This is a genomic window from Pseudoalteromonas sp. A601, assembly GCF_002165575.1.
GTDB lineage: Bacteria > Pseudomonadota > Gammaproteobacteria > Enterobacterales > Alteromonadaceae > Pseudoalteromonas.
In genome coordinates, this window is record NZ_MXQF01000025.1 from 1 (window position 1) to 57,671 (window position 57,671).

General features: G+C 38.7%; 48 protein-coding genes and 2 pseudogenes (1 of these 50 running past the window's edge). 21 read left to right on the forward strand and 29 right to left on the reverse strand.

The window, feature by feature from the left end:
- Positions 1 to 45 precede the first annotated feature (45 nt).
- A complete protein-coding gene (locus B5G52_RS16805) occupies positions 46 to 618 on the forward strand; it encodes a tRNA-(ms[2]io[6]A)-hydroxylase (RefSeq protein WP_087533808.1) in 573 nt (190 codons plus the stop codon).
- Between the two features lie 120 nt (positions 619 to 738).
- Here B5G52_RS16805 and B5G52_RS16810 read toward each other — a convergent pair whose 3' ends face one another.
- Complete coding sequence (locus B5G52_RS16810) at positions 739 to 1,428, reverse strand: metallophosphoesterase (RefSeq protein ID WP_176372571.1); 690 nt, start codon at positions 1,426 to 1,428, stop codon at positions 739 to 741.
- Between the two features lie 226 nt (positions 1,429 to 1,654).
- Between B5G52_RS16810 and B5G52_RS16815 the strand changes: the two genes are divergently transcribed.
- From B5G52_RS16815 to B5G52_RS16840, 6 genes are all read left to right on the forward strand, one after another.
- The gene (locus B5G52_RS16815) at positions 1,655 to 2,077 is read left to right on the forward strand and encodes a hypothetical protein (RefSeq protein ID WP_254911235.1); all 423 of its coding nucleotides are present in this window, start codon (positions 1,655 to 1,657) and stop codon (positions 2,075 to 2,077) included.
- A 531-nt stretch (positions 2,078 to 2,608) separates the two neighbouring features.
- Positions 2,609 to 2,998, forward strand: coding sequence for a response regulator (locus tag B5G52_RS16820; protein ID WP_087533810.1), 390 nt, complete (start codon positions 2,609 to 2,611; stop codon positions 2,996 to 2,998).
- A 7-nt stretch (positions 2,999 to 3,005) separates the two neighbouring features.
- Positions 3,006 to 3,911 carry a MoxR family ATPase gene (locus tag B5G52_RS16825; protein ID WP_087533811.1) on the forward strand — a complete coding sequence of 302 codons (906 nt, stop codon included), beginning with the start codon at positions 3,006 to 3,008 and terminating at the stop codon, positions 3,909 to 3,911.
- An 18-nt stretch (positions 3,912 to 3,929) separates the two neighbouring features.
- Entirely contained in the window at positions 3,930 to 4,928 is a 999-nt protein-coding gene (locus B5G52_RS16830) for a DUF58 domain-containing protein (protein WP_087533861.1), read from the forward strand.
- Positions 4,912 to 6,903 carry a DUF3488 and transglutaminase-like domain-containing protein gene (locus B5G52_RS16835; RefSeq protein ID WP_087533812.1) on the forward strand — a complete coding sequence of 664 codons (1,992 nt, stop codon included), beginning with the start codon at positions 4,912 to 4,914 and terminating at the stop codon, positions 6,901 to 6,903. Before B5G52_RS16830 ends, B5G52_RS16835 begins: the two co-directional genes overlap by 17 nt.
- Entirely contained in the window at positions 6,900 to 8,219 is a 1,320-nt protein-coding gene (locus B5G52_RS16840; RefSeq protein ID WP_087533813.1) for a Na+/H+ antiporter family protein, read from the forward strand. Before B5G52_RS16835 ends, B5G52_RS16840 begins: the two co-directional genes overlap by 4 nt.
- A gap of 154 nt (positions 8,220 to 8,373) precedes the next feature.
- On the opposite strand, the gene B5G52_RS16845 is transcribed toward B5G52_RS16840, so the two are convergent.
- The 3 genes from B5G52_RS16845 to B5G52_RS16855 are packed head-to-tail and all read right to left on the reverse strand — an operon-like array spanning position 8,374 to position 10,476.
- A complete protein-coding gene (locus B5G52_RS16845) occupies positions 8,374 to 8,805 on the reverse strand; it encodes an acyl-CoA thioesterase (RefSeq protein ID WP_087533814.1) in 432 nt (143 codons plus the stop codon).
- A 5-nt stretch (positions 8,806 to 8,810) separates the two neighbouring features.
- A complete protein-coding gene (locus B5G52_RS16850) occupies positions 8,811 to 9,626 on the reverse strand; it encodes a M23 family metallopeptidase (RefSeq protein ID WP_087533815.1) in 816 nt (271 codons plus the stop codon).
- Complete coding sequence (locus tag B5G52_RS16855; RefSeq protein WP_087533816.1) at positions 9,619 to 10,476, reverse strand: 6-carboxytetrahydropterin synthase; 858 nt, start codon at positions 10,474 to 10,476, stop codon at positions 9,619 to 9,621. The genes B5G52_RS16850 and B5G52_RS16855 overlap by 8 nt, the downstream gene beginning before the upstream one ends.
- Positions 10,477 to 10,681: 205 nt before the next feature.
- Between B5G52_RS16855 and fabA the strand changes: the two genes are divergently transcribed.
- Positions 10,682 to 11,197 (forward strand): bifunctional 3-hydroxydecanoyl-ACP dehydratase/trans-2-decenoyl-ACP isomerase, encoded by a 516-nt coding sequence (gene fabA, locus B5G52_RS16860; RefSeq protein ID WP_087533817.1) that lies wholly within the window; start codon positions 10,682 to 10,684, stop codon positions 11,195 to 11,197.
- Between the two features lie 64 nt (positions 11,198 to 11,261).
- Here the strand turns inward: fabA and rmf are convergent, their stop codons facing one another.
- Positions 11,262 to 11,432 carry a ribosome modulation factor gene (rmf, locus tag B5G52_RS16865; protein ID WP_058558798.1) on the reverse strand — a complete coding sequence of 57 codons (171 nt, stop codon included), beginning with the start codon at positions 11,430 to 11,432 and terminating at the stop codon, positions 11,262 to 11,264.
- Positions 11,433 to 11,851: 419 nt separating this feature from the next.
- Here rmf and B5G52_RS16870 point away from each other — a divergent pair, with 419 nt between their 5' ends.
- The 4 genes from B5G52_RS16870 to B5G52_RS16885 all read left to right on the forward strand — a co-directional run bounded on the left by B5G52_RS16870 (position 11,852) and on the right by B5G52_RS16885 (position 16,490).
- Positions 11,852 to 12,487 (forward strand): TetR/AcrR family transcriptional regulator, encoded by a 636-nt coding sequence (locus tag B5G52_RS16870; RefSeq protein ID WP_087533862.1) that lies wholly within the window; start codon positions 11,852 to 11,854, stop codon positions 12,485 to 12,487.
- Between the two features lie 47 nt (positions 12,488 to 12,534).
- Positions 12,535 to 13,533 (forward strand): MDR family oxidoreductase, encoded by a 999-nt coding sequence (locus B5G52_RS16875; RefSeq protein ID WP_087533818.1) that lies wholly within the window; start codon positions 12,535 to 12,537, stop codon positions 13,531 to 13,533.
- Between the two features lie 119 nt (positions 13,534 to 13,652).
- Positions 13,653 to 14,069 carry a VF530 family DNA-binding protein gene (locus tag B5G52_RS16880; RefSeq protein ID WP_087533863.1) on the forward strand — a complete coding sequence of 139 codons (417 nt, stop codon included), beginning with the start codon at positions 13,653 to 13,655 and terminating at the stop codon, positions 14,067 to 14,069.
- 282 nt (positions 14,070 to 14,351) lie between these two features.
- The gene (locus tag B5G52_RS16885; protein ID WP_140394345.1) at positions 14,352 to 16,490 is read left to right on the forward strand and encodes a methyl-accepting chemotaxis protein; all 2,139 of its coding nucleotides are present in this window, start codon (positions 14,352 to 14,354) and stop codon (positions 16,488 to 16,490) included.
- Between the two features lie 759 nt (positions 16,491 to 17,249).
- Here the strand turns inward: B5G52_RS16885 and B5G52_RS16895 are convergent.
- The 6 genes from B5G52_RS16895 to B5G52_RS16920 form a co-directional block, all read right to left on the reverse strand.
- Positions 17,250 to 18,623: a M28 family peptidase gene (locus B5G52_RS16895; RefSeq protein WP_087533864.1), complete on the reverse strand. Its 1,374-nt coding sequence runs from the start codon at positions 18,621 to 18,623 to the stop codon at positions 17,250 to 17,252.
- A 193-nt stretch (positions 18,624 to 18,816) separates the two neighbouring features.
- Entirely contained in the window at positions 18,817 to 20,169 is a 1,353-nt protein-coding gene (gdhA, locus tag B5G52_RS16900; protein WP_087533821.1) for an NADP-specific glutamate dehydrogenase, read from the reverse strand.
- 326 nt (positions 20,170 to 20,495) lie between these two features.
- On the reverse strand, positions 20,496 to 21,740 hold the full coding sequence (locus B5G52_RS16905) for a lipoprotein-releasing ABC transporter permease subunit (RefSeq protein WP_087533822.1): 1,245 nt from the start codon (positions 21,738 to 21,740) through the stop codon (positions 20,496 to 20,498).
- Entirely contained in the window at positions 21,730 to 22,428 is a 699-nt protein-coding gene (gene lolD / locus B5G52_RS16910; RefSeq protein WP_087533823.1) for a lipoprotein-releasing ABC transporter ATP-binding protein LolD, read from the reverse strand. Before lolD ends, B5G52_RS16905 begins: the two co-directional genes overlap by 11 nt.
- Positions 22,421 to 23,635: a lipoprotein-releasing ABC transporter permease subunit gene (locus tag B5G52_RS16915; RefSeq protein WP_087533824.1), complete on the reverse strand. Its 1,215-nt coding sequence runs from the start codon at positions 23,633 to 23,635 to the stop codon at positions 22,421 to 22,423. The genes lolD and B5G52_RS16915 overlap by 8 nt, the downstream gene beginning before the upstream one ends.
- A gap of 141 nt (positions 23,636 to 23,776) precedes the next feature.
- The gene (locus tag B5G52_RS16920) at positions 23,777 to 24,646 is read right to left on the reverse strand and encodes a LysR family transcriptional regulator (protein ID WP_176372572.1); all 870 of its coding nucleotides are present in this window, start codon (positions 24,644 to 24,646) and stop codon (positions 23,777 to 23,779) included.
- 118 nt (positions 24,647 to 24,764) lie between these two features.
- On the opposite strand from B5G52_RS16920, the gene B5G52_RS16925 reads away from it, so the two are divergent.
- The 3 genes from B5G52_RS16925 (at position 24,765) to B5G52_RS16935 (ending at position 27,583) form a co-directional block, all read left to right on the forward strand.
- On the forward strand, positions 24,765 to 25,886 hold the full coding sequence (locus B5G52_RS16925; protein ID WP_087533826.1) for an S-(hydroxymethyl)glutathione dehydrogenase/class III alcohol dehydrogenase: 1,122 nt from the start codon (positions 24,765 to 24,767) through the stop codon (positions 25,884 to 25,886).
- A gap of 56 nt (positions 25,887 to 25,942) precedes the next feature.
- Positions 25,943 to 26,785 (forward strand): S-formylglutathione hydrolase, encoded by an 843-nt coding sequence (gene fghA / locus B5G52_RS16930; protein ID WP_087533827.1) that lies wholly within the window; start codon positions 25,943 to 25,945, stop codon positions 26,783 to 26,785.
- Positions 26,786 to 27,154: 369 nt separating this feature from the next.
- On the forward strand, positions 27,155 to 27,583 hold the full coding sequence (locus B5G52_RS16935) for an MgtC/SapB family protein (protein WP_087533865.1): 429 nt from the start codon (positions 27,155 to 27,157) through the stop codon (positions 27,581 to 27,583).
- A 40-nt stretch (positions 27,584 to 27,623) separates the two neighbouring features.
- Here the strand turns inward: B5G52_RS16935 and B5G52_RS16940 are convergent, their stop codons facing one another.
- The 7 genes from B5G52_RS16940 to B5G52_RS16970 form a co-directional block, all read right to left on the reverse strand.
- Positions 27,624 to 29,222 (reverse strand): ABC-F family ATPase, encoded by a 1,599-nt coding sequence (locus tag B5G52_RS16940; RefSeq protein ID WP_087533828.1) that lies wholly within the window; start codon positions 29,220 to 29,222, stop codon positions 27,624 to 27,626.
- A 133-nt stretch (positions 29,223 to 29,355) separates the two neighbouring features.
- Positions 29,356 to 29,973: an NUDIX hydrolase gene (locus B5G52_RS16945; protein ID WP_087533829.1), complete on the reverse strand. Its 618-nt coding sequence runs from the start codon at positions 29,971 to 29,973 to the stop codon at positions 29,356 to 29,358.
- Positions 29,974 to 30,058: 85 nt separating this feature from the next.
- Entirely contained in the window at positions 30,059 to 31,615 is a 1,557-nt protein-coding gene (locus B5G52_RS16950) for a SulP family inorganic anion transporter (RefSeq protein ID WP_087533830.1), read from the reverse strand.
- Positions 31,616 to 31,768: 153 nt separating this feature from the next.
- Positions 31,769 to 32,227, reverse strand: coding sequence for an Lrp/AsnC family transcriptional regulator (locus B5G52_RS16955; protein ID WP_058558840.1), 459 nt, complete (start codon positions 32,225 to 32,227; stop codon positions 31,769 to 31,771).
- Positions 32,228 to 32,316: 89 nt separating this feature from the next.
- Complete coding sequence (locus B5G52_RS16960; RefSeq protein WP_087533831.1) at positions 32,317 to 32,958, reverse strand: MBL fold metallo-hydrolase; 642 nt, start codon at positions 32,956 to 32,958, stop codon at positions 32,317 to 32,319.
- 3 nt (positions 32,959 to 32,961) lie between these two features.
- Positions 32,962 to 34,764, reverse strand: a complete 1,803-nt coding sequence (locus tag B5G52_RS16965) for a M14 family metallopeptidase (RefSeq protein WP_087533832.1) — start codon at positions 34,762 to 34,764, stop codon at positions 32,962 to 32,964.
- A gap of 168 nt (positions 34,765 to 34,932) precedes the next feature.
- Complete coding sequence (locus tag B5G52_RS16970; RefSeq protein WP_087533833.1) at positions 34,933 to 36,831, reverse strand: beta-ketoacyl synthase; 1,899 nt, start codon at positions 36,829 to 36,831, stop codon at positions 34,933 to 34,935.
- A 126-nt stretch (positions 36,832 to 36,957) separates the two neighbouring features.
- Here B5G52_RS16970 and B5G52_RS16975 point away from each other — a divergent pair, with 126 nt between their 5' ends.
- Complete coding sequence (locus tag B5G52_RS16975) at positions 36,958 to 37,968, forward strand: GlxA family transcriptional regulator (RefSeq protein ID WP_087533834.1); 1,011 nt, start codon at positions 36,958 to 36,960, stop codon at positions 37,966 to 37,968.
- A gap of 20 nt (positions 37,969 to 37,988) precedes the next feature.
- Here B5G52_RS16975 and B5G52_RS16980 read toward each other — a convergent pair whose 3' ends face one another.
- From B5G52_RS16980 to B5G52_RS17000, 5 genes and pseudogenes are all read right to left on the reverse strand, one after another.
- Positions 37,989 to 38,501: an MgtC/SapB family protein gene (locus B5G52_RS16980; RefSeq protein ID WP_087533835.1), complete on the reverse strand. Its 513-nt coding sequence runs from the start codon at positions 38,499 to 38,501 to the stop codon at positions 37,989 to 37,991.
- Positions 38,502 to 38,505: 4 nt separating this feature from the next.
- Positions 38,506 to 38,952: pseudogene (locus B5G52_RS16985) on the reverse strand (peptidase C39 family protein); the annotation flags it as partial.
- A 159-nt stretch (positions 38,953 to 39,111) separates the two neighbouring features.
- Positions 39,112 to 39,588 carry a GreA/GreB family elongation factor gene (locus tag B5G52_RS16990; RefSeq protein WP_087533837.1) on the reverse strand — a complete coding sequence of 159 codons (477 nt, stop codon included), beginning with the start codon at positions 39,586 to 39,588 and terminating at the stop codon, positions 39,112 to 39,114.
- A 123-nt stretch (positions 39,589 to 39,711) separates the two neighbouring features.
- Positions 39,712 to 40,374, reverse strand: coding sequence for a DUF2987 domain-containing protein (locus tag B5G52_RS16995; RefSeq protein ID WP_087533838.1), 663 nt, complete (start codon positions 40,372 to 40,374; stop codon positions 39,712 to 39,714).
- The gene (locus B5G52_RS17000; RefSeq protein ID WP_087533839.1) at positions 40,367 to 41,170 is read right to left on the reverse strand and encodes a glucosaminidase domain-containing protein; all 804 of its coding nucleotides are present in this window, start codon (positions 41,168 to 41,170) and stop codon (positions 40,367 to 40,369) included. The genes B5G52_RS16995 and B5G52_RS17000 overlap by 8 nt, the downstream gene beginning before the upstream one ends.
- Before the next feature lie 197 nt (positions 41,171 to 41,367).
- Here B5G52_RS17000 and B5G52_RS17005 point away from each other — a divergent pair, with 197 nt between their 5' ends.
- Positions 41,368 to 42,657 (forward strand): anti-phage deoxyguanosine triphosphatase, encoded by a 1,290-nt coding sequence (locus B5G52_RS17005; protein WP_087533840.1) that lies wholly within the window; start codon positions 41,368 to 41,370, stop codon positions 42,655 to 42,657.
- Between the two features lie 83 nt (positions 42,658 to 42,740).
- Here B5G52_RS17005 and B5G52_RS17010 read toward each other — a convergent pair whose 3' ends face one another.
- On the reverse strand, positions 42,741 to 44,897 hold the full coding sequence (locus B5G52_RS17010) for a prolyl oligopeptidase family protein (protein ID WP_087533841.1): 2,157 nt from the start codon (positions 44,895 to 44,897) through the stop codon (positions 42,741 to 42,743).
- A gap of 280 nt (positions 44,898 to 45,177) precedes the next feature.
- Between B5G52_RS17010 and B5G52_RS17015 the strand changes: the two genes are divergently transcribed.
- Together B5G52_RS17015 and B5G52_RS17020 are read left to right on the forward strand one after the other, a co-directional pair.
- Complete coding sequence (locus B5G52_RS17015; protein ID WP_087533842.1) at positions 45,178 to 47,025, forward strand: ABC transporter ATP-binding protein; 1,848 nt, start codon at positions 45,178 to 45,180, stop codon at positions 47,023 to 47,025.
- Positions 47,026 to 47,422: 397 nt separating this feature from the next.
- Positions 47,423 to 48,943 (forward strand): DUF3360 family protein, encoded by a 1,521-nt coding sequence (locus tag B5G52_RS17020; RefSeq protein ID WP_087533843.1) that lies wholly within the window; start codon positions 47,423 to 47,425, stop codon positions 48,941 to 48,943.
- Positions 48,944 to 49,011: 68 nt separating this feature from the next.
- On the opposite strand, the gene B5G52_RS17025 is transcribed toward B5G52_RS17020, so the two are convergent.
- Both B5G52_RS17025 and nhaD read right to left on the reverse strand, forming a co-directional pair.
- The gene (locus B5G52_RS17025) at positions 49,012 to 49,434 is read right to left on the reverse strand and encodes an MAPEG family protein (RefSeq protein ID WP_087533844.1); all 423 of its coding nucleotides are present in this window, start codon (positions 49,432 to 49,434) and stop codon (positions 49,012 to 49,014) included.
- Positions 49,435 to 49,833: 399 nt separating this feature from the next.
- Positions 49,834 to 51,270: a sodium:proton antiporter NhaD gene (nhaD, locus tag B5G52_RS17030; protein WP_087533845.1), complete on the reverse strand. Its 1,437-nt coding sequence runs from the start codon at positions 51,268 to 51,270 to the stop codon at positions 49,834 to 49,836.
- A 307-nt stretch (positions 51,271 to 51,577) separates the two neighbouring features.
- On the opposite strand from nhaD, the gene B5G52_RS17035 reads away from it, so the two are divergent.
- Positions 51,578 to 52,780: an Nramp family divalent metal transporter gene (locus B5G52_RS17035; protein WP_087533846.1), complete on the forward strand. Its 1,203-nt coding sequence runs from the start codon at positions 51,578 to 51,580 to the stop codon at positions 52,778 to 52,780.
- 79 nt (positions 52,781 to 52,859) lie between these two features.
- Here the strand turns inward: B5G52_RS17035 and B5G52_RS17040 are convergent.
- From B5G52_RS17040 to fdxA, 3 genes and pseudogenes are all read right to left on the reverse strand, one after another.
- Positions 52,860 to 53,210, reverse strand: a pseudogene (locus tag B5G52_RS17040) (Sbal_3080 family lipoprotein); the annotation flags it as partial.
- A gap of 133 nt (positions 53,211 to 53,343) precedes the next feature.
- Positions 53,344 to 55,575 carry a carbohydrate binding family 9 domain-containing protein gene (locus B5G52_RS17045; protein WP_087533866.1) on the reverse strand — a complete coding sequence of 744 codons (2,232 nt, stop codon included), beginning with the start codon at positions 55,573 to 55,575 and terminating at the stop codon, positions 53,344 to 53,346.
- A gap of 141 nt (positions 55,576 to 55,716) precedes the next feature.
- The gene (gene fdxA / locus B5G52_RS17050; RefSeq protein ID WP_087533848.1) at positions 55,717 to 56,040 is read right to left on the reverse strand and encodes a ferredoxin FdxA; all 324 of its coding nucleotides are present in this window, start codon (positions 56,038 to 56,040) and stop codon (positions 55,717 to 55,719) included.
- A 167-nt stretch (positions 56,041 to 56,207) separates the two neighbouring features.
- Between fdxA and B5G52_RS17055 the strand changes: the two genes are divergently transcribed.
- Positions 56,208 to 57,671, forward strand: partial view of an NAD(P)/FAD-dependent oxidoreductase gene (locus tag B5G52_RS17055; RefSeq protein WP_087533849.1) — the 5' portion only. It continues 147 nt past the right edge of the window; 1,464 of the gene's 1,611 nt are visible here — the first part of the coding sequence; it begins with the start codon at positions 56,208 to 56,210; its stop codon lies off the right edge, out of view.

Sequence of the window (57,671 nt, forward strand, 5' to 3'; positions counted from 1 at the left end):
AGAAGGGCTTGCCCCGGGGATGTTTATTTAAGAGTAAAATTAACCATGTTTGAATTAAAATACCATACTCCATTTTCGTGGACAGAAGCAGTACTTGATGACTTTGATACATTTTTACAAGATCACGCAGCAGCGGAAAAAAAAGCATCAGGCATGGCTATGTCTATGCTTTCACATTACCCAGATCGCCGAAAACTTGTTAAAGCGATGACTGATTTAGCACTTGAAGAAATGATTCATTTTAAGCAAGTTTTAAAGCTATTAATAGACCGAGACGTAAATTTAGGTAATGATCAAAAAGATCCTTACGTTAAACAAATTCGCGCTGTTTTTCGAAATGGCCGTGACGAATTTTTAATGGACAGACTGCTTGTAGGTGCCGTTATAGAGGCGAGGGGACACGAACGATTCTCTTTAGTCGCACAAGCATTGCCTGAAGGGAAAGAAAAAGATTTTTATGTGGCGATTGCAAAGTCAGAAGAAAAACATAAAAATTTATTTGTAGAACTAGCGTACGAATATTTTGCTAAAAAAGATGTTGATACACGACTAGAGGAAATATTAATAGCAGAAGCAAATATTTGTAAGAGTATCCCTTTTACTGCTGCACTACACTAATAAGGCATTATGTTAATTAGGCTGTTATTTATTTTTAACAGCCTAAATTCCAGTGATTTTTTATTATTATTAATGATAAATTGTTCATTAATCAGTTAATTAGCAATGTATGTTGTAAAATTAATTTTTTAATGTGCGATACTGTGAAATTAAATCAGCTACGTTAATAATCGTTGGTCTACCTGCTAAATAATTGGTATCAATATGGTACGTATTACCAAGCCAATAGGGGGTTTGGGTTGTGTTATGGCCGTGAATTGAAAATAACACGCTGGGGTTTATTACATTACTTTGGGTTTTTACACGAGTTCTATCCCATAAAAACTCTTGCACTATCGTATCTGTTGATAGTGTCTCTTCATTTAATTCTAAGTTGTTCCAATCACATGTAAGTGGTGCAGTGTGAGATAAGGCAATCACTTCATTTTGAAAGTGGAGCTTTAATGTAACCGGACATGTTTTAAGATAATCACATACAAGTGATAAATTTTTTTCACTTTCATTAAAATGCCAAGCGCCACCATTTTGCACCCAAAGCTCAAAAGCATCTGCGTCTTTATCAATAAGAGACGCTAACATCATATGTTCATGGTTACCCAGTAGCATAATTAGATTATGTTCAATTGCGTATTTTATTAGTTTTGTGCTGTCATTGCCGCGGTCAATTACATCTCCGAGCATCACCAAAACATCATTTTTATAATCAAATTTAACCGAGTGCAGGACATCGACAAACTTTTGAAAATCAGCGTCTAAATCGCCAATGACAAAAACACGTTTATCATGCTCAATGTACAGATTTTTATGCATGTGTGATTTTGATAAGCAAGCAGTGGAAAAAGCCATATATTTCTTCATTAAAAAGTTTAAAACTACTATAACAATTTGAAGTAGTAAGTTCCAAGTCAACAATCTTGTAATAAAAGTATCAAAATATAAATGTTACTTTTGACTGAAACCAGGCATTGATCTAGGTTGGGATTATAATCCTGGTAAAGCATGGCTAGGTGCAGACATAGCAGCGGGTAAATCAGTAATGAGTTTATCAACTGACATTCAAAAACTAGCGGTACCACAATTTAACGAATCAGTTTTAAAATCTCAGCAGTACTATATAAAGCAGATAAACTTACAAGCAGCAAAGTTAGCGCTTAAAAAGTCGGTACCAGACAGCCAGCAATTTACGTTAGGGCACTTGCCTGTAAATTTACTAAACGAGTTATCACGTAAAAACGCACCTATATATAGTAGCGCTGTTACAGTCAGCAGCGCTCAAATTGAAAAGTTCTTAACTGGCCAACTAGCAATTAAGCAAATACACGAACTAATGAACGCAGTTCAAAATCCAAATACGTTTGCTTATATAGGCAATCAAGTAAAAATATCGTACCAAGGTTTTATGATCACAGTAGAGCTAGGCCCAACGTTCAATACCATTATAGCTGCCGAAAAAGTTTAAACATCGGCAGCTCAAAATATTTAAACAGTATTTAAAAGGCGTTTAAAGTGTATTTAAAGGAAAGTTAAACGATCAACAATGATCTAATTCTAAACGTATAATGAGCAGGAATGAGGAATGATTGGATAATGAGTCAGTTTGAACAGGTTTCGTCTAAAACCAAGCGTAATCCAGATTTAGCTAATTTTGCGCTCAGGGTTAGCCAAACCCAGTAATAATGGGCTTTTCCAAAAGACGAGGGCGAAAATCCTCATATCATCATTATTCTAGAAATGAACAACCCCTTACAATTAGCGTCAAAATAACGGTATTTAACATAATATAAATTATAGGTTGTATTGGTTATGCATCAAAGAATGTGTTTGTTACGCGCTTACATATCATTGCTATGTCCAATACTAGACGGTATCGGACATTAATGAGATTTATTTCAAATAGTTGGGTTTATTGCGGTATCTTTCTTGAGCTTCATTATCGCTTAGCTTAGTATTGAAGCTACAATTTTAAGCTGTATCACAAGAAGTAAACAATATGGAATTTGTGCGCCCGTTAGAACCTATTTTGATTATTGATGATGTTCAAGATATTCGTGACTACTTAAATCAAATCTTAACTGAGTTAGGCTTTGAAGATATTTTAGAATGCCGTGATTTTGAATCTGCAAAATCATTAATCAAAGAAAAATCTCCTAATGTCATCTTTCTCGATATTGAGTTACCAGATACTGACGGAGCTGAAATCCTCGAGTTTTTAAATGATAATTACCCAAACACCCATGTTGTGATGTGCTCTGGACATAATAGTTTAGAGAATGTGCAAAATACTTGGGAGCTTGGCGCCAAAGGTTTTATTGCCAAACCATTCAACGCGAAAAAAGTTGATACAGTAATGAAGCGATTAGAAATAGTCGAACATTTTTAAGGTTACTATGCACTCTACAGTTACAGCTATTATTGATGATTTATCACAGGTAATTTTTGGTAAAAAAACACAAATTAAACTCGCCTTAACCTGCTTATTTAGTCAAGGCCATTTACTCATTGAAGACTTACCAGGTATGGGTAAAACCACGTTATCACATGCACTTGCTTCTGTTTTAGGCTTGTCATATCAGCGAGTTCAATTTACCAGCGATTTACTGCCATCAGATATTTTAGGTGCGAGTATATTTAATTCAAATGAACACACTTTCACTTTTCATAAAGGGCCTGTTTTTAGTCAAGTAGTTTTAGCCGATGAAATAAACCGTGCTGGACCAAAAACACAAAGTGCATTGTTAGAAGCAATGGAAGAAAAACAAGTGTCGATGGATGGTGATATATACCCCCTACCAACACCATTTTTTGTTATTGCTACACAAAATCCTTTATATCAATCAGGTACTTACCCTTTGCCTGAGTCACAATTAGACCGTTTTATGATGCGGATAAGTTTAGGGTTTCCACCAAAAAAAGCGGAAAGAAAGCTTATTTTAGGTGCTAATAATCGTGATTCTGATGCGCTTCCTAAACGGATCAATTTCTCTCAACTAATTGATATACAGTCTGAAACTAAAAAAGTGACTATTTCAGAACCGATCGTTGATTACATTATTGAGCTTGTATCTTATACCCGAGAAAGCGGTGTTTTTGCTAATCCGCTATCGCCAAGAGCCAGTATAGCGATGGGTAAAGCTGCACAAGCTTGGGCTTATATTGAAGGTAGAGATTTTGTAACTCCCGATGATGTACAAACTGTATTTAAAAGTGTGGCTGCTCACCGATTAGGAATTGATGAACAAACAAGTGAATTACAAATAAAACAGTTATTAAACGCTGTTCCAGTGCCCTTGTAAAATATGCTATTTGCAAAAATGCGAAACAACAAAAAGAATGGTTTTTTATTTGCTGATTTTAAACAAGCACTCTTTACTAAGCTATTAAAAAATAAACATACAGGTAATACACTTACCCTAAAACATAATACGATTTATGTTTTACCTTCAAAAATGGGCTGCGGTTTTTTATTTGTCACAGTTTTGAATTTTATATTAGGAATTAATTATCAGAACAACTTAATTTTGGCTATGGCTTATTTAATGCTGGTTGTTTTGGTATTGGCTATTTTAATTGGTTACTCCAATGTAAAAGGTTTAACTCTACGCTTTAAAGTAAAGAATAATAACTACTCCCCTATTTCACCCCGCTTAGTTTTCGACGTTTCAACCGATAAGTTATGTCAGTCATTACTTATTCTTTATCAAAATAAATTATTGCATCATCTCGATAACATAAAAGGTAAAACAAGCATTACAGTATCCTTACCTTATAAAAACCGAGGTAGCTACCCGTTAAAACGCATAAAATTACTTAGCCAATACCCATTTGGTTTAGTTTCTGTTTGGAGTTATATGCAAATAGAAGAAACTGTTTTTGTGTATCCAGAGCAAGTAAATCCACAGAAAAATAATAACTTAATGGTTGATGAGTATAACGGTGACGGCGATTTAAAACATCCCAATGGAATTGACGAATTTGATACCTTGGTTGATCATCAACATGGTATGGGACTGCAAAGAGTATCGTGGAAACATTATGCAAAGACACAGCAACTGATGGTGAAAGAATTTGTTAACTTTGCCTCCACACCAATGACCTACGACTATTCTCAATTACAAGGTAATGCCGAAACAAGATTAAGCCACTTAAGCTATTTGATCACCCAAGCCCATTTGCATGATCATGCTTTTGCCCTTAAGTTAAATAATCAGCTTTATTCAATGTCTAAAGGCTCAGATCATTTTAATGCATGTTTAATTGCATTGAGTCGTTTTAAGGTAAACTCTAAGAATCAAGATGCCGAACGTTCATAACGAAAAAGCAATAAATCTTACTTTGTCGATAGTTTATGGCTTGGTCGTTTTATTTATTATGTCTGAACTGACTCTTATATTTACTGCGTTATTGGCCTTGTTATGTGCTTGGAATTTTACAATCACTTTAATGAAGAAGCCTAAACCAAGTACATTATATGCTAATATTTTGGCCGCTCTTTCTCTTGTATTACTTCTTCACGATGTTGGATTTGGTGATACGGTAACTTTATTTGTTGCTATGCTTATTTTGTCCAGCTTGTTTAAATTGTTACAAGCCAAAACCAAAAAACATTATCAAACAATTGTATTATTGAGCTTTTTTAGTCTCTCTACCGTTTATCTTTTTTCGCAGTCAATCATTGCAACATTATGCGTAAGTATCTTGTATGTGTTAAATTTTGCAGCGCTTGCACTTATTGAAAATAAACACAGTTTAAAAATTGCTTCTAAACAAAGCGGGAAAATGTTGTTACTCGCTCTACCTATCGCTGTTTTTTTATTGTTATTTTTACCAAAAATGCCTGCCTTTTGGCAATTACCAGGGCCCAAACTTGCTAAAACGGGCTTGTCTGAAAGTGTTAACCCCTTTGATATTGCAAAGCTTTCTCGTTCAGACGAACTTGTTTTTAGAGCGAAATTAAGTATAAATAAGCCCCCTGCACCACCATACTATTGGCGAGCTATAATTCATGATGAATTTGATGGGACTACGTGGTTAGTATCGGACTTATTAAAAAGCCAGCAACGAAATAAAACATCTGTAAAGGATGCACCCCAATTTGAATCGCAGTACAACATTATTGCTGAGCCCTCATCAAAGCCATGGTTATATGGTATAGGCCAAGCTTATTCAACAAACTCTGATGTGAAAAGTACAGAACAAGGTTTGCTTATTCGCAAGCGGTACTTAAGTAATAATATAAATTATGAAGTAAAGACTTCGTCTTTCAATGATTCGCTATTAAATAAAATTAATCGCTATCAAAACTTAACACTTGGAAATTCTGAGCTAAATAATGTGCAATCTCAGCAATTAGCGCTGTCTTTATATAAAAACAGTAACAACGACAGTGAATTTTTAACTGCTTTGACAGAGCATTTCTCAAATCAAGGCTTTGCTTATACTCTTACGCCAGAGCCTATGACGGGTGGTAATACTATTGATGAGTTTATGTTTAATAATAAACGGGGTTTTTGTGGTCATTATGCCAGTGCAGCAGCGTTTATGTTTAGAACGGTAGGTATTCCTGCCAGAGTTGTATCGGGTTATTTAGGTGGAGAGCTAAATGAGCAAGATGAATATCTAAGTGTGTACCAGTATGATGCCCATGCATGGGTTGAGGTATTTATAAAAGGTAAAGGTTGGCAAATTTTTGATGCAACCGCCGTTGTTTCGCCTGAGCGTTTAACTGGCTCACTTTCACAAATGCAATCCCTTAATAATGAGTTTACTAACAATTTAGAGTTTAGTTTACTGAGGTTCAATCAAATACCTGGGTTTAATTGGTTGCGTTTAAATTTAGAAAACTTAGATTACAAATGGACAAATTGGGTGCTTGGCTTTGATCAACAAAAGCAAAGTTCATTTTTGAAACGCTTGTTTGGTAATAGCCAACTATGGAAAATTTCATTGTTTGTCATTTTAACTATCATCATTATTTTTATTAGCTATTTTGTTTATTTAAATTGGCCTAAAAAAGCAATGCTGAATGAGCATCTGCTCGCTACGCACTATAAAGAAATTCAATTTTGGTGCGCTAAAAATGGTTTTAACCAAAAAGCCAATCTCACTCCACTGCAATATCTTAATCTAGCTAGAGAGCATTTCACTGAGAAAGGTTCACTTTTCATGCAGTTTGCTCAGTTATACAGCGATGTAAGATATAAAGGTGAGGAATTTACTCCGCAACGTAAAAATCACAGCTATGATCTGGTAAAATCAATTAAAACAAAAGCTAAGAGATCTCTATGAACGCAGTTGTAATTGGTGTTTTATTAATGCTTGGGTTAACTCTAGCCCGTGTAAATGTTATTGTTGCTATGACCCTCAGTGCTCTCGTTGCTGGGTTAAGCGCAGGGCTTGGCTTAACCGAGACATTAAATGCTTTTAACGCGGGTTTGTCTGGCGGCGCTGAAATTGCGCTTAGTTATGCCATGCTGGGTGCGTTTGCTGTTGCGATTTCAAAATCAGGTCTTACCAGAATTCTCGCCGCAAAATTGTTATCGAAAGTGAACACTTCAAATAAAGGCGAAACCGCCCTTAGTTACTTTATATTATCGATAATACTAGTATGTGCTATTTCATCACAAAACCTTATTCCGGTGCATATCGCGTTTATTCCAATTTTGATCCCACCACTATTAATTGTGTTTAATAAGCTGCGATTAGACCGTAGAGCCATTGCCTGTATTTTAACATTTGGTCTTGCAACTTCTTATATGGTACTACCCTATGGATTTGGTGGAATTTATTTATATTCAATATTACATAAAAACTTAGTTGAGAACGGGCTAGAAATAATAAATACGCAAGTACCTATGGCCATGATAATACCTGCAATTGGCATGTTTATCGGGCTCTTGATTGCGGTATTTATCAGCTACAGAAAACGCAGGACTTATAAAACAAATGAATTAGAAGATCAAACTATTAACGTAACAGTGCAGCAACCAAAAAAAGTTTTACTGGTCGGTATTACCGCGGTATTAACATCATTAATAGCGCAGAATGTAAGTGGCTCTATGATATTAGGTGGCCTTGTTGGTGTGATGATTTTTAGCTTATTTGGTATTGTTAAATGGGAGCAAAATAACGACGTATTTAGTAAAGGTGTTGCTATGATGGCAATGATTGGCTTTATTATGATCGCAGCTCAAGGTTTTGCTTCTGTTATGAAAGCAACCGGTGATGTTTCATCTTTAGTGCAAAGTGCCGCGGAGGTTATAGAAGGTAATCAACCTTTGGCAGCGGCATTAATTTTATTAGTAGGCTTAATGATCACCATGGGAATTGGTAGTTCATTTTCAACGGTACCAATAATAGCCACCCTTTTTGTTCCATTATGTTTAGAATTAAACTTTTCTGTTATGGCGACTGCTGCTCTTGTTGGTACGGCTGGCGCTTTAGGCGATGCCGGCTCCCCTGCTTCAGATTCGACATTAGGTCCAACATCAGGTTTAAATGCGGATGGTCAACACGACCATATTTGGGACTCAGTAGTGCCTACCTTTATTCACTTTAACCTACCACTGCTTGCTTTTGGTTGGCTAGCTGCCATGGTGTTATAATCGTTTTGATAGAATCAAACATCACTCTCTTTGACCTTCTATTTTTACCTTTTTACTCGGTGTTTAGATTATAAAATGCCAAGGCAAAGTATGATGTGTTCTTTTGTATCTATAATAATAGCACTCACAAGGAGTGCTATTGAATATTCTAAGTTTAAAAACCGTATATCATTTTATCGCACACAACCGGTGTAGGTCTGTGATTATCATCGACAGCTACGAAGGTAAAACTACCTGTAATGGCTGAATGCTTGTCATCTTTGTGCATTGTTTCAAGAAAAATTTCTACATCAACACGTAAGCTTGTATTTCCTACATGAACCACTTTAGAAATAAGTTCAGCAAACGTACCTGCTGGGATAGCTTCTTTAAAGTCGACTCTATCAGATGAAATTGTCACCAGGGGTTTACGACAAAAACGAGTTGCAGCAATAAAGGCTACTTCATCCATCCAAGCTAGAGCATCACCACCAAACAACGTATTATGGTGATTTGTTCGGCCAGGAAAAACAGTCTTTGTGACTGATGTAGTTGAGTCTTTAATACGCTGTGCAATGATTTCATCGTGATTAACTTCAGTTGTCATGTTCTCTACTTTTTATTGGCTAAGGTGTCTAACATCATAAGTGCTGGATCGAGGCGTTCGCCCTTCCAGTTAAATCGCCAGTCTAAATGCGGGCCTGTTACACGCCCTGTAGCACCTATTTCAGCTATTTTTTCACCACGTTTTATCTCATCACCTACTTTTACATCTAATTTACTTAAATGAATATAGGTTGATGTAACACTGTGTCCGTGGTCTAAAATCAGTGTACCGCCAGAATAATATAAATCATTATTAGCAAAAACCACCGTTCCACTTACTGGTGCATACACTGGACTACCGGTTTTATTCGCAATGTCCAGACCAAAGTGAGGACGACGAGGTTCACCATTAAAGTAACGTTGGCTACCATAAACACCTGAAATACGCCCTTGGGCAGGTTTATAAACAGGGTCTAAAAAGTACGTTAAATCAGAATCAACTTTGCGGGCATTTCTAACAGCCACGGCTTCGCGACTAATTCGCTCACTGACTTCTGTAGGTGGTGACACATATTTTTTTGCTACACCGGTAATTTTATCAATATCGTAATCGCGTTTGGTGATCAACAAAGGCTGTTTATGAGATTTACCTTCAGTGTCTACCCAACTTAATTCATGATTTAGCTTTGCATCTCGACCAAAGCCAAACACAAATGTACCATTTGCCGTGGTTTTTAACTTTTCACCGTTAAAGCTCACTGATTTTGCACCATCAAGCTGGCCTGTCACTAAACCACCTTGAGTTAGATTACCTTTTAGTTCAACGCCGTGAGCAAAAACGCTCAATGACGTAAGTACACTGGCAAGAATCAATTTACGCATAACAAATAGACCCCTTAGCAACCCCCTCGTACGCTGTCACTTTAATATCAGAGTCACTGTATTGCGCCTTAATCTGCTGTGCTAAATAAGATGCTATACATTCTACAGTGGTGTCTACCGGTAAAATATCACAACGTTCACTACTTATAGCCATTTCAAAATAACCTTGTGCTGCGCTGTACGCAAAACACAGATCAGACTCTTTGGCACGAACATGTTTCAATTGTGAGGCTTCAATTTGGTCCTCTGCAGTGGCTAAATAAATATCTTGCCATTTGTCAGCCCATTGCTTTTGAATGCGCGGCATGGACATACCATTTAATGAAACGCCCAACTGAGAACGATGACCATGAATAATACGCTGACAATTACCATCATGCTTTTTAAGTCCATGACTGTAATGATAATAAAAGCTTTTGCTATGCTCAGGTTTTAATTCAATTTCGATTTTATCAATATTGCTTGGTAACTGCGGCATAATAGTCGCTATTAAAAAATCTATTACGGCTTGCTCATTGATAACAGGAGCATCAATTAAACAGTATGCTTGATTAGGTGCACTCATCGCTAAGTGATGATCATCGCCAAATGTACAATCAAGTGTTTTATAGTCCCCATGAGATACAACTTCACCATTTATTTGTGAAGGTATCGCTAATTTATGGTCTATGCATTCATCAATTATGCCTTTGATTTGTTTTTTAACTAACCCAAAATCAAGCACCATAGACTCTTCATTTAATTTGCCATGCAAAGTTAAATCAACAATCCAGCTCTCGCCAACTGCGCCACGTTTATTACATAGATAAGAAAAATCAATTACTGTAAGTGCGTTAACAAAAAGGATCATAAACTTCCTTTATACTGGTTAAAAAATCAAAGTGATTATAATGATTTTTACTCGTAATTGCGCGTTCTAATCGCACAATTAGCAAGTTCTTTACCTAATCGATGATATTTCATGCAGAAATATTGTTTTTTTAACTGCTCCGAGTTGTTTAGCGTACAAGTGTACGCTAAAGTACTCTGCAATTTCTAAGCGACAAAAAAGTGTTATGGAACCTAAAAATAGCTATACAAAAGAAGAATTGGTCCTTTGTGGTCAAGGTGAAATGTTCGGTGAAGGCAACTGCCGTTTACCTAGTGATAACATGTTAATGATGGACCGTATCATCTCAATCACTGATGATGGGGGCGAACATGGAAAAGGTCAAATCGTTGCTGAACTTGATATAGATCCAAGCCTTTGGTTTTTCGATTGCCACTTTAAGGGTGATCCAGTCATGCCTGGTTGTCTAGGGCTAGATGCAATGTGGCAACTAGTTGGTTTTTTCCTAGGTTGGTCTGGTGGTCCAGGTTTAGGCCGCGCGTTGGGTGTTGGCGAAGTTAAGTTTACAGGTCAAATTTTACCGACTGCGAAAAAAGTGACTTACCGCCTAGAAATGAAGCGTGTTATAAAGCGTAAATTATTTATGGGTATGGCTGATGGTACTGTTGAAGTAGATGGCCGCGTTATCTATGAAGCAAAAGATTTAAAAGTAGGCTTATTCCAAGATACTAGCGCGTTTTAATTAAAATGCAGATACAAAAACGCCCTCAATCGAGGGCGTTTTTGCTTAAAATTCGTTTATAAAATTACGTTTTGTACATGTTGCGATTTTCTATCGCTTCACGCCAACCACCTAACCACTCTGATTTAGGGTCTACTTGTTGATAAGGGCAAATATCTTTTGAACGTCCTGCCAAACCGGCTTTAAAACCTTGAGAATGAGCTCTTTCTAACCGATCTCTTTTCTGTCTCTTCATAGGTAAATCCTCACCTTTTATATTTATAAATTTGTAGTGTTTATGACATCTACAATTAATGAATAGTTAATAAAACTGTTAAATTCAAATCATAAAAGCAATTAAATAAATTGACTTTAACTAAGCTGCTGATGCAAAAATGAATTAACATTAAAAAATCACAGTGGTCATACCACCGATGTACATTCAATATTTATATAAAAAAATTACGACTATCTAATCGCTAACATGCAGTATCCTGCTTTAAATGTGACTACCTATGTAACGCAAAAGTTCATCCATAAATTGTAATTATGACAACTTTATTGCAAGCATTTAAAAACTAGGCTTTTATTGTTTTATTATGTGAAATTTAAAATTATGTGCAAATAAAATACAAATTACTTGCATATATAAATACGATCGGTCTAATATGGGTTATGCAAACAAACGAGCAAAATCCACCCAGACGTGGTCGCCCACCAAAAGTAGCTCGTAGTAATGCAGATACCAAAGCATTACTTATCGCTACAGGGCTTGAAACATTAACAGAATTTGGTTTTAGTGCCACGGGTATAGACACTATCTTAAAAAAAGTAGGTGTGCCTAAAGGTTCTTTTTATCATTACTTTGAAAGTAAAGATGACTTTGGCTTAGCTGTAATAGACGCATACAATGATTATTTTATTGCTAAATTAAAGCGATACTTAAATCAAGATGATGTCCCTCATTTAGAACGGTTAATAAATTTTACCCAAAGCGCCGCAACAGGCATGCAAAAGTATAATTTCAGCCGGGGTTGTTTAATTGGTAATTTAAACCAAGAGCTTAATCATTTATCAGCTGAATTTAAAACCAAGTTATTACACAGTTATGAGCAGTGGCAACTACAAGTACAGCAGTGCATTGAAGGCGCACAAGAGCAAAAGTTAGTCAGTAAGCATATTGATGCCGCACAGATGAGTGAATTTTTTTGGGTTGGTTGGGAAGGCGCAGTTATGCGTGCAAAACTAGTCAAAAACTCACAACCTTTAATGCTATACACAGAAATGTTTTTACGTGCGCTACTTAGGTAGTGCCTTTTTTTATCAATTTAAAGACGATCGGTCTAAAAGGATTCGTAATGGAAAATTTTTTCAACGCTATTGTTATTAATAAATCAGACGATACCCCCTACTGTGCAAAGCTCGACACTTTAAGCACTAGTTCGTTACCCGATAACGATGTAAGTATCGATGTATTGTACAGTACACTTAATTATAAAGATGGGCTTGCTATCACTGGCAAAGGACCTGTTGTGCGCAGTTTCCCAATGGTGCCGGGAATTGATCTAGTAGGTAAAGTATCAAACTGCAAAACTGATGAGTTTCAATTAGGTGATACGGTAATTTTAAATGGTTTTGGAGTAGGAGAAAAACATTGGGGCGGACTTGCACAAAAAGCCAGTTTAAGTGCCGACTGGTTAATACCTAAGCCATCAGGTTTAACCGCAAAACAAACCATGCAAATAGGAACGGCAGGCTATACGGCGATGCTCAGTGTAATAGCGCTTGAAAAACAGGGTATCACCCCCGCTTCTGGTGATATTTTAGTTACAGGCGCAAATGGTGGTGTTGGTAGTTTTGCTATTTATTTACTTAACAAACTTGGTTTTAGTGTAATTGCAGTAACTGGTCGGCCAGAGCAAACAGACTATTTAACTCACCTAGGCGCAAAACAGATCATTCATAGAGATGAATTTTCAAAACCAGGCAAGCCTTTAGCAAAAGAGCGATTTGCAGCTGCTATCGACTCTGTTGGTAGTCATACCCTTGCTAATATTTGTGCATCATTAAAATACGGTGGTGTTGTAACAGCCTGTGGCCTTGCTCAAGGCATGGATTTACCTGCATCCGTAGCCCCCTTTATTCTACGCGGTGTTTCTCTTATTGGGATCGACAGTGTTATGCGTCCAAAAGCTGACCGAATAGAAGCATGGAATAGACTCAGTGCTTTAGTCAGCGCAGACTACCTAGATACCATTAGCAATGAAATAAGCTTAAAAGAAGTTATCAATTGTGCTGATGATCTAATGGACGCAAATCTAAGAGGCCGTGTTGTGGTCAATTGCCAAAAACTCTAACCCTCACCTTTTTATATGAAGCTGTTAAATAAATGACAGCTTTCTGTTTTAATTTCTACTATCTAATTATTGATTTAAAAATTATAATTACTGTATTAGAAATTGAAATGAGAGTGACCATGAGTAACGAAGAATTATTTGGCAATAACCCGTTGCAAGGCGTTAAACTTGAACAGGTAGTATCTGAGCTAGTTGATCAATACGGCTGGGAATTATTACATGCTTACTTGCAGCTAAATTGTTTTAAAAATAACCCGGATCTAAAGTCTGCGGTCAAATTTTTAAGTAAAACTCAGTGGGCGCAAGACAAAGTTGAAAACTTTTATCTTTATCGTTTAAAAAACTTACCTAAACCTGATGATGTACAATATCAGCTACCACCACGTGACCGTGTAATTCCTGCTGATCATAAGCCAGGCGAACCATGTGAGTTAAGCTTTAGTGATGCCAAACGTATCCAAGCAAAAAAAGAAGCGAAAGACCGCGCTCGAACCCGTAAGCAACGCTCAAATGCAAGTAATCCGTGGGGTAACTAATCTCACTGGAATTATAATTTTAGCTGGCTTTGCTAGCTAAAAACATGTCACTAGTTAAATATTCCCTACCAATTTGGTGCATTTAACTATCCAGTTTTGTGCAGTAATAAAAAGCAAATTTATATTGCCAATAAATCATTTAGATAAAATCCTATTTATATCTTAAATATACATATCTTGGGTTAAAAGTGCATTCTCAACTCATTATTACTACGTGGTCAATATCTTGCATTAGCTAGATACAGCAATATCTGTTTTGCACTGGGCCATAAGGGGTATGAAGTGAGTAGTAGATCTATGTATTTGAATAAGGATGAAAAGGCTTGGTTGCCTTATTTTGGGCGAAATGGAAAAATAGCTTTAGGCTTAGCGTATTTTTTAAATCGTAATCGAACAACATTTATAAAAAATACCTTTGAAGGAATATCAAATACACGACTCGAGATTTTACAAGATTGGACTAACAGCCAATGGCAGTTTTTACAAAGTGTTGCCAGTGATATACAGCAAACCAGCCAAAATGAGTTTAGTGAATTATTAACCAGTAAACTTAAATACTCGAATGATATATCTGAATTATTTTTAATTACACAAACCGCTGAGGTGCTAGCTTCAAGTTATCAATCGCATATAGGGCAAAGTATTTTACCTTTGCCGGCCGTTCAACAAGGCTTTAAACACCCATTCCTTCATGGACCATACAAAGATAACCAAACAAAACAATTAGGTCCCACGTCTTCTAAGTTTCACGATGCCGTAACATTGATGTTTTATTTACCTATTGAACTGGCAAATAATCAAACATATTGCTTATGCGCAAGAGTACCAAATGATGTCATCGGCGATCTTATACAGCGTGAAGCTGGACATATATTTCAAGAGTCTGGTGATAACTACCTGTTCATGGTTAAAGCGAATTTTGATAAATCTATCGAAGCTGGTACTGCCCTATCTCGCTCTAGGTTTGAAGATCGTACATTCTCCTTAGGTGATAACCTTAAAGACGGCGTTAAAACTGATTGGGGTGTACTTAAAGTTAAGGAGCACACAGAACTAGAGCTAAAGTTTACCGACCCTGCAACAGGCCAATTACACCCTGGTGTACGTGAAACAATTAAAGCAGGTAGCAATGTATTTGTAGATTATCCAGGGTACTCAGACTACCGCCATGTTCCAGTGATAGGCAAAGGTGTTACATTCTCTCTTCCTGGCTCTAAAGATACATGGGGGATGATGTGTGAAGGCGATCTTGAAGAGGTTTATCGTAATCGCTCTATCAGTCATACGCTTTTACGCCAACACTTTATTTATAGCTCGATAGTTGCATTTACAGCACCCATTTGCCACGAAATTTTAGGCCTTAACTGGTTTGCATCTGCTGGTATGGCATTGGCTACTTTAACTATCACAAGTTTAATATTCGCAAAAAGCGGCCCTGCAACTCTAGCCAGTAAATTGCAAAAAATGACAGATATAATTAGGGGTATAGCTGAGGGCGGCGGTAACTTAAAGCAACGTTTAGATCATAAGCTATTATCAAGTGATGAAACCGGTGAGTTAGGAAAATGGATAAACAGCTTTATTGATAGCCTTGATAGCACCATTGGTAAAGTTATTAATGTATCTAACGATGTTCAACTCGCAAAACAAGTTTTAATAAAAAAACAAGATGAATTTAGTCTAAATGCCAATACTGTGTTAACTGAAACACAAAAGTTATTGTCTCGAATAGAAATTCAGCTTAATACTATCAATGACGCCACTAATGATGTTGAGATTATTCGAACGAATTTAGAAACTGCAGCAGCTCAAAGTGTCATGCAATTTCAAACAATAAGAGAACAAACTCAAGGTATCCATAACTCAATTGATAGTTCTAGCAATACTATTAAAGGGCTTCATAACCATGTAAATAATGTCGGTTCAGTGGTGGGGTTAATAAGCCAAGTTGCTGATCAAACTAATCTGCTAGCTCTAAATGCCGCAATTGAAGCAGCCAGAGCCGGTGAACAAGGCCGTGGATTTGCAGTTGTCGCTGATGAAGTAAGAAATTTAGCTGCAAGAACTGGCGAAGCAACAACAGAGATCAGTCAATTAATTAGCAAAATACAAAGTAGTGCTGCTCAATCAGTTGAAATTATGCAGTCAAGTATGCAAAGTGTAGAAAAAGATATGCTTTCAACGGAAGAAGTTATACATGATGATACTGAATTAAATGAAACATTAGCCCATATGATTGATACGTTAACAGGAATAAATAAAGAAGGAACGCAGCAACTACAAAGTGCTCAACAAGTTAATGATATAAGCTCATTGTTACAAAATTCACTCCATCAAGTCCGCCAAGGAACAAGCTCTGTAGATAGAAGTGCCACTGAACTTGAGCGTTTAATTTCACGTTTTCAAGTAACAAGCAGCTAAAAATAGAAATTAACATTGGGCTAGGCAATAACTACTTAGCTTTACAAGGTTTAGTGTCATTGAGAGATATTTGGAGCAATATTCATTACGGGAGATGAACCGCCCATTGCACTTCCTGTTAATAAAAAAAGCGCATGATGGGTGGTGTGGGGGCTGGAGGTTAGAGACCTCCGGCTACCCGATTATGTGTATTTTACTTTGCACCATGAGCAAATAATAAGTATCTTGGCGCAAACCCTTTAAATGTAACGCTACCTGATATATGAAGCATTACTCCTACAACAATAAAACCAATTATAAAACCAAGTTCGAATTGCTCAGTAAATAAGGCAAAAGTTAAGCTTACAACTCCGATCAGCGAGCACAGAAAAATGAATGCTGATAAAGTTCGTATTAACACACTTAATTTTTTAACATCTGACTCTGTCGGATACTTCATAATCTAGATACACATAACAGCGTTTTACCAAGAATACCGATAAACACTTTATTAAAAGTGGCCGTATTCATGTCTACACGCATTAAAATTTATAATAATATTATTAACTTACTAACTTATAATAAAGATCGCAACAAAAATTCGTCACTCCCACAGCGAGAATTGAAATAAGCTATATACCGAGAATTTTAGTTTAATTTCTTTGCAAATAATTTAAGCTGTATAAATATACAGTAGTAATTTATTATCACCGCCCTACTACTATTACGGCTGAAACAATAAGCGGTAGCGCAAGAGAGGCTTGCGCTACGCATAACTAATTACTGCATAACATGCTCAAATGCGCCCACATCACCTGGGAAAACCACAGGTGATTCAATGCCGTCTTTATTCACTGCGGCGACACCAAAATAATAATTATCGATAACTACATTTTTAAGCGTTGCTTCGTTTACATCACCTACATAGCGGCTAAACTGCCATTGTGGCTCGCTGGTATAACGCCAGTAAATTCTGTAGCCAACGGTGGTTTTATCTGTGTTTTTTTGCCATTTTAATGTTGTACTTGGTTTTACCGCACCAGATATTTCAACGCTTTTTGGGGGTGCGGGTGCCCAGGCCATGGCGGCTAAACTCACTGCATTAAGTGAGGTGAGTTTTGCGGTGTAGTCAAAATCTACGCCGTCGATGGTATCACCATAAACAATGCCGTTTTCTGTACGTAGGTCTTGATGTTGATGGTTATAGTTTTCGTTAGTTTCCATCACCCTGACGGCAGCATACCCCATGTCGTTGAAGGGTCTATGGTGGCCACCACGGGCAAAACGGTCGAGTCTGTAAACCAACATAGTATCTAAATTTGGAATGTATCTGTCGGCGATGGTATCAATATAACGCGCTAAGTTGCGGCTTGCTGAGTCTACTTCACCACCGGTAAAGCGGCGTTTATGAGCTTGCGCTTTGGTTTCTATGACCCGTGTGCCTTCAGAGAAAATACGGGCTGTTGTGTTATCGGTTACACCATTAATGCCAGTGATATTGCCAATCATGTCGTTATTCAATACGCCATGAACTTGCCAACCTTGTTGCTGTGCATGCTTAGCGAGTATTTTACCACCAAAAAGTCCTTGCTCTTCACCTGAAAGTGCGGCGTAAACAATGGAACCATTAAATTCATAGTTTGATAAAACACGAGCGGCTTCAATAACACCTGCAACCCCAGTTGCATTATCGTTTGCACCGGGAGAGTCACTGGTAAAGTCCATTACGTCACTAACCCGTGAGTCTATATCCCCCGACATCATGACCATACGATTTGGCTCATCGATTCCACGTTGAATAGCAATAATATTAACCACTTCAACAGGATTTGGTATACGTTTTTCACCAGAGATTGTATCTTTCACCTCAATCACTTCTAAGCAGCCACCACATTGTTTAGATATCGCCTCAAACTCAGCTTTTATCCAGCGTCTCGCTGCGCCAATACCGCGGGTATTAGATTTCGTTTCAGACAAGGTATGACGGGTGCCAAAATCAACCAAGGTTTGCACATCGCTCTCAAGACGCTTTGCTGAAACAGCACTGGCAATATTATGTAGCTTTTGTTGATCTTGATAATCAAGTGGATCAGCCAATACGGCATGAGATACAAATAAACTGCTTAATAAAAGCGTGGTATTGATTACTGTCATTTTAGTTTTAATTTGGTCAGACATAGTTGAAACTCTTGCTATTAGTTACACTCACAGTACGTGAGCTTAAACTGATAACAAAGTAGTTTGAGATAAATATCAAAATTATCCGATAAATAACAATACTGCGATGGCAACATGAATGAGTACCCAACTAAAAAAATTGGGCACTCAACTAGGGAACACTTAATAACTAAACAACGCCTTGTTCAATCATCGCATCGGCAACACGCCTAAATGCGGCAATATTAGCGCCTAACACTAAGTTGTTTGGTTGGCCAAACTCTTTTGCGGTGCTGCTGGCTGTATCGAAAATATTTTTCATTATTTGCTGAAGCTTTGTATCCACCTCTTCAAACGTCCATGTTTGCATACTTGCATTTTGAGCCATCTCTAACTGGCTTGTTGCAACCCCACCGGCATTAGCGGCTTTGCCGGGGCCATAAGCTATTTTTGCAGCTAAGAATACATTAATTGCTTCTTGGGTACAGGGCATGTTTGCGCCTTCGCTGACTAAAATACAGCCATTTTCAATCAGTGCATTGGCATCGGCTTGAGTCAGTTCATTTTGCGTCGCACAAGGGAAAGCCGCATCGGCATTAAAACGCCACACAGAGTGGCCATCTTCAGGATAGTCAGCTCGTGGAATAAAACGCGCATCAGGATGAGAGTCAATATAAATAGCTAAACTGGCTCTATCACCTTCTTTAATTTGTTTGATCAGCGCTAAATCTATACCTGACTCGTGATATAAAGTACCACCTGAATCACTACAACTAATTGGCATTGCACCAAGCTGATATAGCTTTTCTATGGCATATATAGCAACATTGCCCGCGCCCGACACTAAACAACGTTTACCTTCGAGTGTGTCGTTAGCTGCTTGTAGCATGTAGTTGGCAAAATACACTGCGCCATAGCCTGTAGCTTCTTTACGGACGAGTGAGCCGCCCCACGATAAGCTTTTACCGGTAAACGCGCCCTCATAACGACCTGTTAATCGTTTATATTGGCCAAACATATAACCAATTTCGCGCGCACCAACTCCAATGTCACCTGCGGGCACATCGGTAGTTGGGCCAATATGGCGATATAATTCGTTCATAAATGATTGGCAAAAACGCATAATTTCGCCGTCAGAACGACCTTTAGGATCAAAATTAGAGCCCCCTTTTCCGCCACCAATTGGTAAACCGGTTAATGCATTTTTAAATATTTGCTCGAAACCTAAAAATTTAATTATGCTGGCATTAACGCTCGGGTGAAAGCGTAAGCCGCCTTTGTAAGGGCCTAACGCTGAGTTAAACTCTATTCGATACCCTTTATTGACGTGTATATTGCCTTTGTCATCAACCCACGGAACTCTAAACATGATCTGACGTTCAGGCTCGACTAAGCGTTCAATTATGGCATTGATTTGATAGTGTGGTATGTTCTCAAGAATTGGCTCAAGTGATTCTAGCACTTCTTCAACTGCTTGATAAAATTCGCATTGCGCTGGACTGGTTTTTTTTAGTTGTGCAATTGTACTATGGATATAATTCATATTTATTCTTCCGTGGTGATTTTTCAAATATTAAAATAGACGTAGTCAAGTTTAAAGATCATAGTTAGGTCGCCCCTATAAATGGTTTTCTTTCATAACCATACCATAATTTTTAAAAAGCCAAGTCATAACCAACGTGAATTTTTTTAACTTACACACTAACCAATGATTATTTATTTTGAATAACTAGTTAGTATTTTTACATATTTAACGGGGAGTCATAACCTTCATGGTCACCGTTTATAGCTAAGCTGAATTAGCTATAAACATGATTATGGGAAAGTGTGAGCGCATATTAAGTCCTTTTAATATGTTAAAAATGATAATTAATTGCCGAGTACTTTGGCGGGATCAACGCGTGTTGCTTGCCATGCGGGGTATATAGTGGCGAGCACTGCCAATATAAAAGTCACAATAACGGTGATAACGATATCTTGCCAAAGCAATTTACTGGGTAAAAACTCAATAAAATAGACACCTTCTAGTGGGTTAGCACCTGCCAATTGGCTCAACCAAGTAAATAAACTACTTATATTCAAGGCTAAAAACACTCCAACAAAACCCCCTAAAACCACACCAACGAAGGCTTGAGTTAGCCCTTGCATAACAAAGGTTGCTAAAATAGTGCTGTCTTTTGCACCCATGGTTTTTAAAATTGCGATGTTTGCTTGTTTCTCACGCACTTCCATTACCAGCGAAGACACAATATTAAAACTGGCTACTGCGATAATTAAAAACACCACAATATACACAATGGTACGCACCATTTGAATATCTTGGTACAAACTGCCTTGGGTCCTAAACCAGCTGGAGATATACACATAATCAGGAATGGTTTGCCCCACTCTGAGCGCTATTTGATGTGCATAAAAAACATCATTAACCTGTAAACGTAAACCAGTTACTTGCTGCTGACTATAGCCAAGTAGCGATTGCGCTTTAGACAAATGAATAAGCGCTGCTGTGCTGTCTATTGGCCCTCCCATTTTTACAATGCCTGCTAGAGTCAGGGTGACCCGTTTGGGTGCTAAAATATCGCTGCCGGTTTGGTTCACTTGAGGAATTAATAAGGTAACTAAATCACCTTGCTGTAACTGCAATTGCTTAACAATTTGCGCCCCTAAAATAACGTCATCAAGATCTAATTGGCTGATCAGTTTACCTTGGGTATATTGATTAATTGATGAAACGTTTTTTTCAAGTTCAGGACTAACGCCACGTACTTCAACCGCTTTTAGGTCACTTTTATATTGCGCCATGCCATTTACACTAATAAAAGGGGCTGCACCTGTTACACCCGATTGTTTAGCTAGATTTTCAACCTTACTTGGCCATTGCTCAATCGGCCTATTTGGCGCAACATACTCTACTTGCGGTACCACACTTAACAAACGGTGGACGAGCTGCTGCTCAAATCCATTGATCACCGACAAAGCAACAATTAGCACAGCAACACCAAGCAAAATACCTATGGTCGATGCTTTAGCTATAAAGCTAACAAAACCATTTTGGCTTTCGTTTGAGCCAGAGTGTGCTCTAAACCGCTTACTTAAAAACGCACTAAGCAACATAATAGCTCTCTTTAATAGCGATTTTTCCTTCGTCTAAATAAGCTATTTTACCGAGCTTATCAGCTAACTCTAAGTCATGGGTTACCACCACAAAACTGGTATTTAAACTGGTATTAAGCTCTTTAATTAAGTCGTATATCTTTACTGCATTTTGTTTATCAAGATTACCTGTGGGTTCATCGGCAAGTACTAAGGCAGGTTGTGTGACCAACGCTCGTGCAATAGCAACTCGTTGTCTTTCTCCACCAGATAAGGCCGACGGTTTATGTAAACTACGATGAGAAAGTCCGACTTTGTCGAGCATTGCTAAGGCCTGAGTGTTTGCTTCTTTAGTATTCAACCCTTTGATAAGCAGCGGCATCGCGACATTTTCAACGGCATTAAATTCCATTAATAGATGGTGAAACTGATAAATAAAACCCAAATTTTCATTTCTAAATTTGGCTTGCTCTGTTCGAGACAAATCAGCAACACGTTGTCCTTTTATTTTAGCAACCCCATCACTTTGACTATCAAGTGTACCTAAAATATGCAGTAATGTGCTTTTACCCGAGCCTGAACTACCAACAATAGCGAGCATTTCACCTTGTTGAAGTGTTAGGTCAACCCCTTTTAAAACATCAACTTGGTTCTCACCATCTTGATAGGATTTACTTAATTTTTCACATTGAATAACCAAATCATTCATAACGCAATACCTCTGCGGGGCTAACTTTAGCGGCCTTTTTGGCCGGATATAAGGTCGCTAAAAAACTCATTGCGATGCTTCCCAGCGCAATCAAAACTAAACTTGTAACATCAAACTTGACCGGTAAGCGAATACCCGTTAATACATTCAAACCAACGGCCGACAGCACTTCGTTAATATTGGCACTCAGTAATAGCCCAAGCGCTGCACCAATGCTGGTGCCAATCACACCGTTGTATAAACCTTGAATCATAAATACATGTTGTACTTGATTAGGAGTCAGACCGAGTGTTTGTAAAATAGCCACTTCACTTTGTTTTTCGCTGACCATCATGGTCAACGCTGAGACAATATTGAACACAGCAACTAGCACAATTAAAGCGAGTAAAATCGACATAATTCGTTTTTCCATCGCAACAGCTGCAAATAATGTTCCTTGTGATTGGCGCCAATCAGTAACATCAAAATCAGTGAATAAGTTTGTACTTGCTGAAAAATCGTCCACTAAAAAGGGATCGTGTAATGAAATACTTAAATTAGGTGCTACAGTACTTGATTGCTTTAGCACTCGTTGTAATGACTCGCCACTGGTGAAAGCCAAGCCCATATCGATTTCTGAACCCGTTTCGTAGATTGCCGTAACGGTAAATAACCGCTGGCTAGGCACGCGACCTAGAGGCGTATAGGTTGACGCTCCCGGCATAATCACACGTACTTTATCGCCTAAACCAATCCCCAGTTTGCGAGTTAAATAACGGCTGACAGCAATGTTATAGCGTGAGGCAAGTACTTTGCTCCAATCACCTTGTACTATTTTATCGCTAATTTTATAAAGTGAGGCGTTATCATCATATAAACCTTGTAATAATACCCCATGTAAATCTTTGTTTGTTTGCAATATTGCCTCACCATGGCGGTAAAGGCTGGCGTGTTTTACATAAGCTGACGAAACAACATTATGTTGTAACGTTTGCATTTGTTGTTGAGTTTTATTCGTTGATGCAATTTCAACATGGGGGATCAAACCGAGCATATTCGATTTTAAATTATCCTCAAACCCATTCATTACTGAGCTGACGGTATAAAGCGCCATCAAGCCAATGGCAATTCCTGCAATGGAAAAAAAAGAGATAAACGAAATAAACGCATTCCCTTTAGAGGAGCGACTATATCTGAGTCCAATGAAAAGACTAACTGGTTGAAACATAATTAATTATGGTCACATTTGAGGCCAAATAAAATGCAATACTAGCATGGTTTTGTATTAAATTGGTATTAGGCTAACTGTAAAAAATAATTATAAATCTGATACTTGAACCTACCATTAATACTGACACTGCAATATAGGCTAATTTAGAGTTGCAACTAAATGATCCAACAAGGCTTTTACATTGGTTGCAACAAACTGCCGAGGTGGATACACCCCCCAAACCCCTTCCGGCTTGGGTTGATTATTGGTTAAAATTGGCACTAGGTTACCCGCGGTTAAATCATCTTCAATGTAGTAATTGGGTAACTGAACAATCCCCAATCCCTTTTTAGCAGCATCTGCTAACGCCCAACCACTATTGCACTGTAAGCGCCCTGCTATTTTAATATGTTTATCTAGCCCTTGTTCGCACACCCGCCAATAACTACTGTTACCTATTAAACATTGATGTTTGTGCAATTCAGCCAACGTGTGAGGCTCTCCAAACCGAGTTAAATAATCGGGTGAGCAGCAAATAACAAAACGCCGTGCACTCAAGCGTCGCGCTTTCAGGCTTGAGTCTTTTAAATGTCCTAATCGAATGGCTAAATCAAAGCCACCTTCTAACAAATTTTCTTGCTGATTACTCAGCGCCATTACCACTTCTACATCGGGGTGTTGTTTCATAAAGCTATGCACCGCAGGCATAACAAATGTTTCACCGTACATTACAGGGGCAGTGAGTTTAATTTTACCTTTTGGGGTATTTTGCTGTTGTGCAAGTAACGCCGTTGCATCGTCCATAGCATGTTGTAAGTGCTTTATTTGGTGTAAAAAGGTTTCACCTTCTTTAGTCAGTACAACTTTACGGGTAGTGCGTGTTAATAACTGCGTGTTTAATCGTTGCTCAAGTCCTGTCACTTGGCGGCTTATATGAGCAACCGATACATTTAGACTCGCAGCTGCGCGAGTAAAGCTGCCCTCTTCACCCACTGCAATAAATTCATCAATTCCTAACCAACGGCTCATTATTACCATACTGTAAAAGTGTTTTATTAAAATGAAGATTAACATTGTTTGAGAAACAAATAAAATAGCGCTATTGTTTTTATGTTTATAACGTCACTAACTAAATAAGCGAGTCACTATGTCAGAATTTATTAAATCAAAAGCTGCTATTGCCTGGGGTCCAAAACAACCACTGTCTATTGAAGAAGTAGATGTAATGATGCCTAAAAAAGGCGAAGTCATGGTTAAAATCACGGCTACTGGTGTATGTCATACCGATGCTTTTACCCTGTCAGGTGAAGACCCTGAAGGGATCTTCCCTGCTATTTTAGGTCATGAAGGTGCTGGTGTTGTGTATGCCGTAGGTGAAGGCGTAACAAGCGTTGCTGTTGGGGATCATGTAATTCCACTTTACACCGCTGAATGTGGTGTTTGTAAAATGTGTACTTCTGGTAAAACAAACCTGTGCTCAGCAGTACGTGAAACCCAAGGCAAAGGTTTAATGCCTGATGGTACAACACGTTTTTATAAAGATGGCCAACCAATTTATCATTATATGGGCACATCTACATTCTCAGAGTACACCGTATTGCCTGAGATCTCACTCGCTAAAGTAAACAAAGAAGCGCCACTTGAGGAAGTATGCTTATTAGGTTGTGGTGTTACTACGGGTATGGGCGCCGTAACTAAAACAGCTAAAGTTCAAGCTGGCGATACTGTGGCTATTTTTGGTTTAGGTGGTATTGGTTTGTCTGCCATCATCGGCGCGAAAATGGCAGGTGCAGGTCGTATTATTGGTGTTGACATTAATACCTCTAAGTTTGATTTAGCGACCAAACTTGGCGCGACTGATTTAATTAACCCAAAAGATTTCGATAAGCCGATTCAAGAAGTCATCGTTGAAATGACCGATGGTGGTGTTGATTTCTCATTTGAATGTATCGGTAACGTTGACGTGATGCGCTCTGCTCTTGAGTGTTGCCATAAAGGTTGGGGCGAATCTGTGATCATTGGTGTTGCAGGCGCAGGCCAAGAGATTTCGACTCGTCCATTCCAATTAGTAACCGGTCGTGTATGGCGTGGTAGTGCATTTGGTGGTGTTAAAGGTCGTTCTGAGTTACCTGAAATTGTAGAACGTTATATGGCTGGTGAGTTTGCTTTAAATGACTTCATCACTCATACCATGGAACTTGAAGGCATTAACGAAGCATTCGACCTAATGCACGAAGGTAAAAGTATTCGAACTGTCATTCATTACTAATATCTCTTAATGATGCAAGCCATGAATCTGTTTCATGGCTTTTTAGCGAGGACAACATGTTAGATAATTTAACCTCAGTGAAAGTAAGCGGTGGCTGGCATAAACAATACAGCCATAGCGCCAGTAGCACCCATTGTAAAATGCGCTTTGCCGTATTTTTACCACCCGGTGCAAGCCAAACAAATAAGGTTCCGGTGCTTTATTGGTTGTCAGGTTTAACCTGTACTGATGAAAACTTCATGCAAAAAGCAGGTGCCTTTAAAAAGGCAGCAGAGCTTGGTATTGCTATTGTAGCCCCAGATACCAGCCCTCGCGGTGAAAATGTACCTGACGAAGACAGCTATGACTTTGGCCAAGGTGCAGGTTTTTACGTTAATGCAACCCAAGCCCCTTACAACACTCATTACAATATGTACGATTATGTTGTTAACGAACTACCAGCTTTAATAGAACAACATTTTCCTGTGTCTGATAAAAAAGCGATTAGTGGTCATTCAATGGGTGGACATGGCGCGCTGATGATAGCACTGCGTAATCCTAACAGTTACACCAGTGCATCGGCATTTAGCCCTATTACTAACCCGATGGCCTGTCCATGGGGAGAAAAAGCGTTTAGTCATTATTTAGGGAATGATAAAACAACGTGGGCGCAATATGACACATGCCAGCTTATGCAACAAGCGCAAGCAAGTGATTTTGTTCCAATGCGTGTTGATCAAGGTGAAGCAGATAACTTTTTGGTTGAACAGCTTAAGACCGAAAACTTATTTCAACAAGTAAATGAAAAAGACTACCCTGCACAAATTAATATGCATGCAGGTTATGACCACAGTTATTTTTTCATCAGTAGCTTTATAGACGAACACCTATTATTTCATCAACAGTATCTGCTTGATTAGATTCTGTATCTGTGAGGTTGTGTGTTTTCACTTCCTCACAAATTTTCACTGATTTTGATACTCTTGTACACACAATGTCAGGTTCAACACCTTGCTGTACCAAATAATGAGTTTGAGCATTTTATTTTCCCTGTGATCAAAGCCTAGTTAACCTGAATAAGTACTTCGTTAGTAGCTATCAATTATAGGTGTAGACATTAATAAAGTATTAGTTAAAGTTTGTAATTAACTGTATGAAAACTTCGCTGAGTCTGTAAAATTTTCCCATTAAACTCGCCAACACAAAATAACAAATTGTTTTATATGAATTTATTATTGGATTGCTATTTGCTTAATAAATCTAATGGTAAATTTTTGGAACTAGCAAAAATGGAATTAGACTTACAGTGGAACGAAATTGTTAAGAATTTAGTGCAATTAGGCATTGCTTACTTACTTTCATTGCCAATGGCATTTGATCGTGAGCGATCAAATCATGGTGCTGGTTTACGCACCTTCCCTTTAGTTGCGGTTGCTTCTTGTGGCTATGCACTGGTTGGCATGTCGGTACTGACATCGTCAGAAGCTGAATCAAAGGTACTTGAGGGCATAATTACCGGTATTGGTTTTATTGGTGGCGGCGCTATTTTAAAAAATAAAAACTCGACCTATGGCACGGCCACCGCAGCAAGCATCTGGAATATGGGTTTAATTGGCATTGCAGTCGCATTTAGCCGATACGAAATTGCATTATTGATGGCTATTATTAACTTTGTGACACTTAGATATGTGAAGCGAATTAAACCATCAGTAAAATAACAAGAACAGCCAAACTGCCGTTCTTGTTTATTATAATGAATTACTGCGCCGCCTCTGCTTGGCTGGCCATAAATTCGTTAAATGTACCGTGGAAATTAACCACTTTTTTGTCACGAATATCAATAATACGTGTAGCCAGTGATGAAACAAATTCGCGGTCATGACTTACAAAAATCAATGTGCCTTCAAAATCTTTTAATGCATTATTAAGTGCTTCAATGGCTTCCATATCCATGTGGTTGGTGGGCTCATCCATAACCAATACGTTTACATCCTGCATCATCAGTTTACCAAACAATAATCGGTTTTTTTCACCACCTGAGCAATTTTTGGCTTTCTTATTGGCATCATCCGCTGTGAATAACAAACGACCCAACATACCGCGCACCATTAAGTCGTTATGTTTAGCTGTACGCCATTGTGACATCCAATCGAACAGTGTTAAGTCGTTGTCAAAGTCTTTACTGCTATCTTGCGGGCAATAGCCAATAGATGCATTTTCTGACCATTTAATAACGCCGTGGTTTGGCTCAAGTTCATTCACTAAACAGCGAATAAAAGTTGATTTACCCACACCGTTCTCACCAATAATAGCTAATTTTGAGCCAGCTTCTAAAATAAGCTCGCCACCTTCAAACAATACTTCGCCATCAAAACCATGACCAAACTGTTCCAGGATCAATGCTTGGCGATGCATTTTTTTGCCTTCATCAAAGTACAAAGAAGGTGCCATACGACTTGATGATTTAACCTCATCAAGGCTAATTTTATCCATTTTCTTAGCGCGAGAGCTTGCCTGTTTTGCCTTTGATGCATTTGCCCCAAAGCGATTTACGAAATCTTGTAGCTCATCGATTTCAGATTGTTTCTTGGCGTTTCCTGCTAGCAGCTGCTCACGAATGAGCGTTGAGGCTTCAATGTATTTTTCGTAATTCCCTGGATAGATACGTAATTCGCCGTAGTCTATATCTGCCATGTGGGTACACACAGCATTTAAGAAGTAACGGTCATGGGAAATGATGATCATGGTGCATTTACGCTGGTTAAGCTCATGCTCTAACCAGTTGATTGTATGTATGTCCAAGTTATTGGTCGGCTCATCCAGTAATAAAATGTCTGGATTAGCAAACAATGCTTGCGCAAGTAACACACGTAACTTCCAACCTGGAGCTACTTGTGACATTAAACCAAAATGAAACTCTTCTTCTATACCTGCTTTTAATAAAATATCGCCAGCACGGCTTTCAGCACTATAGCCATCCATTTCGGCAAAAATGCTTTCAAGTTCAGCCACTTTCATGCCTTCTTCTTCACTCATTTCAGGTAAAGAATAAATACGGTCACGCTCTTGCTTTACTTTCCACAGTTCAACATCACCCATGATCACAGCATCTACCACTGAGTATTGCTCAAAAGCAAATTGATCTTGACTTAGGTTACCTACTTTCAAACCCGGTGTAATTGACACATTTCCAGAAGTCGGGGTAAGTGCGCCACTCAAAATTTTCATAAATGTAGATTTACCGCAACCGTTAGCCCCTATTAGACCATAACGATTTCCGTTACCAAATTTAGCGGATATATTTTCAAATAACGGTTCGGCACCAAACTGCATGGTGATATTAGCGGTTGAGATCAAGATGAATTCCTAAGCAAAATGAGCAAGTAAACTCATCGTCAAAAATGAAGAGTTAATACAGGCAATAACACAATATAAAGAGGCCGCGAATTATACAGCCCACACACCATACAGTCGAGCTTTGTAAACAAGCTTAGTCAATATACTGAGGTTTAGTCGGGTTTTGGTAATAATCAAACAGCATACGGATATCTTCCTTTAGCACTCTTCCTGTTGAAAGTTCAGGTAAATTGTCTAAAGCAAAAAAGCCTATGTCAGAGATTTCAATACTTATTTTAGCCTCACCACCAATGAAATCACATAAAAAGAATAGCTTATAAATATGCTGTACGGATACAGGCTGATAAGGGTGTAAAGCGCGGTCTTTTAATGCAATCAACCGTGGGTTCCTTACCTGATAACCAGATTCTTCGAGTACCTCGCGTATAACACCTTCACATGGTGCTTCATTAACATCAGCCCAGCCACCCGGTAAAGACCAACAATCGTCCGTGCGCTCTTTAACTAATAATATTTTATTATCTTTAATAACGCCTGCACGTAAATCAACTTTTGGTGTTGGGTAGCCTTGTTCAGCAATAAATAAATTAGCCACTTTTACAACTGGTTGCTCAGAAAGACTGGCTATCATTTTATAGCTTAATTGTTGTAATTGCTCGTAACGCTCCATGTCGTAATCGTCTTTAGTATACGCCTTCCCTGTTTGGCTAATTGCTTGAATTTGCTTAGCCCATGCAAGCCAATTTTGCATTTTTATGCTCCTTACTATTTTTATTTATTATACCGTAAACGAAAAAAGCGAAGGCACTGCCTTCACTTTTTAAATAACTGACCGTTTAAGCAAGTTTATCAGAAGCTACTTTATATTTAGGATCCTCAATAACATTCACTTCAACCAGATCACGTGCTTTATGCAGTAACTTGGTACAGTCTTGACTTAAATGACGTAGATGAAGTTGTTTTCCGGCTTTGGTGTATTTATCAGCAAGAGTATCAATTGCTTCTATCGCACTGTGATCAGCAACACGACTGTATTTAAATTCGATGATGACATCTTTAGGGTCGTTTCTAACATCAAATAATTCAGAAAAACTTTTTACTGAGCCAAAAAATAATGGACCATGTAATTCGTATACTTTAGCACCATCTTGATCGATATAGTTAGTCGTATAGATATGCTTAGCATGTTGCCATGCAAAGACTAATGCAGATACGATAACACCCACACATACTGCAATTGCTAAGTCAGTCACAACGGTCACGCCTGATACTAATACAATAACAAAGGCATCAGATTTTGGAACGCGCTTCATCATTTTAAAGCTAGCCCACTCAAACGTGCCAAGTACCACCATAAACATAACACCAACAAGCGCTGCTAGTGGGATCATTTCAATTAAGCCTGCGGCGAAAATGATAAAGCCCAGTAACATTAATGCAGCAGTGATCCCCGATAGACGAGAACGGCCGCCTGAATTAATATTGATCATAGATTGTCCAATCATGGCACAACCCCCCATTGCACCAAAGAAACCACACGTTACGTTTGCAGCACCTTGACCAATACATTCTTTATTACTTTGACCACGAGTCTCGGTTATTTCATCAATTAAACTTAACGTTAGTAGTGATTCAATCAAGCCTATTGCCGCTAAAATTGATGCATAAGGGAAGATAATCTTAAAAGTTTCAAAAGTGAAAGGCACCATAGGAACGTGAAACTCTGGTAAGCCACCAGCAATGGTTGCTGCGCTGTCACCTGTCATATCTTTTAAGAAATCGAGCACGGTACGCGCTTCAAGGTCTAAACCAATTACAATAAGCGTTACAGTTACAATCGCGACTAAGGTTGATGGTACCGCTGTAGTCAACTTAGGCAAAAAATGAATAATAGCCATGGTGAGTGCGACAAGCCCCAGCATGATCATCATTGGCTCCCCTGTCATCCATTGCATAGTCCCATCGGTAGCTGGGGACTTAAACTGACCCAGTTGAGCTAAAAATATCACAATTGCTAGACCGTTCACAAAGCCAAGCATAACTGGGTGCGGCACCATTCGAATGAATTTACCTAATTTGAAAATACCGGCGAGTATTTGCAGTATCCCCATTAATAGCACAGTGGCAAATAGGTATTCTACTCCATGGTCTAATACTAAACTTACCATTACTACAGCGAGTGCGCCTGTAGCGCCAGAGATCATGCCAGGACGACCACCAAAAATAGCTGTAATTAAGCCAACTATAAATGCAGCATACAAACCAACTAATGGTTCTACGTTTGCAACAAATGCAAAAGCAACAGCTTCAGGCACGAGGGCAAGCGCCACCGTTAAACCTGATAAAATATCATTTTTAGCAGAGCTTGGCGCTTTGCTGAGTAAGTTAAACATTGAGTTCCTCGTGGATGTAGGGATCAAAAAAAGCCCTGAATTCTATCAAATTAAGCAAAAGTTAACAATTGGTTATTGTAAATGCACTATTGAGTATAGTGCATTTGAACTGGAATGATTTTTACTATTTGATTAAATAAATAACCAATAATTTTATAGAGGAAGTGAAGTGCTACGCTTTACACACGTCATGGTCACGTTTGAATGAACTTCTTGCACAAACTCAAGATTTAATAAGTTATCACGTACAAATTGCTCATATCCTTCTATGCCCTTAGAGATAATTCGTAACATAAAGTCCATAGTACCTGCCATGCTATAACACTCAGTGACTTCGTCGTAACTCAAAATAAGGCGTTCAAATTCAGCCAAATTAGTACGGCCATGGTTAGATAAACGCACATGGGCATAAACTAACATATCAAAGCCAAGCTTTTTCTCATCGAGTAAAGCAACTTTGCCTTTGATATAGCCATCTTGTTCTAGCTTGGCAATTCGACGCCAACAGGGTGACTGAGACAATCCTACTTTATCAGCAATGTCAGCGGTTGAAAGGCTTGCATCTTGCTGTAACAGTGCCAATATTTGGCGGTCAACTTGATTTAGAGACATTTTATTTCTTTATTATTTTACTAAATTGATTAAATTATACATCGCTTTATCGGCTACGTCTTGTGTTTTTATGCATTTTTTATGCGTAACTAGCCAAACTTACCACTTATAAATGGATTCGATATGCGTTCAACGGCAACTTTCGTATCAGGTCCATGCCCTGATAAAATTCGAGTATCATCAGGAAGTGTTAACACTTGCTCTTTGATAGAGTTCAACAATTGCGCGGCATCGCCTTTTGGAAAATCTGTACGCCCTACTGAACCTTTAAATATTACATCGCCAACCAACACAACTTGATGGGTAGCTTCGTAAAAAACAATGTGCCCAGGGGTATGACCTGGGCAATGTCGCACTATAAAACTTAAATCGCCAATTGTATAAGTATCACCTGCTTCTAACCAAACATCAGGATAAAAAGTGTCTATTGTTTTAAATCCAAACATCTGTGCTTGCATCGGCAGAGCATCAAACCAGAATAACTCATCTTTTTGAGGGCCGATTATTTTAATGTCAAAGTGTTCAGCTAACTGTTTTGCTGCACCAACATGATCAAGGTGCCCATGTGTTAATAAAATACTTTTAACTTCTACAGGTCGTTTTTCAAGCTCAGCGATAATTTTCTCTGCATCACCACCAGGGTCAACGACCACAGCTTGGCGAGTTCGCTTACAAATAATAATGCGGCAATTTTGTGAAAAAGCGGTTACTGGGAGCGTTATTATATCCATTATTTATTTCTTATCGTTCAATTTAGTGTCAAACGCCATAAGTACTGGGTATTTTAGATACGCTTGATCATAGAATGGCGTTTTTTGATAAAGCCAATTTAAACGCGCTTGCGCATCTTTTGCAAACTTTGCGTCTTCACGAATTTTTTTATCAAACTCTAATGCAAGTGCTGGCTTATCTTTAAGCATTTGTCTGGCATAAGGTGTTAATGCGTAATTTTCCATGTATTCAGTGCGTTGAAAAATAGTATTGAACTCACCCCAAGCAAAAAACGAATCGGGCGCTTCTGGGTGTAATAAGTGGGTAGCTAATTCGCCAAGCGGTTGCGCGGTTATTACTTTAGACCAACCAGTCACAACCTTTTCATTGAGTGGTTGGTAGTCAAATTCAGCCGTTACTCTAAAGCGTCCTTCAAATGGGGTTTTGTCGAATTCATGCTTAGTCACCGCAGCCACTTTCAAACTAGATATTGCCGTTGTTTCAGTAACCTGCTGTACTTCAATACCGTGAAGCTTAAGCTTTTTAACTATTTTAGGATAAGCGGGTGGAATGTAAAATGCTTTTGGAACAGTTACTGTTTGCTGTATATCTTTTTGCCAATAGATAGGCAATGCCGAATACTCCTGCTTTTCCCCTAAATATTTCACCTCCATTTGACCACTTAAAGCACTCTCACTACGGCTATATTTTATGCCTTTAAACGCAAGGGTGTCAGGGTCTTTGGCATAGCCTCGCTTTACAATAAGTTGGCTAGGTAAAAAAGCATGCTCTTTAGTGACGGCTTCAGCAAGGTGTTGATGATGCTCTGATAATGCCGTAATTGCACCATCTAAAAATACATAAGTTCCTAAAACCCGCTGTTTGTATGGTTTAAGTGAGTGATTCTCTACTAGGATACTCGGTAATGAACGCAAGTCCCCCCAACCATTTGAATAACGTGGCGTTGCTACCCAGCCAGCGAGGCCTTTTTTAAATTCACGTTTATCCATTACAAACACTAAAGGTCCTGGAATATGCCCTTGTTGTTCTAACTTAGCATCAATCACTGGTTTGAAGTACTGATCAAGTGCTTGCGACACACTAGGAGATTCGCTCGCAAAAACAGGGTTATAACCATATGTCACGTCATATTGATAATCTGCACCATCTGTAACATGAACATCAATATATAAATCCGGCTTATATTGATTTATCACCTTCAATACACCGCGAACACCTGGGGTGTCTAATTTAGTATAATCACGATTTAAGTTTAAGTTATTGGCGTTTGTTCTAAACCCCATTTCAACCGGACCACGCTGGTTTATACGATTAAACTGGTTGCGTCGCTCATGCCCATCAACATTTAATATAGGAATGAATAAAATATTAACCTTACTTAGAATATCACGGCGTTTTCCCGTTGCGATATCTCTAAGTAGCATGAAAGTTGCGTCTTTGCCGTCGATTTCTCCAGCATGAATACCTGCTTGAATAAAAATGGTCGGCTTTGCACTATGACTTATTTGGCTCGCTGAAAAATCACCATCTTCGCTGGCAATGAGCATTTTAATTGCTCGCCCTGCATTACTTGTGGCAATAGTCTGAACTTGAAATTGTGTAGGGTTAGCCGCAACTAATCGCTCAACAAAGGCCATTGTTTGGTTATAATCTGGAGAGTTCAACCCGTTACTCAGTTCGAAGTCGGTTGTTAAAGGACCTTTATCTTGCATTAACTCTAAGCTTTGGCCTTGCCAAGGTAAAAGTGGTGGCAAGTGATTATCCAAGGTAACGGTGGCACTTAACAATAATAAACTGGCGATCATAGGACTCTCTAACATTAGCCTTTGTAATTACATGAAATTATAACAAGGATAAATGAAGGGTCGCGTAAACTGCGGTGATTCAACAAAAAAATGCAGCCAATGACATAGCGCAAGATCAAGGCATGAAAAAAGGCGCTGTAAAAAGCGCCTTGCCACTCAAGAATGTGCTTAAAACATATCTTGATAAGGATTCGTTTGACTTAAAGTAATGGATTTTTCAAAACCAGGGATTTGCATATCTTGCTCTGAGATGACGATGTCATTTTCATCAATCATGCCATCACCAAAACGGTAAATAAGCTCATAATTACCTAAATCGGCTTGTTGCTGGTAGTCAGCTTTAGCAACTTTAACCACTTGATGCAATTGCTGATAATTATTAATCGCAACTTCACCATGGCGTTTTTGTAACATATGCATTGTCACTGATGGTGATAATACGGTTGCAGTAGCATTGTTACCACCAAAACCTTTAGAGTTAATAAATGCAATATCCATTTGCCCGCAGTTATAGTGCTCTGTGCGAATATCTAAACGTTCACTGTGCACGTCATCGGCTACTTTATCTATGGTTGTAATACCCGGCATAATATGATGTGTAAATACGCCAAGTGCCATTGCTAATTGATCGCCACTTGCAGGCGCAATTGTATGACCTACATATGCTTTAGGGGCCGCTACTTTCCAGTTATCAATGGCAAAGGTTTGTGCTAAGCGATGGTATATAAGTGATTCTGTAACGCGATTTTGCGGCGTGCTGGATCCATGCGCTAGAATAAAGCTTCGTTCTTGAACTGCTTCTTGACCTAAAATGCTCGTCGCTAATGCAACTGATTTAGCCATAGTTATATAATTTCCAGGGCCTGGTGCGGTAATTGATTTTTTAACACCATCTGCATTTACGTAAACATCTGGCACTGCGCCCATGATGTCAGCGCCTAACTCAAGAGCAAGCGCATCATCCATTAATATCGCTACTTGCGCACCCTCACCAATAGTAAAACCACAGTTTTCACCAAAAGGACGACTAGTTCGACGATGGTCAACCACATCGGTGTTATCTAATCGTTTTAACCCTTCTTCATTGGCTAATGCGCCCATATTACCAAAGCCTTCGATGATCTCAGGGGTAATTGCACATTCAGACGATGCAACAACCGCTACTCGCGTTCGCCCTGCTTGAATATCATTAACCGCAGCACGTAGGTTATATAAGAATGTTGCACAAGCACCCGATGTAGTAAACGTTGTGCCTACATTACCAGTAACATATGCATTGATAAAATCGGTTGACATGGTATTTAAACCCAATGCCAATTGCTTAGTACTTACACGTTCACCCTGTTGACGAGAACGAATTAAACCTCCAAATCCTTCATCGTTCACCTGTCCTGCAACAGAAGCTGAATAGGTACCAATTTGATCTGGTTGCACACTATTCATGATCTGTTGCCAATCAAGGCCAGTCGAGCGGATCGCATCTGTTGCCGCAAAAATAGTGGCTTGCAAACCACGAGGTTGATATCGGCTATTGTACATTACTGATGGATCAAACCCTGTTGGAAGCTGGCCTGCAGCTTTAATTGGATTATCACGTGTACTGGCATGTTTTATGTCAATGTCAGCCGCAATGGTCACTTTTACTTTTTTACCTTCTAGCTCCTCTACTTGCCAACTCGCAGGTATTGGTTGGGGTAAATCGCGCGCGCGAGTTTCAAAAACAATCTTTTCATCATTTGACACACTTAAGGTCATTTTTTGCTGCCAAGGCGTGGCATCAACATCAAAATGATTTTTTTCAATTTTACGGATCAAGGTGCCTGTAATAATCTGCTCACCATATAGTGCTTCTATACTAGCTTGCTCGACGGCTGCGCCATTTTGATCAACTAATTGGCCTTGCTCTAATTTTACAAGGTTCATTAATGTTGCTAAGCCTAAAAATGTTTCTTGTCGCGCTTTAGCATCTAAACTGTCTAACACGATACGACGATAACCTTGATGAAATGAAGTTCGGCCTGCGGCGTTGATTCCGCCCATACCGACAATAACGGGTAATGCTGTCATAATTTACCTTAGGAAAACGTGTTAATGAATATAACTGCAGTTTAGATGGATTCAACAAACAAAATTGTGCTTTAATAGCCAAATATCAGGCCTTAAATGCCAAGTTAAACTGGTCGGAGCAATTAAGTGGACAAACAAGAAGCCTATACACCATTAAAAATTAGTTTATTAGTCTATCAGCATTTATTGATAACCAGTTTAACTCTACCAATTGAAATGCTCAGAGCAGGTGAAGCATTTGCTAAAAGTCACTTAGATAAAAACCAGTTTCGCCCTTTAGAAATTTACCTCGTTGCACAGGAACAGCAGCCTATAAAAAATAGAACCGGTCTGGCTATCATTCCTGATTGCACGCCAAGCGATGCCCCAAAAAGTGACCTTATTATTGTGCCAGGTATATGGCGAAACCCTCGCCCTGTGGTCCGTGCTAACAACGCACTGGTCAATTGGCTTGAGCAAAGCTGGAAAAATAACAGTCAAATTATCGGGGTGGGCACAGGGAATTGCTTATTGGCACAAGCAAAACTATTAGACGGCCACCCCGCGACAACTCACTGGCATTACGCTGAACAATTTAAACGTGATTACCCTAAGGTACTACTGAAGCCTGACTTTTTCATTACTCAGTCTGAACGTTTATATAGTGTTGCAAGTTTGAATGCCCTTGCCGATGTAATTGTACACATTATTAGTCAATATTATGGACAACAAGCTGCGCAACATGTTGAGCGTAATTTTTCTCATGAAATTAGGAAGCCTTATGAAGATCAACGCTACCTTGAAGGTGCAGTTGATAAACACCCTGATGAACTGATTGCACAAATACAGTTTTGGCTCAAAAACAACTTAGCTGGGGAGCATACTTTAACTGAAGTCGCTGAATTATTTGGTCTAAGTTATCGTACCTTCACGCGTCGATTTCGCCATGCTACAAATCAAAGCCCTGTTGAATATTGGCAACAACTTCGGGTGCAATCAGCCAAAGAACTTTTAGCTTCATCTAATCTTTCAATCCAAGAGGTGGCATTAGAGGTTGGCTATAACGACCAAGGGCACTTAACACGTGTATTTAAAAAATATTTATCGCAAACCCCCACAGCTTATCGCACTATTGTTAGACGTAAACTATTTGGTTAATCAAAGTTACATAAGCACAATTAATCTTTTGGTTCTGCTGATTTAGTCTGACGATAATAGCGTTTTGAATAAATCTTTACTTGGCGATGTACTCCTTTACTTAAGCTTTTAAACTTAGCTTCGAGCACGTCTACACCATATAAAATACCGACCACTAAAACTGACAACTTAATAGCAGCACCGAGATGCTGTGTCGCGATCATCACCCCTATTGATGCCAGTACCCAAATGGTTGCAGCTGAAGTCACTCCAACAACAGCACCATCCTTTGCTAACATTACCCCCGCACCTAAAAAGCCAATACCAGTTATTATTTGCCCCACTACGCGAGAATGGTCAATCACATCACCATGGAGCATAAATGCAGATGCTAAAAACAAATAAGTACCCAGTATAATTAATACTGAAGTACGTATGCCCACAGGTTTTCCTCGCAACTGCCGCTCGGCTCCTATTAACGCACCACAAAAAGCCGCTGTGCCTATTGCACTCCACGAATATGGGCTTACATCTAACACTTCATTCAAAGTCACGTCATTATCCTTTAAAACTAAAAGCAATAGGCGTTTTCAGCCGGTTTGAACCAAACGTAGCCATCTTTGAAAAATCAGCTCGAGCAATAGGCACATGCTGGCAATCTATCGCTAACTGTTGGTCAATTTCATAAAATGGGTCATGCACATATAAACAGTGTTCATCTAAATGCGTTATACACACCCAATGGGGTGATTTCTTACCATCAAAACGATAAGTGCTGATCAGTATAAGAATAGCCATATCTGCTGCTAACCATTTACCGATATCTTCAAGCGTAAAATCTTGGTATTTCACATCAAGCTGTTGATTAATCGCTTCTATAACAAACTGATTATGTACAGTATGCATAATTGCTTTTTTCTTCTCACTCCTCACACCATCAATAAATAGACTCTCACGGGTATTGAGCAATACTTGGGCATTAAACCCACCCTTTTTTGCTGCCAAATAATGCATAAATAGAAACACCCATACAGCTAAGTGATGGTTGCAAACTCGCTCACTTAACAGGATGGGTGCTTTAGCATAAGCTACAGGTGATTTATAAATGCTTTTTGATTATTTGGCTAACGAATAATTTTTAGCGTCAGGATAAGTAAAATTTATCTACAGGATTTGTTCAATAAAAAGCAGTTGTGTTTTATCTGCAATGGTAAAACTAAGCTCATCCTCTTTTTGTTTATTCATTAACAAGGAGCCTAAAGGCGACTGCGGTGTTAACACATAAATAAGTTGTTCTTTAATAGTCACGCTAAGGCCACCTGATAGTGGCCCAATAAAATACCACTTAGTGTTTTCATCTTCATCACTCACACATACTAAAGACCCTATTGAAACTTTATTAGCTGATGGCTCTTTAAATACTTTTTCAAATTCAATGATACTCAAATGGCAGTCATTAACACGTTCGGCTTGCCCTTGTGCTAAATATGCAGCTTCAAGACCTAATGTATCGTATTTATTTTCAGCTATATTTTCTTCGTGAGTCGCGGCATCGTGAGCCGTTTTCGCTGCTGCTTGCGCTGTCGCCAATTGTGCTTCAAGCGCAAACCGTAAATGTTCAATAACGTGAGTTTTAATCATAGGATGTTATTTTAAATACCAGTAATGAAGAGTATAAAATGCTGTTAAAGTTTATCAACTTAAGATAAAAAAGCAGCTAAAAGCACGCATAATTGTGCTTTTAGCGATTAAGCCACGGGTTAGCTATTTAGTAATCCACGGGGTGACTTTTGTAAGGGAGGCTGAGACATCAAACGTTGTTTTATCGTCTTGCCAGTCATCAGTAACGCTCACGTGGCAAGTATTTTTTACACAATTAAAAGCTGCATCATCAATACTAACCGGATCTGCAAATGTGAGTACCACGCCTTTTTGCTCAGGGAGTAAAAAACTCATCAGTTTACTAACAAAAAACCCTGATAAATCAGAGAGTAATTCATCAAATTCATCATTCAATTTATAAAGTTGCTGCTTATTTAAATCGCTATTAGTAAATTCACGCGCTTCAATTTGTAATTTTAGCTGACAGTCATGGTTATCATTTTGTGGTTCAATAACAATCACAGCTTTGTCGGTATCAAGCTGCTTGTCATAAGGCAATAGCAACTGTGCTTGTTCTGTATAGTTAAGCGGATACTCTTGGCGTTCTGTTATGATGCGACCTGTTTTAATTAAGCACGCATCGTTTGAAGCTATATCTGTAATATAAAAATTTACTTGAGCAAACTGAAAATCACCTTTATTAACCACTTTTAAACGATCATAAAAACCATCATACGATACAACAAATTCTTTTGCCTGAAGCGTTGCACTAACAAAAACGCTGCACAACAAACCCACAAGTAAAGTAACGTTACACTTATTCATCAAAATAGGCCTTATTATGATTAATCATTTGGTTTAGCTCTTCTATATAGGCTTCACCGCGCTCTGAATACGACATTAAACCATAGCTGAGTTTAGTGGCGGTAACTGGCTTTTGTTGACGGCGTAAATCAGCACGAATTGAACGTAGCTCTTTGTACGCTGCATGGGTGTTAATATTTTTAAAATAAGAAGCAACTGCGTCACGAACAGAATTAAATGCGGCCACTTCATGCGCTGCACCAGAATTACGACGATTGGGGATCATGCCACAGCCCTGGTTATAACACCATTGACCAAAAAAGTTCAAGCCTATACGGGCAAAACGTGATGTTCCCCAAGCCGACTCGTTTGCCGCTTGCATTAAGGCAAGCTCTTTCGGAATAATATCCACACGCCGTAGTGCTTGGTTTAGCGATAAATTATTTATTATATTAGGTAACTTATAACTATTTAGAATATTTTTTACTTGCTTCGTTTGTTTCGCATTCAAGGGCTCGTCATATTGAAGCATCATTAATGCGATTTCTAACGTAGCACGCTGTTGACGAATTTGTTTATTCTCAGCCTCGACGTGCGGGCGAATAAAATCAAAAAACGCGCGTTTTTTTTCTTTTACATCAGTAAAGCTATTAAAGTCAGGTAGCTTTACACTGTGCAGTGGCTTTTCTTTTTCCTTGACGATTAATTGTTCAGTGCTTTCTTGCTCTTCGGGCTGAGTCGTTGTTTTAATAAATGGATAAACCAACGCCCAAATAAAAAATAGACTACCGAGTAATTTAACTAAGTACTTTAGCATGTATTCTCTCTAAAAAACTGATATCGATGCATGGCCATATTCACATGCATGTAGCCGCGTATTATACTTAATAACCGCAAATTTAGAAACATCAGCCCCTTAATATAGAAACTTTCATCAACTGAATGATTTATAATCTACTAAAATCCGTTACAATATTTATATCAACTTGTTAGAAGTCAGCGGAAAACCAATTCATGGAATTAGATTGGCAAAGTAGGATCATAGAACAGCAGAAATCTCGACCCAATGATAATCGCTCTGCTTGGCAAGTAGACCGTTCACGGATAATACACGCAGCTGCGTTTAGGCGACTTCAGGCGAAAACCCAAATTATGGGTATCGGGCTTAATGACTTTCATCGTACCCGTTTAACCCATTCACTGGAAGTATCGCAAATTGGTAGCGGACTACTACGTCATTTAGAAAAACAACACCCTGATTTTAATCATTTTCCAGATCAAAGTTTATTAGAAACCTTATGCTTAGCGCATGATATAGGCCATCCCGCGTTTGGTCATGGGGGTGAAATAGCATTAAATTATATGATGCGAGATCATGGTGGCTTTGAAGGTAATGCGCAAACCCTGCGAATAGTGTCTCGATTAGAGCCCTATAGTGATGGCCATGGTATGAACTTGACTCGCAGGACATTATTAGGCTTTATAAAATATCCAGCTTTTATTGACGACCTATGGCATACAATTCCTGAACATGATTCTAGCAGAGCCTTTATAAAAGCAGATGATTGGCGACCAGCTAAAGGCTTGTACACTGATGATAAAACCACTTTTGAATGGATCATCGCCCCTTTATCAGACGCTGATAAAAACAATTTTAGTCAAGCAAAGCCTATTGACGAATACAGATCAAAGACACTGTTTAAGTCTCTTGATGCTGCAATTATGGAGCTAGCTGATGACATTGCTTACGCCGTTCATGATTTAGAAGACGCAATTGCCACTGAGCAAATAACTTTAAAAGAATGGCAGAACCATGCAATACCAGTATTACAAAGCGTTGACTGTGATTGGCTTGAAACAAGCAATATAACAGCGCGTCTTTTTTTAGGTAGTGAAGCTCAGCGCAAAGATGTAATTGGTGAATTAGTTAATTTGTTTATAACTCAATCTTCAATAACAAGCACCGATATTGTATTTGAGAATCCTATATTGAATTTTACCGTTGTATTACCAGAGTCTTACCAACACTTGCTCGAAGCACTAAAGTCATTTATCTACCATCGCCTAATTAGGGCTTCGCACATGCAGCAAATTGAATTTAAGGGTCAAAAATTGATTATTGAGCTTTTTGAAGCCTTTACCTGCGATCCACTGCGCTTATTACCCGAGACAACAGCAAACCTTTATCGTCACGCGCAGCAACAAAACGGGAATACTCATCGCGTAATTTGTGACTATTTAAGTGGCATGACCGATGAATACGCATTTAAAACACACCAGCGGCTGTTTTCAAGTAATAACTAACGATTAAAGTAAGAAGTAAGAAGTAAGAATAGTTAAACGCCGAAACCATAGTTTCGGCGTTATGTATTAAGGTAAAAGTGTTTTTACAGTGACTTTATGCCCATGTTATGCAATGTAAAACCATAGATATCTGCATACTGATCAATTATTTTACTCGTTGGTGTACCCGCACCATGGCCCGCATTAGTCTCTATGCGGATCAGATAAGGATTAACTCCAGCCCCTTTTGTTTGTAGTTCAGCGGCAAATTTATATGAGTGTGCAGGAACGACGCGGTCATCATGATCCCCTGTCGTAATTAATGTTGCTGGATATTCAACCCCTTGCTTAACATTGTGTACCGGTGAGTACGCTTTTAAATAATCAAACATTTCTTTGCTTTGCTCGCTGGTGCCATAGTCATATGCCCAACCCGCTCCAGCGGTAAATGTATGATAACGAAGCATATCTAAAACACCCACAGCAGGTAGCGCAACTTTAAATAGCTCTGGTCGCTGGGTCATTACGGCGCCAACTAGTAAACCACCATTTGAACCACCACGTACAGCTAGGTAGTCACTTGATGTGTACTTTTTCTCGTTTAGGTACTCTGCTGCTGCGATAAAATCGTCAAATACATTTTGTTTTTTCAACTGTGTACCGGCATCGTGCCAGGCTTTACCGTATTCACCACCGCCCCGTATATTTGCCACCGCATAAACGCCACCTTGTTCAAGCCATGCAGCAATCGTTGAGCTAAAACCTGGTGTCATACTTGCGTTAAAGCCACCATAGCCATATAAAATAGTTGGATTTTTACCATCAAGCTTAGTGTCTTTTTTGTATGAGATAATCATGGGTACCTTAGTACCATCTTTAGATGAATAAAAAACCTGTTCAGATGTATATTGCTCTGAATCAAATTGCGCCCCGGATTTACGATAAACGTCAGATTTACCCGTTTTCACATTAAATGCATAGGTATTACCTGGCGTTGTGTAGTTAGCAAACGAGTAATAGAGTGTGTCGCTTTGTTTTTTACCGCTAAAACCACGGGCAGTTCCCACCCCTGGAAGACTAATTTCACGAACTAACTCACCTGATTTATCAAATTGCTGAACTTTTGAGATTGCATCAACCATGTACTTTGCAAAAAAGTAATCGCCACCTTTAGACATACTTAATACATTATCTGTTTCTGCAATTAAGTCTTGCCAATGATCAGGAGTCGGGTTTGAAGCATCAACAGTTACCACTTTTTTGTTAGGCGCATTAAGGTTGGTCACTAAAAATAGCTTACTGTCGTCGTTATCAAGTAGGTAAGTGTCTGATTCTGTGTGCTCTAAAATTGTCGTCAATTGACTATCAGGCTTTGATAAATCTTTAATGAAAAGCTTATTGCCTGATGTAGATACACTGGCTGAGATCAGTAAATAACGGTTATCACGGGTAACTGACGCACCAACATAACGGTGCTTTTCACCATCAGTGCCTCCATAAACTAATTCATCAGAGCTTTGTGCTGTGCCTAATTTATGAAAATATACTTTATGCTGATCTGTTTTAGCTGATAACTCGCTGCCTTTAGGTTTATCGTAACTTGAATAATAAAAACCTTCATTAGCTAACCACGAAATACCGCTAAACTTAACGTCTACTAAATTTTCTTCAACAGGCTGCTTCGTTTCTGTATTTATAATAATAATTTTTCGCCAGTCACTGCCACCTTCGGAGATTTGGTACGCAGCCAGTGAACCATCTTCGGAAAATGTAAGGCCAGACATAGACGTTGTGCCATCATCACTGAACGTATTCGGATCTAAAAATACTTCTGCTTCACCATCTCCCAGTTTACGAAATAACACGTATTGATTTTGTAGCCCATCATTTTTATAAAAATAAGTGTATTTACCTTCAGTAAAGGGAGCAGTCACTTTTTCATAGTTCATCAACTTTTCAAGGCTGGCTTTTAATGTGTCACGATAAGGAATAGTGTCTAGGTAGGAAAACGTCGTATTATTTTGAGTCTCAACCCACTGAGCTGTTTCATCACTCATATCATCTTCTAACCAACGATAAGGGTCGGCTACTTTTTCATCAAAATAGATATCAACAACAGCTCCTTTTTTAGTTTCAGGGTAGGTTAACTGCTGTGTAGTTTCGTTTTTAGTTATTACTTCTTTTTCACTTTTATTAACTGGCATATCCGAACAAGCACTTAGTGCTGCTATAACGGCGCAGGCTAAAACTTTTTTTAACATTATATTTTCTTTCTCGCTAATTAGTTACCTTATAACATATTTTTTTACGGGACTATTGTCTAGCGTAATGCGACTAATAGATTGTGCTACTGTGAATATATGTAAACATGCTAAATGCAAGTTAGAAAACTATTCACTTAAAAGGTGTATAAAATGGAACAACAAAATAAACAAAAAACCTTTAAGATATATTAATGGGTAAAATTCGCTGGTGAACAGCCTGCTTTTATTAACTGCCAATGCTATAGTAGCGCTAATTTTTGTTTTTTAAGATATTAAAATGTATCGATTATTTGAGCGGATGACAAAACCGTTCCCTGAACAACAGCCAAGCCAACCACCTGAAACTCTGCTTGCCTTCTGCCTGCACTATACTAAGGGTATGGAGCTATCTTTAGTACTAATGTCACTCAGTGCTGCAATGTTGGCCATTTTAGAAGTATCTCTTTTTAGTTACATGGGTCAACTAGTAGACTGGTTAGGAACATACACGCCAGAAACACTATTTGTTGAGCAAAAATCAGAGCTCATTAAGATGGCTGTTGTCTTGCTGGTGGTATTACCCATAGTGGTGTTTTTTCACTCGGCTATATTACACCAAGCACTTCTTGGTAATTACCCCATGTCGATTCGTTGGTTGGCACATCGCTATTTATTACGCCAAAGTGTTAGCTTTTATCAAAATGAATTTGCTGGACGTATCGCCACAAAAGTAATGCAAACATCGTTGGCGGTTCGAGAAACCGTAATGAAGTTACTTGATGTACTGATGTATATTGTGGTTTATTTTGGCGCCATGGTATTTTTAGTTGCCGAGGCAGATTGGCGATTAATGATCCCACTACTAGTCTGGCTTGCACTTTATGCTGCAATTCAAATGTACTTTGTGCCAAAGCTAAAGCGTATTGCCAGCTCACAAGCCGACGCCCGTTCTGAAATGACTGGCCGAATTGTCGATAGTTATACAAATATTTCAACAATAAAACTGTTCTCATACACCCAGCGTGAAGAGCAATATGCAAAAGATAGCATGGACGTATTTTTACAACCTGTTTATAAGCAAATGCGGTTAGTCACCAGCTTAAATTTTTGCATTAATAGCCTTAATTATTTACTGGTTTTTAGTGTATCAGCATTATCTCTTTATCTTTGGTCATTAAGTGCAATCAGCGCAGGTGCAATTGCTATCGCTGTCAGTTTATCTCTTCGCTTAAATGGCATGGCACAATGGATTATGTGGGAAATTAGCAGCCTTTTTGAAAATATTGGTACAGTCAGTGATGGTATGAAAACCTTGTCGACACCGATTGATGTTGATGATGAACCAAATGCTAGTACACTGGCGGTTAGTGAAGGGCAAATTATATTCGATAACGTGTTTTTTAACTATGGTAAAGTGGCTAATGAAACCAACCGAGGCCCAGTTATTAATGGCTTAAATTTGAACATAAAACCCGGTGAAAAAATTGGCTTAGTGGGTCGTTCTGGTGCAGGTAAATCAACGCTCGTAAATCTCTTACTGCGTTTTTATGATGTTGACAGTGGTGCAATAAAAATCGATGGCCAAGATATATCAAAAGTCAGTCAGCAAAGCTTAAGAAAATACATTGCGATGGTTACGCAAGACACCTCTTTACTGCACCGTTCAGTTAAAGAAAACATTCTTTATGGCCGCCCAGATGCAACCGATGAACAAATGATTAATGCCACAAAACAGGCTAAAGCCATGGAGTTTATCGAAGACTTAGAAGACAGCAAGGGCAATAAAGGGTTTGCCGCACAAGTAGGCGAGCGCGGCGTCAAACTCTCGGGTGGCCAACGCCAACGCATCGCAATTGCACGAGTATTGCTTAAAAATGCCCCTATTTTAATTTTAGACGAGGCCACAAGCGCCCTTGATTCTGAAGTTGAAGCTGCAATTCAAGCTAGTCTAGATGATTTAATGACAGGCAAGACGGTTATTGCCATTGCTCATCGCCTATCAACCATTGCCCAAATGGACAGACTAATAGTGCTTGATGAGGGCGGTATCGTAGAACAAGGCAGTCACGAACAGTTATTGTCTCAAAACGGTATTTATGCGGCGCTATGGACCCACCAAACCGGTGGATTCATAGGCGTTGAATGAAGGAAGCAAGTTAGCAAGTTAGCAAGTTAGCAAGTTAGCAAGTTAGCAAGTTAGCAAGTTAGCAAGTTAGCAAGTTAGCAAAGCTTAGTCGGTGCTTTAGGCTAGTCAATTTAAAGTTAAATATACTTCAGTTTTAACTATCTGAAGTATATTTAACATCGCTATCAAGCCTAAATAATCGAGACTAACATCAATTAGCATAGTCATATTGACTAAAGTACCGCTTGTAACTGTTAATATTTTTCTAACCTTCCCCCTTTTATAAGCTTCAATCCTAGACCTTTGACTAATCCCAACTTGTACAAACTTGCTTTACTCTAGGCATTCAATATTTATTGCTTTGAAAAAGCTGTATTTAATTTTGAAACAGAGCAGCAAGCATGTTGCCGGAGAAGTTATGACAACAACATCACAGGATAAGAATCCACCCAACGTTAACACCGGTGATCACGATAACAGTGTAAACGGTAGTTATGAAAACCTCCATAAGCCCAGTTCATCATTTGATACCCGAGATGAATATCTCGAGCATGAACTACAAATAATGCAGCCAAAACGCTGGCGAGCAAACTTGCCTTTTCGTGATTACCGTTTTGAGTTTGAAGATACTATTCCAGCTATGGCAGGAACTATAGGTAAAGTTGTGATGGTTGGTGCAATTGCTGCTACCTTTGCGGCTCCGCTCGGTTTAGGTGATGCCTTTATATTAGAGAATGTGCGCTACGAACTATTAATTGTCGCATTTTTCATTATATTGTTTTCTGGATTCATTTTACCTACCGCTAATTTAGCGGGTACACATGGCCCTTTGATCCCCCTTATACCTATTGTGGTTGCAGCAGGCGGCCACCCAATGGCTTTTGGTTTATTGATAGGCGCATTTGGCTTTATTCTTGCCATCAGTAAAGGAGGTAGTTTACTTGCACGATTAACCAGCAAAGGTGTATGCGGAGGATTACTGCTCTATTTAGGGTTTATCGGTACTATTTCCCAGGTTAAGAAGTTATTTTCGTGGGCTGAAAGCATTAATATGAGCCACATAGCCTTCATTGTAATTTTAGCGACTATATTACTTTATGCACTCTTAGAGCACTTTAAAAAACGTTGGCTTGCTGTGCCGTTAAGCTGCTTAATTGGCGGTGTCACAGCGTTTGCTTTAGGTGCACCTTTTGAATTCAAAACAGCACCTGGCCTACCAAATATGAATCCAATGTACTGGTGGGGTGAAAATACTGGCTGGATGCTTGGTTTACCTACCCTCGAAAGCTTTGTTGTTGTGTTACCTTTTGCCATACTCGCTGTAGCAATGTGGTCACCTGACTTTTTAGGCCATCAAGTATTTCAAAAAATTAGTTACCCGCAACGTACTGAAAAAGTACATATGAATATAGACGATACTATGTTTAGCGCATCGGTTCGTCAAACCTGTGGTTCGTTACTGGGGGGCTCTAATTTCACCTCATCTTGGGGTACTTATATTGTGCCAGCGGCTATCGCTAAGCGCCCTATACCTGCTGGTGCTGTATTAACTGCCCTATTTTGTATTATTGCTGGTATTTGGGGATACCCTATGGATTTAGCCATATGGCAGCCAGTACTTTGCGTTGCGCTAATTGTAGGGGTATTTATACCACTGCTTGAGGCAGGGATGGAAATGACCCGCGAAGGCAAAACCACTCAGTCCGCAGCCATTGTTGTATTTGCATCAACGCTGGTAAATCCTGCATTTGGTTGGTCTCTGACAATGCTGCTTGATAACCTGGGCCTAATTGGTTGTAAAGAGCGAAGTGCTGAGCTGAGCCCGATGAGCCGCTGGAAAATCCCGTTAATCATGTTTGTGCTATTAACCAGTGTAATGGCTATGGTCGGAATGCTACCTGGAATACCTGCACTGCTAAGTGATTTCAGACATTTATAAATAACCATCATATACAAGCAGCAAACTAAGGGTTAGTTTGCTGCTTTTTATATTTTCTGAATGGATTTTTAAAAAGCAATTAAACGTAAACCTAATAGAACCAGCATCACCATATTTGCCCCTACACCCGCTAAAAAGAAATAGCTTCGAGGACTTGGATTTTTTTCTGTCGCAATAACATAATAAAGTGCCATGTGAATACAGCGAGCAATGACGTAAACCCACATGCAAATTGCAAATACAGCACTGTGGTAACCAATTATGAATGAAAAGAAAACCGTGCCTAAAAACAACACACTATTCTCAAGGGTATTTTGAAACGTACGATGCGCCCTAAAGACAAAGCTATCGTGACTTAAATTAGAATCAATTTTACCTGGTACTGCATCTTTTTGGCTGGCTTTACTAAATGTAGCAACAGCCCATTGAGTAAAAACCATAATCAAGTAAAAATACAGTGCAAAATAGGCAGACAAAGCAAGTTCAGTCATCATTATTCCTTTTTTATTTAGATACTTACCGTAAAGCAAAAAACAAGCCTGTTATAACCAACTGAATAATATGTAATTTCATATATGATTATTATCTAATATGTAAAAAATAGTCTTGCTTGTATAAAAACTACATTAATGTGAGTCATCATGTTTTTGATAGGTGTTATGTTTGCTGTATTGGGTGGTTTTAAATGTAATCTGCGGCTAAAAAAGTTCACTGCTAATATTTTTTAGATGGCATCAAATACCCATAAACAGAATATATATCAGTAATCTAATGTATGCATATTATCAATTGAAGTGTTCTAACAAACTAAAATGTATGTAAACAGGTAATAAGTTTAGATTGAAAAAGCAAAGAAGACCTAGCTTCTTTGCTTTAAAGAAGTCGTTTTGCTAAAACAAAGATGCATTTAACCACAAGTGCAACAAAATACTTGCAGCATAACCTAGTGCAATAACAGGCGTCCATTTTAAATGACCAAAAAAGGTGTAGTAGCCTCTGGCTTGTCCCATCAATGCAACACCTGCCGCGGAGCCTATTGATAACAAACTGCCACCTACTCCCGCAGTAAGCGTAATGAGTAACCACTGCCCATGAGACATATCAGGCTGCATAGAAAGTACTGCAAACATCACAGGTATATTATCTATCACCGCTGAAATAACCCCTAAAGAGATATTAGCGGATGTTGCTGACCAATTTCCGTAAAGCATCTCAGACATTAAATTTAGATAACCCAAAAAGCCCAAACCACCGACACACATAACAATGCCATAGAAAAACAATAAAGTGTCCCATTCAGCGCGTGACACTTTACTAAACACATCGAATGGCACCACACTACCGAGTTTGGCGATGCGGTCATTGTCACCAATTTGTTCTGCATGGGCCTTTTTACGCGCTAATGAGCCCGGTAATGTCATTCTTAAAAAGTAACCAAAAAACTGTAAATAGCCTAATCCCATCATCATACCTAGTACGGGAGGTAAATGTAAAAAGCTATGACACGCAACGGCCGTTGCTATGGTTAATAAAAATAGCGTTATAATTCTCAGTGCTCCACGTTTAAGCTCAATTTCTTCGTACACCGCTGAAGGCTGTTTATTTGCAACATAAAAACTCATTATCGCAGCAGGTACTAAATAGTTTGCTAAAGCCGGTAAAAACAATACTAAAAACTCATTAAAATGAACGAGTCCCGCTTGCCAAACCATTAAAGTGGTAATATCTCCAAAAGGGCTAAATGCGCCACCAGCATTGGCCGCAATAACGATGTTGATACAACTTAGATTTATAAAAGGTTTATCATCTTCAGCCACTTTCATTACTACTGCACACATTAATAATGCAGTGGTCAGGTTATCGGCAATTGGAGAGATAAAAAATGCTAAAAACCCGGTGATCCAAAAAAGGTTCTTATAATTAAAGCCCTTTTGAATCATCCATGAACGTAGCGCATCAAACACACGCCTTTCTTCAAGGGCATTAATGTAAGTCATTGCAACGAGTAAGAACAGCATAAGCTCGGCAAATTCGAGTAAATTGTGTCTAAACGCGGACTCAGTAATGCCCGGTATATCATTGTTTACATAATACGCACCGATTAAAATCCATATCAGACCCGCAGCAACCAGTACTGGTTTAGATTTTCGTAAGTGGAGCTTTTCTTCAAGCATAACCACTGCGTACGCAATGCAAAATATAACAATACACAGCAAGCCAACGTTCGAAGTTGTAAGATTTAATTGCCCTTCACTAGCCCATGCAGGAGAGCAAAATAGTAGTAACACTAAGTTAAATAAACTTAAGCCTCGTAATAAATTTTTCACACGGTACGTCCTGTTTTAATTTTAAATACGGTATTTTTATAACCAATTTTTTGTTGTCGTTATTATTAATGAGGGATGTTATAAAAAAGTTGACGTAAGTTATCATAATTTTACATAAAGGGAATTATACTCAAGTCTAAATATTCATTCTTTAGTGTTATATAAAAAATAACATCGATGAATACCTAATCGCGACTTTGAATTTTGCTTGTACGTTTATAAATTTAATTATTGCACTTTTAACAACTTAGCTTTACTTGTAAGCTGTAACCAACTAATGAACATCAACAATGAATTAAGGTAACATATGCGATTAGGACCAGGTTTACTCGTCACCGCAGCTTTTATCGGCCCAGGGACAATCACTAGTGCAAGTATTGCCGGTGCAAACTTTGGCTTCGCACTGATCTGGACATTACTATTTTCGGTCATTGCGACAGTATTATTGCAATCAATGGCAGCACGCTTAGGTGTTGCTACAGGTCTAGATCTCGCTCAAGCTCTACGTACTCATATACACACTCCCTTATTTAAGAAACTAGCAGCAGTTTTAGTTCTTAGTGCCATTGGGATTGGTAGTGCCGCTTATGAAGCTGGTAATTTGAGCGGCGCAAGCATGGGATTAATTGAAATATTCCCTCAAGTGAATGCTCAAATATGGACGCCTCTAATTGCAATTTTTAGTGCTGCCCTACTTTATAGTGGTAAACATAAAGTAGTGGAATCTGCTCTGATCCTGTTAGTTATTTTAATGAGTTTGGTGTTTATCTCCACGTTAGTCATGGCAGCACCTCCTATTATGTATATTCTCGAAGGGTTTATACCCAGTATTCCAAAGGGTTCTATGACAACAGTACTTGCATTAATTGGCACTACTATCGTGCCTTATAACCTCTTCTTACATTCAGGAGTGCTTGCAGCACAGCATGATAAAAATAGTGATAAAGCCACCATTATCAAACAAACTAACCTAGATACAGGTTTATCTATTTCATTAGGGGGTGTAATCACCTTGGCTATTTTATCTACTGCTTCAGTTGCTTTTTATGGCACAGATGCCGGTAAAATAAGTGCTGCAAATATGGCTATGCAGCTAGAGCCGCTACTTGGTAATGCTGCACATTACTTTTTTGCTATTGGCTTATTTGCCGCAGGATTAACCAGCGCGATCACCGCACCTTTGGCAGGTGCTTATGCCGTTTGTGGTATGCTGGGTTGGTCTAACGATATGAATGAAAATCGATTTAAATTGGTTGCAGTTATCATTTTAGTTTTTGGCGCCACAGTCGCATCGCTTGGTTTAAACCCCGTTGCAGTCATTATTTTTGCACAAGCAGCTAATGGGTTATTACTACCGATTGTTACTACCTACCTTGTATGGTTGGTAAATCAAGAATCTGTGATGGGTGATTACACTAACTCACGATTTGTAAATTTTCTTGCGTTACCTGTATTAATACTGATTTTTTCACTCAGTAGTTATAAGCTAATTAGTCTATTGATACAGTAATGCTTAAAAAAGCCGCTTTTGTTAGATAGCGGCTTCAAATATCTGTTTAGTTACAGAGTTGATAGACATACAGTTAAAACTATAACTTGTCTGTCGCTTCTTGAAGCGACTTATTAGCAAACATAACATCAAGCATTAATTTAATTCGTTCATCTGCATCACCAAATTTGGCTGTATGTAATGTGCTCGGTGCATTATAAGTGATTTTAGATACTCTTTGTCCTTGGTAGAATGCTTCTATTTCTGCTCTGCTTAAAAATAAAGCAAGATCCCAGCTCCAATACCCGACATATTCAATAGTCAGCTGCTGTGGGTCGTGCTCGACACCTTCAGGTTTTACGACATATCGAATTTCTTCAGAATCCAACCACCCCTCTACAGCATGCTGAAAACCATCACGGGTTTCGGCATCATTAATAACTAACACTTGGGTTTTGCTGTTAAGATGTTCTCAGGTATAGCACTTCCCGTGAACTTAGGGCTCACACACCCAGATAACAGAATAACTAAAGTAAAAAGTAGTGAGGTAGAGATTGTTGTTATTTTCATTTTTATATCCTTATTTAAAGTTGCCAAGCGTAGCTTAGTTTTGTAAAGAAAGTGCGCTGATCACGCTCTATATCTTTAAGTGAATCGTCTTGGTAACCTTTATCTGAATAGCCTAGGTAAAATAATGTTTGGGCATTAATTTTATATGAGTAGACTAACTGACTACCATAATCACGGTTTATTTTATCTACTGCATAGTAATAGGCGTTTTCGTTGCGATCGATGTCTTCAAATTGCAAAATAAGTTTAAGCATGGAACGCATATTGAATTTATAATAAATTCGTAAATCGGTCAGGTTCGCGGTAAATACATTATCCCCCTGTGGATTATTTAACCGACTGTAGCTATGCTCTAGTTGAACTTGCCAGTGATCATTTATATCCCACGTTAGTTCTGGCTCTAACGTAAATAAGTCCCCCAGTTGCTCATTGCTGTAATCTATTTTACTACCAAACTCAGTATATAAGTTTAACGTGAGATCCTTACTCGGTTTAAAACCGCCCCAGATATAGCCGATATTTTGGTTATAAAACTTATCGTCGTAGTTTTCATTTCTATGAACATAGCCAACCTCTAAAAATGACTGCATCTGCCCTTTTAGAAAAACATAGCCTTCGTATTCTTCCTCTAGCAAACTGCCATCTTGCGCCCAAGTTTTATCCCAATCAACATTATATGAGTATTCCGTAACCAGCTCGTTTGCGTCTAAATACCAAGTTTGCCCGCCACCTAGTAACGCTTTTTTATAATCGACTTGAGCTTGATAGCCTAAGTCAGTGCGGTAGTCTTCACCAATATCTTCATAACTAGCCAGTAATTTATAATCACGTTTCTCACGGGAAAACTCGAGCTTATAAGCTGTATCTGATTGACTTTCATTTAAACCATAATTATCAATTAAAAAAGCTGAATTGTTAGTATCAGAGGTCGCAACTTGGTACAACACGCTATCTGATTGGTTAAACCAATAACTGCCATCAAGTGATAAAACCGTATTATGATAATTATCAGCTTCACGATGTGTTGTACTAATACCTATTGTGCCTTGTTCGCCAATATCATACTGATACCGACCAACTGCAGCTTTTGATTTTTCCGCTAAATTTGCAAATCCTGAGCCTTGATTGGTTGGAAGTAAAATGCTGGTATTTTCATCATCAGCATACATGAACGCATAACTATGAGCGTCAGTTTTACCAGTTACTTTAGCCCCTATGTCAGGCTCGGCAATCGTACGGGTATAAAGTAGTTCGAATAGGCTACTTTTAAAATAGGATGCACCATCTAAAAAGAATGGGCGTTTTTCAGCGTAATAGATTGAATAAGTGGTGTTTACATCAAGCTCTAAACTATCAGTTTCAACTTGTGAAAAATCTGGGTTTATCGTGGCGTTTATAACAGCGTCTTGGCTAATACCCCAACGTATATCTAATCCTGCTTCGGTATCTATATCACCATTTTGCCAATCTCCGGGTACAACCTCTTTAATGTCATGTCTCAGTGCAGTCAAGGTGGGTGTTAATTGAATATTTTTACTGGGCTCCATCGCATTAAAGCCCGTTATTTTATCAAATTGACAAAAGCTGCATTTTACATCACGATCAAAACCAACATTTGACATCTGATACATCACATCACGTGGGAAGTTACGCCACAAAGCGATACTCCACGTCATATCCGCTTTATTTTTTGGAAACCGTAATGCAGTGAAAGGAATACGCATTTCAACCACATAACCTTTATCTGTTATTTGCCCGGCACTGTCCCAAATCGCATCCCATGATGGGTCTTCACTCCAGCCATCGGTATCTGTCATACGCATATCTCCCTGCGCCCCCAGTGGATTTACGTAAAACTCGTAACCTGTTCTTTCATCATTAAAGGTATCAATCATTAATGCAACATTGTCATCCGTCCACAATGTATCACGATCGCGAAGCGCAGCACGGATATTTTCAGGTTTGTCGTCATAAGCGAGAAAGGCAACATATAAATACGTTCCATCTTCATATAGGTAAGCATCTGTTTTAACTGGTGGCGCGCCCTTTTCATTGGGTTCATTTTGATACATTAGCGGAATCAGGGTGGCATCTTGCCAATGCGACTCTAAAAGCTGTCCGTCAAGATCAATTGATTGTTCAAGGTGAGCCAAGTTAAAGTTTTGTTTTTGTGCAAAAACATGCGTACTGAAATAAACCACAAAAATATAAAAAAGGGTTTTTATTATTTGATTTTGATACTGCATAAACATCCATTTAGGTTCGATTACTCAGCAGGAGTAAATTAACCAGAGGATTGTAATTTAGTAAGGTACATTTGTTAACACTTTTATAGCTAAAATGTTAAAAATAATAATTATATCGCAGTGATTTGAGGCAAGCTTAGATTATGTTTCAATTAATTTTAGTTTATTCGCCACACCATTCCAGCTGTCAGCGTCTTTAGGGGCTGTTTTAACCTCCGTTATTCGCGGCCATACTAACGAGAGCTCGGCATTCAATTCGGTAAACTCTTGCTGATCTTTAGGAAGTTCTTCTTCTTGATAAATTGCCTCAGCGGGACATTCAGGTACACATAAACCACAGTCAATACAATCAATTGGGCTAATAGCTAAAAAGTTAGGACCTTCATAAAACGCATCGGCTGGACACACAGCTACACAATCAGTGTATTTACACTTGATACAATTTTCTGTAACTACAAATGCCATTATTACGTTTACCTAAGATTTATATACTGTCAGGGCGGGATCATACCCAACCACAGCGAAAATACAATAAATAATCGCTGCCATCATTAGCTAAATTAACGTAAAATACATGCCTATTGTGAGCATAACTAATGCGTTATTGCTAAGACACCTAACAGAGAAAGTATATGATACGTTTAACAGAGATAAAGCTACCGCTTGATCATGACGAAGATGCCCTACAACAGGCAATTTTAACTAAACTTGATATAGAGAAAGCGCATTTAAATAGCTTTAATGTCTTTAAACGTGGCTACGATGCACGAAAGAAAACCGCTATTTTACTTATTTACACACTTGATATAGACGTCGAAAATGAAGCTGAACTGTTGGCTAAATTCAGTAAAGATCAACATGTAAAGCCCGCCCCTGATACATCTTACAAATTTGTCGCTCAAGCCCCAGCTAATTTAACACAGCGTCCAGTGGTTATTGGTTTTGGACCATGTGGTTTATTTGCCGGTCTTGTGCTTGCGCAAATGGGCTTTAAGCCTATTATTTTAGAGCGTGGTAAAGAAGTAAGAGAGCGCACAAAAGACACGTTTGGATTTTGGCGTAAACGCACACTAAATACTGAATCAAACGTACAATTTGGTGAAGGCGGTGCAGGTACATTTTCTGACGGTAAACTTTATAGTCAAGTAAAAGACCCTAAACATTATGGCCGTAAAGTGATCACCGAGTTTGTTGAAGCCGGCGCACCTGAAGAAATTCTATATGTAAGTAAACCACACATTGGTACATTTAAACTGGTAACCATGATTGAAAAAATGCGTGCTCGAATCGAAGAGCTTGGCGGCGAAATCCGTTTTAGTACTCGCGTTGATGATATCCAACTCGAAGATGGCCAAGTAACTGGTTTGAAGTTATCAACTGGTGAGCAACTCGATACACAGCATGTGGTACTTGCTGTAGGTCATAGTGCCCGTGATACATTCCAAATGGTACATGACAAAGGTATCTATGTTGAAGCAAAACCATTTTCGGTCGGCTTTAGAATCGAGCACAAGCAATCAATGATTGATGAATGTCGTTTCGGACCTAACACTGGTAACCCTATTCTTGGATCTGCTGATTATAAACTGGTGCACCACTGTGACAATGGTCGAACCGTTTATAGTTTTTGTATGTGCCCAGGTGGGACTGTTGTAGCTGCAACATCTGAAGAAGGACGTGTTGTTACCAATGGTATGAGCCAATATTCTCGTAGTGAACGAAATGCAAATAGCGCGATAGTCGTGGGTATTTCACCAGAAAAAGACTTTCCAGGCCACCCACTGGCAGGTATCGATTTGCAACGTAAATTAGAAGAACAAGCTTATGCACTTGGCGGTAGTAATTACGATGCGCCAGCACAATTAATTGGCGACTTCTTAAAAGGTAAAGATTCATGTGACTTAGGTGATGTTAAACCATCATACACTCCAGGTATTAAACTCACTGATTTAGCTAAAGTATTGCCAAGTTTTGCCATTGATGCCATTCGTGAAGCCATTCCAGCGTTTAATAAACAAATTCGTGGTTTTTCATCGAATGATGGTTTATTAACAGGCGTGGAAACACGTACTTCATCACCAATCTGCATTAAGCGT

What these genes read in the sequence shown, in the direction of transcription:
- B5G52_RS17015 (WP_087533842.1), top strand. Translation starts at nt 45,178, where the DNA reads ATGTATCGATTATTTGAGCGGATGACAAAACCGTTCCCTGAACAACAG.
- B5G52_RS16855 (WP_087533816.1), bottom strand. Translation starts at nt 10,476, where the DNA reads ATGATCCTTTTTGTTAACGCACTTACAGTAATTGATTTTTCTTATCTA.
- B5G52_RS17035 (WP_087533846.1), top strand. Translation starts at nt 51,578, where the DNA reads ATGCGATTAGGACCAGGTTTACTCGTCACCGCAGCTTTTATCGGCCCA.
- B5G52_RS17020 (WP_087533843.1), top strand. Translation starts at nt 47,423, where the DNA reads ATGACAACAACATCACAGGATAAGAATCCACCCAACGTTAACACCGGT.
- B5G52_RS16830 (WP_087533861.1), top strand. Translation starts at nt 3,930, where the DNA reads ATGCGAAACAACAAAAAGAATGGTTTTTTATTTGCTGATTTTAAACAA.
- B5G52_RS17045 (WP_087533866.1), bottom strand. Translation starts at nt 55,575, where the DNA reads ATGCAGTATCAAAATCAAATAATAAAAACCCTTTTTTATATTTTTGTG.
- B5G52_RS16810 (WP_176372571.1), bottom strand. Translation starts at nt 1,428, where the DNA reads ATGCATAAAAATCTGTACATTGAGCATGATAAACGTGTTTTTGTCATT.
- fghA (WP_087533827.1), top strand. Translation starts at nt 25,943, where the DNA reads ATGTTAGATAATTTAACCTCAGTGAAAGTAAGCGGTGGCTGGCATAAA.
- gdhA (WP_087533821.1), bottom strand. Translation starts at nt 20,169, where the DNA reads ATGAATTATATCCATAGTACAATTGCACAACTAAAAAAAACCAGTCCA.
- lolD (WP_087533823.1), bottom strand. Translation starts at nt 22,428, where the DNA reads ATGAATGATTTGGTTATTCAATGTGAAAAATTAAGTAAATCCTATCAA.
- B5G52_RS17010 (WP_087533841.1), bottom strand. Translation starts at nt 44,897, where the DNA reads ATGTTAAAAAAAGTTTTAGCCTGCGCCGTTATAGCAGCACTAAGTGCT.
- B5G52_RS16925 (WP_087533826.1), top strand. Translation starts at nt 24,765, where the DNA reads ATGTCAGAATTTATTAAATCAAAAGCTGCTATTGCCTGGGGTCCAAAA.
- B5G52_RS16945 (WP_087533829.1), bottom strand. Translation starts at nt 29,973, where the DNA reads ATGCAAAATTGGCTTGCATGGGCTAAGCAAATTCAAGCAATTAGCCAA.
- B5G52_RS16875 (WP_087533818.1), top strand. Translation starts at nt 12,535, where the DNA reads ATGGAAAATTTTTTCAACGCTATTGTTATTAATAAATCAGACGATACC.
- B5G52_RS16820 (WP_087533810.1), top strand. Translation starts at nt 2,609, where the DNA reads ATGGAATTTGTGCGCCCGTTAGAACCTATTTTGATTATTGATGATGTT.
- B5G52_RS16835 (WP_087533812.1), top strand. Translation starts at nt 4,912, where the DNA reads ATGCCGAACGTTCATAACGAAAAAGCAATAAATCTTACTTTGTCGATA.
- B5G52_RS16850 (WP_087533815.1), bottom strand. Translation starts at nt 9,626, where the DNA reads ATGCGTAAATTGATTCTTGCCAGTGTACTTACGTCATTGAGCGTTTTT.
- rmf (WP_058558798.1), bottom strand. Translation starts at nt 11,432, where the DNA reads ATGAAGAGACAGAAAAGAGATCGGTTAGAAAGAGCTCATTCTCAAGGT.
- B5G52_RS16840 (WP_087533813.1), top strand. Translation starts at nt 6,900, where the DNA reads ATGAACGCAGTTGTAATTGGTGTTTTATTAATGCTTGGGTTAACTCTA.
- B5G52_RS16880 (WP_087533863.1), top strand. Translation starts at nt 13,653, where the DNA reads ATGAGTAACGAAGAATTATTTGGCAATAACCCGTTGCAAGGCGTTAAA.
- B5G52_RS16995 (WP_087533838.1), bottom strand. Translation starts at nt 40,374, where the DNA reads ATGAATAAGTGTAACGTTACTTTACTTGTGGGTTTGTTGTGCAGCGTT.
- B5G52_RS16935 (WP_087533865.1), top strand. Translation starts at nt 27,155, where the DNA reads ATGGAATTAGACTTACAGTGGAACGAAATTGTTAAGAATTTAGTGCAA.
- B5G52_RS17005 (WP_087533840.1), top strand. Translation starts at nt 41,368, where the DNA reads ATGGAATTAGATTGGCAAAGTAGGATCATAGAACAGCAGAAATCTCGA.
- B5G52_RS17025 (WP_087533844.1), bottom strand. Translation starts at nt 49,434, where the DNA reads ATGACTGAACTTGCTTTGTCTGCCTATTTTGCACTGTATTTTTACTTG.
- B5G52_RS16970 (WP_087533833.1), bottom strand. Translation starts at nt 36,831, where the DNA reads ATGACAGCATTACCCGTTATTGTCGGTATGGGCGGAATCAACGCCGCA.
- B5G52_RS16960 (WP_087533831.1), bottom strand. Translation starts at nt 32,958, where the DNA reads ATGGATATAATAACGCTCCCAGTAACCGCTTTTTCACAAAATTGCCGC.
- B5G52_RS17000 (WP_087533839.1), bottom strand. Translation starts at nt 41,170, where the DNA reads ATGCTAAAGTACTTAGTTAAATTACTCGGTAGTCTATTTTTTATTTGG.
- B5G52_RS16825 (WP_087533811.1), top strand. Translation starts at nt 3,006, where the DNA reads ATGCACTCTACAGTTACAGCTATTATTGATGATTTATCACAGGTAATT.
- B5G52_RS16805 (WP_087533808.1), top strand. Translation starts at nt 46, where the DNA reads ATGTTTGAATTAAAATACCATACTCCATTTTCGTGGACAGAAGCAGTA.
- fabA (WP_087533817.1), top strand. Translation starts at nt 10,682, where the DNA reads ATGGAACCTAAAAATAGCTATACAAAAGAAGAATTGGTCCTTTGTGGT.
- B5G52_RS16815 (WP_254911235.1), top strand. Translation starts at nt 1,655, where the DNA reads ATGAGTTTATCAACTGACATTCAAAAACTAGCGGTACCACAATTTAAC.
- B5G52_RS16915 (WP_087533824.1), bottom strand. Translation starts at nt 23,635, where the DNA reads ATGTTTCAACCAGTTAGTCTTTTCATTGGACTCAGATATAGTCGCTCC.
- B5G52_RS16845 (WP_087533814.1), bottom strand. Translation starts at nt 8,805, where the DNA reads ATGACAACTGAAGTTAATCACGATGAAATCATTGCACAGCGTATTAAA.
- B5G52_RS16950 (WP_087533830.1), bottom strand. Translation starts at nt 31,615, where the DNA reads ATGTTTAACTTACTCAGCAAAGCGCCAAGCTCTGCTAAAAATGATATT.
- B5G52_RS16955 (WP_058558840.1), bottom strand. Translation starts at nt 32,227, where the DNA reads ATGTCTCTAAATCAAGTTGACCGCCAAATATTGGCACTGTTACAGCAA.
- B5G52_RS16895 (WP_087533864.1), bottom strand. Translation starts at nt 18,623, where the DNA reads ATGACAGTAATCAATACCACGCTTTTATTAAGCAGTTTATTTGTATCT.
- B5G52_RS16990 (WP_087533837.1), bottom strand. Translation starts at nt 39,588, where the DNA reads ATGATTAAAACTCACGTTATTGAACATTTACGGTTTGCGCTTGAAGCA.
- B5G52_RS16905 (WP_087533822.1), bottom strand. Translation starts at nt 21,740, where the DNA reads ATGTTGCTTAGTGCGTTTTTAAGTAAGCGGTTTAGAGCACACTCTGGC.
- B5G52_RS16870 (WP_087533862.1), top strand. Translation starts at nt 11,852, where the DNA reads ATGCAAACAAACGAGCAAAATCCACCCAGACGTGGTCGCCCACCAAAA.
- B5G52_RS16965 (WP_087533832.1), bottom strand. Translation starts at nt 34,764, where the DNA reads ATGATCGCCAGTTTATTATTGTTAAGTGCCACCGTTACCTTGGATAAT.
- fdxA (WP_087533848.1), bottom strand. Translation starts at nt 56,040, where the DNA reads ATGGCATTTGTAGTTACAGAAAATTGTATCAAGTGTAAATACACTGAT.
- B5G52_RS16920 (WP_176372572.1), bottom strand. Translation starts at nt 24,646, where the DNA reads ATGAGCCGTTGGTTAGGAATTGATGAATTTATTGCAGTGGGTGAAGAG.